The sequence below is a fragment of the Klebsiella sp. KE9456 genome (assembly GCF_043832615.1).
GTDB classification, from domain to species: domain Bacteria; phylum Pseudomonadota; class Gammaproteobacteria; order Enterobacterales; family Enterobacteriaceae; genus Klebsiella; species Klebsiella indica.
Genome location: NZ_JBDYQK010000021.1, coordinates 1 through 57,671 on the forward strand (window position 1 = coordinate 1; position 57,671 = coordinate 57,671).

General features: G+C 53.2%; 50 protein-coding genes, 1 tRNA gene, 2 rRNA genes and 2 pseudogenes (1 of these 55 running past the window's edge). 36 read left to right on the forward strand and 19 right to left on the reverse strand.

Annotated features, from left to right (window positions below):
* Positions 1 to 4 precede the first annotated feature (4 nt).
* From rrf (ABK821_RS19410) to fis, 8 genes are all read left to right on the forward strand, one after another.
* Positions 5 to 120, forward strand: a 5S ribosomal RNA gene (gene rrf / locus ABK821_RS19410).
* A gap of 151 nt (positions 121 to 271) precedes the next feature.
* Positions 272 to 347 (forward strand) — tRNA-Thr (locus tag ABK821_RS19415).
* Between the two features lie 40 nt (positions 348 to 387).
* A 5S ribosomal RNA gene (gene rrf, locus ABK821_RS19420) occupies positions 388 to 503 on the forward strand.
* 230 nt (positions 504 to 733) lie between these two features.
* Positions 734 to 976: a YhdT family protein gene (locus ABK821_RS19425; protein WP_138362881.1), complete on the forward strand. Its 243-nt coding sequence runs from the start codon at positions 734 to 736 to the stop codon at positions 974 to 976.
* Positions 966 to 2,417: a sodium/pantothenate symporter gene (panF, locus tag ABK821_RS19430; RefSeq protein WP_343178495.1), complete on the forward strand. Its 1,452-nt coding sequence runs from the start codon at positions 966 to 968 to the stop codon at positions 2,415 to 2,417. Before ABK821_RS19425 ends, panF begins: the two co-directional genes overlap by 11 nt.
* Before the next feature lie 11 nt (positions 2,418 to 2,428).
* Complete coding sequence (gene prmA / locus ABK821_RS19435; RefSeq protein WP_138362882.1) at positions 2,429 to 3,310, forward strand: 50S ribosomal protein L11 methyltransferase; 882 nt, start codon at positions 2,429 to 2,431, stop codon at positions 3,308 to 3,310.
* Positions 3,311 to 3,668: 358 nt separating this feature from the next.
* Positions 3,669 to 4,634 (forward strand): tRNA dihydrouridine synthase DusB, encoded by a 966-nt coding sequence (gene dusB / locus ABK821_RS19440; protein ID WP_138362883.1) that lies wholly within the window; start codon positions 3,669 to 3,671, stop codon positions 4,632 to 4,634.
* A gap of 24 nt (positions 4,635 to 4,658) precedes the next feature.
* Complete coding sequence (fis, locus tag ABK821_RS19445; RefSeq protein WP_000462905.1) at positions 4,659 to 4,955, forward strand: DNA-binding transcriptional regulator Fis; 297 nt, start codon at positions 4,659 to 4,661, stop codon at positions 4,953 to 4,955.
* Positions 4,956 to 5,277: 322 nt separating this feature from the next.
* On the opposite strand, the gene accC is transcribed toward fis, so the two are convergent.
* The 5 genes from accC to ABK821_RS19470 form a co-directional block, all read right to left on the reverse strand.
* The gene (gene accC, locus ABK821_RS19450) at positions 5,278 to 6,627 is read right to left on the reverse strand and encodes an acetyl-CoA carboxylase biotin carboxylase subunit (RefSeq protein ID WP_138362884.1); all 1,350 of its coding nucleotides are present in this window, start codon (positions 6,625 to 6,627) and stop codon (positions 5,278 to 5,280) included.
* Positions 6,628 to 6,637: 10 nt separating this feature from the next.
* Positions 6,638 to 7,111 carry an acetyl-CoA carboxylase biotin carboxyl carrier protein gene (accB, locus tag ABK821_RS19455; protein WP_138362885.1) on the reverse strand — a complete coding sequence of 158 codons (474 nt, stop codon included), beginning with the start codon at positions 7,109 to 7,111 and terminating at the stop codon, positions 6,638 to 6,640.
* Positions 7,112 to 7,508: 397 nt separating this feature from the next.
* Entirely contained in the window at positions 7,509 to 8,108 is a 600-nt protein-coding gene (gene msrQ / locus ABK821_RS19460) for a protein-methionine-sulfoxide reductase heme-binding subunit MsrQ (protein WP_138362886.1), read from the reverse strand.
* Positions 8,108 to 9,109, reverse strand: coding sequence for a protein-methionine-sulfoxide reductase catalytic subunit MsrP (gene msrP, locus ABK821_RS19465; protein WP_138362887.1), 1,002 nt, complete (start codon positions 9,107 to 9,109; stop codon positions 8,108 to 8,110). Before msrP ends, msrQ begins: the two co-directional genes overlap by 1 nt.
* 77 nt (positions 9,110 to 9,186) lie before the next feature.
* On the reverse strand, positions 9,187 to 10,161 hold the full coding sequence (locus ABK821_RS19470; RefSeq protein ID WP_138362888.1) for an MDR family oxidoreductase: 975 nt from the start codon (positions 10,159 to 10,161) through the stop codon (positions 9,187 to 9,189).
* Between the two features lie 217 nt (positions 10,162 to 10,378).
* Between ABK821_RS19470 and csrD the strand changes: the two genes are divergently transcribed.
* The 8 genes from csrD to tldD all read left to right on the forward strand — a co-directional run bounded on the left by csrD (position 10,379) and on the right by tldD (position 22,823).
* On the forward strand, positions 10,379 to 12,319 hold the full coding sequence (gene csrD, locus ABK821_RS19475; RefSeq protein ID WP_138362889.1) for an RNase E specificity factor CsrD: 1,941 nt from the start codon (positions 10,379 to 10,381) through the stop codon (positions 12,317 to 12,319).
* A 306-nt stretch (positions 12,320 to 12,625) separates the two neighbouring features.
* Complete coding sequence (mreB, locus tag ABK821_RS19480; protein WP_002918653.1) at positions 12,626 to 13,669, forward strand: rod shape-determining protein MreB; 1,044 nt, start codon at positions 12,626 to 12,628, stop codon at positions 13,667 to 13,669.
* A gap of 70 nt (positions 13,670 to 13,739) precedes the next feature.
* Positions 13,740 to 14,723 carry a rod shape-determining protein MreC gene (gene mreC / locus ABK821_RS19485; protein WP_142502759.1) on the forward strand — a complete coding sequence of 328 codons (984 nt, stop codon included), beginning with the start codon at positions 13,740 to 13,742 and terminating at the stop codon, positions 14,721 to 14,723.
* Positions 14,723 to 15,211 (forward strand): rod shape-determining protein MreD, encoded by a 489-nt coding sequence (mreD, locus tag ABK821_RS19490; protein ID WP_138362891.1) that lies wholly within the window; start codon positions 14,723 to 14,725, stop codon positions 15,209 to 15,211. Before mreC ends, mreD begins: the two co-directional genes overlap by 1 nt.
* 7 nt (positions 15,212 to 15,218) lie before the next feature.
* Positions 15,219 to 15,800 (forward strand): nucleoside triphosphate pyrophosphatase, encoded by a 582-nt coding sequence (locus tag ABK821_RS19495; protein WP_138362892.1) that lies wholly within the window; start codon positions 15,219 to 15,221, stop codon positions 15,798 to 15,800.
* A gap of 2 nt (positions 15,801 to 15,802) precedes the next feature.
* The gene (gene rng / locus ABK821_RS19500) at positions 15,803 to 17,272 is read left to right on the forward strand and encodes a ribonuclease G (protein ID WP_138362893.1); all 1,470 of its coding nucleotides are present in this window, start codon (positions 15,803 to 15,805) and stop codon (positions 17,270 to 17,272) included.
* Between the two features lie 84 nt (positions 17,273 to 17,356).
* Positions 17,357 to 21,154 carry an AsmA2 domain-containing protein YhdP gene (gene yhdP, locus ABK821_RS19505; RefSeq protein ID WP_343178484.1) on the forward strand — a complete coding sequence of 1,266 codons (3,798 nt, stop codon included), beginning with the start codon at positions 17,357 to 17,359 and terminating at the stop codon, positions 21,152 to 21,154.
* A gap of 223 nt (positions 21,155 to 21,377) precedes the next feature.
* A complete protein-coding gene (gene tldD / locus ABK821_RS19510; RefSeq protein ID WP_343178485.1) occupies positions 21,378 to 22,823 on the forward strand; it encodes a metalloprotease TldD in 1,446 nt (481 codons plus the stop codon).
* Positions 22,824 to 22,963: 140 nt separating this feature from the next.
* On the opposite strand, the gene aaeR is transcribed toward tldD, so the two are convergent.
* Positions 22,964 to 23,890, reverse strand: a complete 927-nt coding sequence (aaeR, locus tag ABK821_RS19515; protein ID WP_138362896.1) for an HTH-type transcriptional activator AaeR — start codon at positions 23,888 to 23,890, stop codon at positions 22,964 to 22,966.
* Positions 23,891 to 24,021: 131 nt separating this feature from the next.
* Between aaeR and aaeX the strand changes: the two genes are divergently transcribed.
* The 4 genes from aaeX (at position 24,022) to ABK821_RS19535 (ending at position 27,536) form a co-directional block, all read left to right on the forward strand.
* A complete protein-coding gene (gene aaeX / locus ABK821_RS19520) occupies positions 24,022 to 24,225 on the forward strand; it encodes a p-hydroxybenzoic acid efflux pump operon protein AaeX (protein ID WP_002918640.1) in 204 nt (67 codons plus the stop codon).
* Between the two features lie 7 nt (positions 24,226 to 24,232).
* Positions 24,233 to 25,165: a p-hydroxybenzoic acid efflux pump subunit AaeA gene (gene aaeA, locus ABK821_RS19525; RefSeq protein WP_138362897.1), complete on the forward strand. Its 933-nt coding sequence runs from the start codon at positions 24,233 to 24,235 to the stop codon at positions 25,163 to 25,165.
* Positions 25,166 to 25,170: 5 nt separating this feature from the next.
* Positions 25,171 to 27,138, forward strand: coding sequence for a p-hydroxybenzoic acid efflux pump subunit AaeB (gene aaeB, locus ABK821_RS19530; protein WP_138362898.1), 1,968 nt, complete (start codon positions 25,171 to 25,173; stop codon positions 27,136 to 27,138).
* Positions 27,139 to 27,260: 122 nt separating this feature from the next.
* Entirely contained in the window at positions 27,261 to 27,536 is a 276-nt protein-coding gene (locus ABK821_RS19535) for a barstar family protein (RefSeq protein ID WP_138362899.1), read from the forward strand.
* Positions 27,537 to 27,586: 50 nt separating this feature from the next.
* Here ABK821_RS19535 and yhcN-B read toward each other — a convergent pair whose 3' ends face one another.
* From yhcN-B to argR, 3 genes are all read right to left on the reverse strand, one after another.
* Entirely contained in the window at positions 27,587 to 27,853 is a 267-nt protein-coding gene (gene yhcN-B / locus ABK821_RS19540; RefSeq protein ID WP_138362900.1) for a DUF1471 family stress response protein YhcN-B, read from the reverse strand.
* A gap of 102 nt (positions 27,854 to 27,955) precedes the next feature.
* A complete protein-coding gene (gene yhcN, locus ABK821_RS19545; RefSeq protein WP_343178486.1) occupies positions 27,956 to 28,219 on the reverse strand; it encodes a peroxide/acid stress response protein YhcN in 264 nt (87 codons plus the stop codon).
* A 354-nt stretch (positions 28,220 to 28,573) separates the two neighbouring features.
* Positions 28,574 to 29,044 (reverse strand): transcriptional regulator ArgR, encoded by a 471-nt coding sequence (gene argR, locus ABK821_RS19550; RefSeq protein WP_138362902.1) that lies wholly within the window; start codon positions 29,042 to 29,044, stop codon positions 28,574 to 28,576.
* Between the two features lie 411 nt (positions 29,045 to 29,455).
* On the opposite strand from argR, the gene mdh reads away from it, so the two are divergent.
* Positions 29,456 to 30,394: a malate dehydrogenase gene (gene mdh / locus ABK821_RS19555; protein ID WP_138362903.1), complete on the forward strand. Its 939-nt coding sequence runs from the start codon at positions 29,456 to 29,458 to the stop codon at positions 30,392 to 30,394.
* 279 nt (positions 30,395 to 30,673) lie between these two features.
* On the opposite strand, the gene degS is transcribed toward mdh, so the two are convergent.
* From degS to zapG, 3 genes are all read right to left on the reverse strand, one after another.
* Complete coding sequence (degS, locus tag ABK821_RS19560; protein WP_343178487.1) at positions 30,674 to 31,735, reverse strand: outer membrane-stress sensor serine endopeptidase DegS; 1,062 nt, start codon at positions 31,733 to 31,735, stop codon at positions 30,674 to 30,676.
* Between the two features lie 85 nt (positions 31,736 to 31,820).
* Positions 31,821 to 33,188 carry a serine endoprotease DegQ gene (gene degQ, locus ABK821_RS19565; RefSeq protein WP_138362905.1) on the reverse strand — a complete coding sequence of 456 codons (1,368 nt, stop codon included), beginning with the start codon at positions 33,186 to 33,188 and terminating at the stop codon, positions 31,821 to 31,823.
* A 172-nt stretch (positions 33,189 to 33,360) separates the two neighbouring features.
* On the reverse strand, positions 33,361 to 33,759 hold the full coding sequence (gene zapG, locus ABK821_RS19570; RefSeq protein ID WP_138362906.1) for a Z-ring associated protein ZapG: 399 nt from the start codon (positions 33,757 to 33,759) through the stop codon (positions 33,361 to 33,363).
* A 190-nt stretch (positions 33,760 to 33,949) separates the two neighbouring features.
* Here zapG and zapE point away from each other — a divergent pair, with 190 nt between their 5' ends.
* The 11 genes and pseudogenes from zapE to nanQ all read left to right on the forward strand — a co-directional run bounded on the left by zapE (position 33,950) and on the right by nanQ (position 43,428).
* Complete coding sequence (gene zapE / locus ABK821_RS19575) at positions 33,950 to 35,083, forward strand: cell division protein ZapE (RefSeq protein WP_343178488.1); 1,134 nt, start codon at positions 33,950 to 33,952, stop codon at positions 35,081 to 35,083.
* Between the two features lie 219 nt (positions 35,084 to 35,302).
* Positions 35,303 to 35,731: a 50S ribosomal protein L13 gene (gene rplM / locus ABK821_RS19580; RefSeq protein ID WP_138362908.1), complete on the forward strand. Its 429-nt coding sequence runs from the start codon at positions 35,303 to 35,305 to the stop codon at positions 35,729 to 35,731.
* Between the two features lie 15 nt (positions 35,732 to 35,746).
* On the forward strand, positions 35,747 to 36,139 hold the full coding sequence (gene rpsI / locus ABK821_RS19585) for a 30S ribosomal protein S9 (RefSeq protein ID WP_000829815.1): 393 nt from the start codon (positions 35,747 to 35,749) through the stop codon (positions 36,137 to 36,139).
* A gap of 312 nt (positions 36,140 to 36,451) precedes the next feature.
* Positions 36,452 to 37,090 (forward strand): stringent starvation protein SspA, encoded by a 639-nt coding sequence (sspA, locus tag ABK821_RS19590; protein ID WP_138362909.1) that lies wholly within the window; start codon positions 36,452 to 36,454, stop codon positions 37,088 to 37,090.
* A gap of 3 nt (positions 37,091 to 37,093) precedes the next feature.
* Positions 37,094 to 37,582 carry a ClpXP protease specificity-enhancing factor gene (gene sspB / locus ABK821_RS19595; RefSeq protein WP_138362952.1) on the forward strand — a complete coding sequence of 163 codons (489 nt, stop codon included), beginning with the start codon at positions 37,094 to 37,096 and terminating at the stop codon, positions 37,580 to 37,582.
* A gap of 341 nt (positions 37,583 to 37,923) precedes the next feature.
* A complete protein-coding gene (gene nanR / locus ABK821_RS19600; RefSeq protein WP_142502755.1) occupies positions 37,924 to 38,712 on the forward strand; it encodes a transcriptional regulator NanR in 789 nt (262 codons plus the stop codon).
* A 137-nt stretch (positions 38,713 to 38,849) separates the two neighbouring features.
* Positions 38,850 to 39,743 (forward strand): N-acetylneuraminate lyase, encoded by an 894-nt coding sequence (gene nanA, locus ABK821_RS19605; protein WP_012135358.1) that lies wholly within the window; start codon positions 38,850 to 38,852, stop codon positions 39,741 to 39,743.
* A 120-nt stretch (positions 39,744 to 39,863) separates the two neighbouring features.
* Entirely contained in the window at positions 39,864 to 41,354 is a 1,491-nt protein-coding gene (gene nanT / locus ABK821_RS19610) for a sialic acid transporter NanT (RefSeq protein WP_343178489.1), read from the forward strand.
* 49 nt (positions 41,355 to 41,403) lie between these two features.
* Positions 41,404 to 42,020: pseudogene (locus ABK821_RS19615) on the forward strand (N-acetylmannosamine-6-phosphate 2-epimerase); the annotation flags it as partial.
* Between the two features lie 68 nt (positions 42,021 to 42,088).
* On the forward strand, positions 42,089 to 42,961 hold the full coding sequence (gene nanK, locus ABK821_RS19620; protein ID WP_110493748.1) for an N-acetylmannosamine kinase: 873 nt from the start codon (positions 42,089 to 42,091) through the stop codon (positions 42,959 to 42,961).
* Positions 42,961 to 43,428, forward strand: a complete 468-nt coding sequence (gene nanQ, locus ABK821_RS19625; protein WP_343178496.1) for an N-acetylneuraminate anomerase — start codon at positions 42,961 to 42,963, stop codon at positions 43,426 to 43,428. The genes nanK and nanQ overlap by 1 nt, the downstream gene beginning before the upstream one ends.
* Before the next feature lie 59 nt (positions 43,429 to 43,487).
* On the opposite strand, the pseudogene ABK821_RS19630 reads toward nanQ, so the two are convergent.
* The 3 genes and pseudogenes from ABK821_RS19630 to gltB form a co-directional block, all read right to left on the reverse strand.
* Positions 43,488 to 43,918 (reverse strand): annotated as a pseudogene (locus ABK821_RS19630) (DUF1016 N-terminal domain-containing protein); the annotation flags it as partial.
* A gap of 208 nt (positions 43,919 to 44,126) precedes the next feature.
* Complete coding sequence (gene gltD / locus ABK821_RS19635) at positions 44,127 to 45,545, reverse strand: glutamate synthase subunit GltD (protein WP_138362911.1); 1,419 nt, start codon at positions 45,543 to 45,545, stop codon at positions 44,127 to 44,129.
* A gap of 9 nt (positions 45,546 to 45,554) precedes the next feature.
* On the reverse strand, positions 45,555 to 50,015 hold the full coding sequence (gene gltB, locus ABK821_RS19640; protein ID WP_142502751.1) for a glutamate synthase large subunit: 4,461 nt from the start codon (positions 50,013 to 50,015) through the stop codon (positions 45,555 to 45,557).
* Positions 50,016 to 50,688: 673 nt separating this feature from the next.
* Here gltB and ABK821_RS19645 point away from each other — a divergent pair.
* The 4 genes from ABK821_RS19645 to mtgA all read left to right on the forward strand — a co-directional run bounded on the left by ABK821_RS19645 (position 50,689) and on the right by mtgA (position 55,659).
* Positions 50,689 to 51,618, forward strand: a complete 930-nt coding sequence (locus ABK821_RS19645; RefSeq protein ID WP_138362913.1) for a TIGR01212 family radical SAM protein — start codon at positions 50,689 to 50,691, stop codon at positions 51,616 to 51,618.
* A gap of 92 nt (positions 51,619 to 51,710) precedes the next feature.
* Complete coding sequence (gene arcB / locus ABK821_RS19650) at positions 51,711 to 54,050, forward strand: aerobic respiration two-component sensor histidine kinase ArcB (RefSeq protein WP_343178490.1); 2,340 nt, start codon at positions 51,711 to 51,713, stop codon at positions 54,048 to 54,050.
* A gap of 233 nt (positions 54,051 to 54,283) precedes the next feature.
* Positions 54,284 to 54,937 carry an isoprenoid biosynthesis glyoxalase ElbB gene (elbB, locus tag ABK821_RS19655; protein WP_138362953.1) on the forward strand — a complete coding sequence of 218 codons (654 nt, stop codon included), beginning with the start codon at positions 54,284 to 54,286 and terminating at the stop codon, positions 54,935 to 54,937.
* On the forward strand, positions 54,934 to 55,659 hold the full coding sequence (gene mtgA, locus ABK821_RS19660) for a monofunctional biosynthetic peptidoglycan transglycosylase (protein WP_343178491.1): 726 nt from the start codon (positions 54,934 to 54,936) through the stop codon (positions 55,657 to 55,659). Before elbB ends, mtgA begins: the two co-directional genes overlap by 4 nt.
* Positions 55,660 to 55,718: 59 nt before the next feature.
* Here mtgA and npr read toward each other — a convergent pair whose 3' ends face one another.
* The 4 genes from npr to hpf form a co-directional block, all read right to left on the reverse strand.
* On the reverse strand, positions 55,719 to 55,991 hold the full coding sequence (gene npr / locus ABK821_RS19665) for a PTS phosphocarrier protein NPr (protein WP_138362916.1): 273 nt from the start codon (positions 55,989 to 55,991) through the stop codon (positions 55,719 to 55,721).
* A complete protein-coding gene (rapZ, locus tag ABK821_RS19670) occupies positions 55,988 to 56,842 on the reverse strand; it encodes an RNase adapter RapZ (RefSeq protein ID WP_138362917.1) in 855 nt (284 codons plus the stop codon). The genes npr and rapZ overlap by 4 nt, the downstream gene beginning before the upstream one ends.
* A 45-nt stretch (positions 56,843 to 56,887) precedes the next feature.
* Positions 56,888 to 57,376, reverse strand: a complete 489-nt coding sequence (ptsN, locus tag ABK821_RS19675) for a PTS IIA-like nitrogen regulatory protein PtsN (RefSeq protein ID WP_138362918.1) — start codon at positions 57,374 to 57,376, stop codon at positions 56,888 to 56,890.
* A 66-nt stretch (positions 57,377 to 57,442) separates the two neighbouring features.
* Positions 57,443 to 57,671: the 3' portion of a ribosome hibernation promoting factor gene (hpf, locus tag ABK821_RS19680; protein WP_138362919.1), read on the reverse strand. The gene runs 59 nt beyond the window's last position; 229 of the gene's 288 nt are visible here — the last part of the coding sequence; the start codon falls outside the window, past its right edge; its stop codon occupies positions 57,443 to 57,445.

Here is a 57,671-nt window from a genome sequence, read left to right on the forward strand (position 1 = left end):
TTTGCCTGGCGGCCGTAGCGCGGTGGTCCCACCTGACCCCATGCCGAACTCAGAAGTGAAACGCCGTAGCGCCGATGGTAGTGTGGGGTCTCCCCATGCGAGAGTAGGGAACTGCCAGGCATCAAATTAGAAGTATGGCACAGACTTTCGAGGCAGTTCACTACTCGACAGAGAGCAGGACAAAAGCGAAAGCTTTTGAACGTTGTGAAGCAACGGCCCGAAAGGTGAATCATGAAGTGATTCATAAACTGCCAGGCATCAAATTTAGCGTGCTGATATGGCTCAGTTGGTAGAGCGCACCCTTGGTAAGGGTGAGGTCCCCAGTTCGACTCTGGGTATCAGCACCACTTAATATGGTTAACGTTCGGCACTTTAGAAAAGAATTTGTCTGGCGGCTGTAGCGCGGTGGTCCCACCTGACCCCATGCCGAACTCAGAAGTGAAACGCCGTAGCGCCGATGGTAGTGTGGGGTCTCCCCATGCGAGAGTAGGGAACTGCCAGACATCAAATAAAACAAAAGGCCCAGTCGCAAGACTGGGCCTTTTGTTTTATCTACTGTTTATCGTTGAACATTGCGTAGCAACGGCTGCCCGTGACACTTTTCAAATACGCCAGCATTAAGCTAATGTCAGCGCTAATGGCGAAATTTCCTGCCAGATAGTTTTCCCCATCCCGGCGATTGCCGTAGAATTGCCCGTTTCATGTATCACCACCATTAAGGAAGATACCTTCCATGGACAAACGGTTTGTTCAGGCCCATAAAGAAGCGCGCTGGGCGCTGTGGCTTACCCTTCTCTATCTTGCTGCCTGGCTGGCTACCGCTTATCTGCCAGAAGGCGGTATTGGCATTACGGGTCTGCCGTACTGGTTCGAATTAGCCTGCCTGTTGGTACCGCTGCTATTTATCCTGCTGTGCTGGGCCATGGTGCATTTCATTTTCCGCGATATCTCTCTGGAGGATAATGATGAAGTTTGAAATCATCATTGTGCTGCTCGTTTACCTGCTGGTGGTATTCGGTCTATCGTTTTACGCAATGTGCAAGCGCAGCAACGGCAGTTTTCTTAGCGAATATTTTCTTGGCAGTCGTTCAATGGGTGGCTTCGTCCTCGCGATGACGTTAACTGCCACTTACATTAGCGCCAGTTCATTTATTGGCGGGCCGGGAGCAGCCTATAAATATGGGCTTGGCTGGGTGCTCCTGGCCATGATTCAGGTACCGACAATTTGGCTGTCACTGGGTATTCTCGGCAAGAAATTCGCTATCCTGGCGCGTCGCTACAATGCGATAACGCTGAATGACATGTTATTGGCGCGCTATCAAAGCCGGGCGGTCGTATGGATAGCCAGCGTAAGCCTGCTGGTTGCTTTTGTCGGTGCTATTGCCGTGCAATTTATCGGCGGCGCCCGACTGCTGGAGACCGCCGCCGGCATCAAGTATGAAACGGGCCTGCTTATTTTTGGTATCACTATCGTGTTGTACACGGCTTTCGGCGGTTTTCGCGCCAGCGTCCTCAACGACACCATGCAAGGTATGGTGATGCTGATCGGTACAATCGTGCTACTGGTTGGCGTCGTTCATGCGGCAGGTGGCCTGCATAATGCTGTAGATACATTACAACACATCGATCCGCAGCTAATTTCGCCACATGGCGCGAATGATATCCTTACTCCGGCTTTTATGACATCCTTCTGGGTCCTGGTGTGTTTCGGCGTTATTGGCCTGCCGCACACAGCCGTGCGCTGTATCTCTTATAAAGATAGCAAGGCTGTCCACCGCGGGATCGTAATCGGTACTATCGTTGTCGCTATTTTGATGTTTGGTATGCATCTGGCTGGTGCGCTGGGAAGAGCAGTACTACCCGACCTGACCATTCCGGATCAGGTGATTCCAACGCTGATGGTACGCGTTTTGCCGCCGTGGGCTGCGGGGTTATTCCTGGCGGCGCCGATAGCGGCGATTATGTCGAATGTAAATGCCCATTTATTACAGGCGTCAGCTACGATCATTAAAGATCTTTGGCTCAGCGCTCAGCCGACGAAAAGACATAATGAGCAAAAACTCAAGCGGATCTCAACGATCACTACGTTAGTGCTGGGGATCCTGATGATGCTGGCTGCCTGGCGTCCGCCAGAAATGATTATCTGGCTCAATCTTCTGGCATTCGGTGGACTTGAAGCGGTGTTCCTTTGGCCGCTGGTGTTTGGCCTGTACTTGGAACAAGCGAATGCGCAAGGCGCATTGAGCGCCATGATTGTTGGCGGCGTGCTGTATGCCCTGCTCGCTACTTTTAATATTCAGTACCTGGGTTTCCATCCAATTGTGCCCTCGTTACTGCTGAGTTTGCTGGCTTTTCTGGCCGGAAACCGTTTTGGTTCCTCCGCGCCGCAAGCTGCTACATTGACTACCAATAAATAAAGAGTTCTGTCATGCCATGGATCCAACTGAAACTGAATACGACTGGTGCTAATGCGGAAGAGCTGAGTGATGCTCTGATGGACGCGGGCTCCGTTTCTATTACTTTCCAGGATACTCACGATACGCCAGTATTTGAACCTTTGCCCGGTGAAACCCGTTTGTGGGGGGATACTGACGTTATTGGTTTGTTTGATGCTGAAACCGACATGAAAGAGGTGGTTGCCATTCTCGAACAGCACCGGCTATTGGGGCGCGGTTTTGTGCATAAAATAGAACAACTGGAAGATAAAGACTGGGAGCGCGAGTGGATGGATAACTTCCATCCGATGTGCTTCGGTAAACGTCTGTGGATTTGCCCGAGCTGGCGTGAGGTTCCGGATGAAAACGCCGTTAATGTGATGCTGGACCCAGGTCTGGCGTTTGGTACCGGTACGCATCCCACGACTGCGATGTGTTTACAGTGGCTCGACGGACTCGATCTTAAAGGCAAAACGATTATTGATTTTGGTTGCGGCTCCGGCATTCTGGCCATCGCGGCATTAAAACTTGGTGCAGCGAAAGCGATTGGCATTGATATCGATCCACAGGCTATTCAGGCCAGTCGTGATAATGCCGAGCGCAATGGGGTTTCCGGCCGACTGGAACTTTATCTGCCTCAGGATCAGCCAGAAGCCATGAAAGCCGATGTGGTGGTCGCAAACATTCTGGCTGGCCCTTTGCGCGAGTTGGCCCCGCTCATCAGCGTACTGCCCGTTACAGGCGGTTTACTGGGCCTTTCCGGCATTCTTGCCAGTCAGTCGGAGAGCGTCTGTGAAGCCTATACCGATCTCTTTGTACTTGACCCTGTGGTCGAAAAAGACGAGTGGTGCCGAATTACTGGTTATAAAAAGTAAGCATCGGATACGGCCTGCGGGCCGTATTGTTGTTTCCAGTTGCTGCTTAATGACGTCAGGAAATGCGATTTAGATCGCATTATGGCGTTCTCTTTGATTGCAAAAACAGCGCTCTGGGCTCCGAAACGCAATCTTTATCTGAGAAAAATCGAGAAGTTTTACGATTTTATAAATGGACACAAATTATTCAATAACATCTAACATAATGATTAATATGTAAATTTATTGCTCATCCTGATGCAAGTGCTGAATTCATTGATCTGCAACAGCGGATTGCTCAAAGTTTGGCCTTTCATCTCGTGCAAAAAATGCGTAATATACGCCGCCTTGCAGTCACAGTATGGTCATTTCTTAACTCATGCGCATCGGACATTACCAGCTCAGAAATCGACTGATCGCAGCGCCTATGGCTGGCATAACAGACAGACCATTCCGGACGTTGTGTTACGAGATGGGAGCGGGATTGACCGTATCCGAGATGATGTCCTCCAACCCACAGGTTTGGGAGAGCGACAAGTCCCGGTTACGGATGGTGCATGTGGATGAACCCGGTATTCGTACCGTGCAAATCGCCGGTAGCGTACCGGAAGAGATGGCCGCGGCCGCCCGTATTAATGTGGAAAGCGGTGCCCAAATTATTGATATCAATATGGGGTGCCCGGCTAAAAAGGTGAATCGTAAGCTTGCAGGTTCAGCCCTCTTGCAGTACCCCGATCAGGTGAAATCCATTCTGATGGCGGTCGTCAAGGCGGTAGATGTTCCTGTGACTCTCAAGATTCGCACCGGCTGGGAACCGGAACACCGTAACTGTGTAGAGATTGCCCAACTGGCTGAAGAATGTGGTATTCAGGCTCTGACTATTCACGGGCGCACACGTGCCTGCTTGTTTAATGGGGATGCTGAGTACGACAGTATTCGGGCAGTTAAGCAGACAGTTTCCATTCCGGTTATCGCGAATGGCGACATTACTGACCCGCTTAAAGCCAGAGCTGTGCTCGACTATACGGGGGCTGATGCCCTTATGATAGGCCGGGCGGCTCAGGGAAGACCCTGGATCTTTCGGGAAATCCAGCACTATCTGGACACTGGAGAGCTGCTGCCGCCGCTGCCGCTGGTAGAGGTTAAGCGCTTGCTTTGTGCGCATGTTCGGGAATTGCATGGTTTTTATGGCCAGGCAAAAGGGTACCGAATCGCGCGTAAACACGTATCCTGGTATCTCCAGGAACACGCTCCAGATGACCAGTTTCGGCGCACATTCAACGCCATAGAAGATACCAGCGAACAGCTGGAGGCGTTGGAGGCATACTTCGAAAATTTTGCGTAATAGAAATAAAGAGCTGACAGAACTATGTTCGAACAACGCGTAAATTCTGACGTACTGACCGTTTCTACCGTTAACTCTCAGGATCAGGTAACTCAAAAACCCCTGCGTGACTCGGTTAAACAGGCACTGAAGAACTATTTTGCTCAACTGAACGGTCAGGATGTCAATGACCTGTATGAGCTGGTACTGGCTGAAGTAGAACAGCCCCTGTTGGACATGGTGATGCAATACACCCGCGGTAACCAGACCCGTGCTGCCCTGATGATGGGGATCAACCGTGGTACGCTGCGTAAAAAACTGAAAAAATACGGCATGAACTGATATTAATCAGTTAATTGCTTGATATAAAAGGCGCTCTTCGGCATGGGGAAGCGCCTTTTTTATTGGGAGTGAGATTCCTGACGATACACCCTTTGTCTGAGGGCTACGACGGGCCAGGGTGGCCTGCTGTTCTGCCTGAGAGGTGAGACTCGCACACGGTATTGCTTGCGGGCCCGGGCGCGTTGAAGGGAGAGAGGTTGCGGTACTGCCCGCAGAAACAGCTGACAGTAGTGAGATAGTGAAAGGGAGGCTTTGAGCCTCCCTTGCGATTTACCACCTCAGAGCAGAAATAAATTTGCCATATCGTTGGTGGACGGACGCATTATTTTTCCTGCAATCCGAGTTTTTTCTCCAGATAGTGGATGTTGGTGCCACCATGCTGGAAGTGCTCATCGTTCATGATGCGGGTTTGCAGGTCAATGTTGGTTTTGATGCCATCAATGATCAGTTCCTGCAGCGCATTTTTCATACGGGCAATTGCTACATCACGGTTTTCACCGTAGCAGATCAGCTTGCCGATCATGGAGTCATAGTATGGCGGTACAGTATAACCCGCGTAGATATGAGATTCCCAGCGAACGCCAAACCCGCCCGGCGCGTGGAAACGGGTGATTTTCCCCGGGCTCGGCAGGAAGGTATTCGGGTCTTCGGCGTTGATACGGCATTCTACCGCGTGGCCTTTTACCACGACTTCTTCCTGTTTGATAGACAGTGGCTGGCCAGCTGCGATACGCAACTGCTCTTTGATCAGGTCAACGCCGGTGATCATTTCTGTCACCGGGTGTTCAACCTGAATACGGGTGTTCATTTCGATAAAATAGAACTCGCCGTTTTCGAACAGGAACTCAAACGTACCCGCGCCACGATAACCGATATCAACGCACGCTTTTGCGCAACGTTCGCCGATGTAGCGGCGCAGTTCTGGCGTAATACCCGGCGCTGGCGCTTCTTCGACCACTTTCTGGTGACGACGCTGCATGGAACAGTCGCGTTCCGCCAGATAGATCGCATTTCCCTGGCCGTCAGCCAGTACCTGGATCTCGATATGACGAGGATTTTCCAGGTATTTTTCCATATACACCATGTCATTGTTGAAAGCCGCTTTCGCTTCAGCTTTGGTCATGGCGATGGATTGCGCCAGTTCAGCGTCGCTGCGCACCACGCGCATACCACGCCCGCCGCCGCCGCCGGAGGCTTTGATAATCACCGGGTAACCGATGCGTTTGGCGTGGGCGCGGTTAACATCCATATCATCGCCCAACGGGCCGTCAGAGCCCGGTACGGTTGGTACACCTGCCTTCTTCATGGCGGTGATGGCTGATACTTTATCGCCCATCAGGCGGATAGTCTCAGCTTTCGGGCCAATAAAGATAAAGCCGGAACGCTCAACCTGCTCGGCAAAGTTTGCGTTTTCGGACAGGAAGCCATAACCCGGGTGAATAGCGACCGCACCGGTGATCTCCGCGGCGCTAATAATCGCCGGGATATTCAGATAGCTTTTTACGGACGGGGCCGGGCCGATACAGACCGTCTCATCCGCTAACAATACGTGTTTTAAATCGCGATCCGCGGTTGAGTGAACAGCAACGGTCTTGATGCCCAGTTCTTTACTTGCACGCAGGATACGCAATGCAATCTCGCCGCGGTTGGCGATAACAATTTTATCCAGCATGTTCGCCTCGTTATTCGATGACGACCAGTGGCTCGTCAAATTCTACCGGTTGACCACTTTCGACCAGAATCGCTTTCACTACGCCGGATTTATCGGCTTCGATCTGGTTCATCATTTTCATGGCTTCAACGATGCACAGGGTATCGCCCACGTTAACTTTCTGACCGACTTCGATGAACGCTTTCGCGTCCGGGCTTGGGGTGCGGTAGAAAGTACCAACCATTGGGGAACGTACGATGTGACCACTGATTTCCGCTGCTGCAGGGGCATCCACTGCTGGCGTTGCCGTAGGCGCAACAGCGCTGGACAGCGCTGGCTGCTGCTGCATCATCGGTGCGGCGTAAGCCTGCTGCATCACCGGGAAACTTGCGCTCGGCGCGGCGCGGCTGATGCGTACAGACTCTTCGCCTTCAGAAATTTCCAGTTCGGAGATGCCTGATTCTTCAACCAGCTCGATCAGTTTTTTAATCTTACGAATATCCATGAGTGGGTTCCGTACTCTTTGTTTAGTGTGATTGTGACAGGTGTGTTAGCACCGTCTGTAAAGCATATGTATTACGACTGCGCGCAAGATCCTGGCGCTTCTGTTTTATGCTGATATGGCCAGTGCCAATAGCTGAGAAGCAAAATGTGGAACTTATCAGCCATTATGCGGCTATCTTCTGCTATTCTCGGGCAAAAAACAAAATATACCTTCGATGCGCGATTGTCACCTTTTCAGGGGTTAAAAACCCCGTCAGGAAAGCCAAAGTCGCACATTATAACTATTTCGTAGCATTTCGCAGCTAAATACTGGTCTTATCAGGGAAGATAATCAACCGCTATCATGCAAAGCGTTACGCCTGATAAGAGATTTGCGGGGGAAGGCGCATATCCGGAGATTAGCGCCACCACTGGCGGAACTTCTTGTATCGCCATGCTAAAAGTAAGATGGCCAGCAGCGCATAAATTATCGGCTGCGGAGATAAGATCTTCACCGACCACAGGTAGTGAATCGGGGCGAGGATGGCGACGATATAGACGAAGTTATGCAATCTTGTCCAGCGACGGCCCAATTTTCGCTGCATCGCTTGTGTTGATGTCGCGGTCAGAGCCAGCAGAATCAACCAACTGATCAAGCCCAGCGTCAGATAAGGTCTGGTGACCACCTCTTCCCCCAGTAACGTCAGGTTGTTGATGCCGAGTTCAAGCAGTATATAGCTGGTCAGGTGCAGCGTTGCCCAGGTAAAACACCACAATCCTAATAATCGCCTTGTCCGTATCAACAAGGGCTGTTTAGCGTAGCGTGCCAGGGGGGAGACAAGCAAGGTGGCAAGCAGGAATTTAAGTGCCATCCTACCGGTAAAGTGCTGAATATCTTTTGCCGGATCGGCGCTGAAATACCCCTGATATCCTGCCCAGAATAGCCAGAGAAAGGGCAAAAAACCGGCCAGGTGGAGAAGCACTTTCAGCCAGGTTATCTGTTGTACATTAAGGCGCACTAATAGTTCTCCCGTAAATTCAGACCCCGGTAGAGCGATGCCACTTCATCCGCGTAGCCATTGAATAATAAGGTTGGCTGACGTTTAACGTCCAGGATGCCGCCTGCGCCGATAAAGCGCTCGGTGGCCTGGGACCAGCGAGGATGATCGACATGCGGATTAACATTGGCGTAAAACCCGTATTCATCAGGAGCGGCCAGGTTCCAGGTGGTGGGCGGGCGGTCACGGGTCAATTCAATACTGACGATGGATTTGATCCCCTTAAAGCCGTACTTCCATGGGACGGTAAGCCGTATCGGCGCACCGTTCTGCGGGGGCAGGGCTTTGCCATATACGCCGACGGTGAGCAGAGTCAGAGGGTGCATCGCTTCATCAAGGCGCAATCCTTCAACATACGGATACGCCAGACCGCCGCCGATAAACCGGTCCTTTTGTCCGGGCATTTGCTCGGGGGCATAAAGCGTTTTAAACGCTACGTAGCGTGCATTGCTGGTGGGTTCAACCTGCGACAGTAATTTATGTAGCGGGAACCCGACCCAGGGGACGACCATTGACCATGCCTCCACGCAGCGCATCCGGTAAATTCGCTCTTCCAGCGGGAACCGTTTGATCAGATCGTCATGATCGAGGGTGAGTGGTTTTGCCACTTCTCCGGCAATCGTCAGCGTCCAGGGATCGGTACGCAAACTGCCGGCATTAGCGGCAGGGTCGGCTTTATCCAGGCCGAATTCATAGAAGTTATTATAGCCGGAGACCTTATCTTCGGGCGTCAGCGGCAGACTGTTTTGCCATTTTGCCGGTTTATCGAAAGTCAGCGCTTTACCGGGAGGGGCCGGAGGGCGATCATGACCTTTAAACCAATCCAGCAGATCGGCCCGCGCGGAGGGCGAGAGGGAAAGCGCGGTCGCGCTGATACCCAACAGTTTCAGGATCTGGCGACGTTGAAGCATAAAAACGGACTCTACTGTTACATCGGCTTCCGTTAGTTTTTTCAGTTTCATGGCATCCTCCGTCATAGGTTTTTTTAAGCATGACGGAGGCGGCGAGTTATCGCGAATATGTCACGAAAAATTGCAGATTAGGCAATCTTGACCAGCGTACGGCCCTGAACCTGGTTTGCCATTATCTTATCGGCAAATGCCGGGGCGTCAGCGAGAGAGATTTCAGTTGCGCTTTGCGTATAGAATGATTCTGGCAGATCGCTAACCAGACGCTGCCAGGCCAGTGCGCGACGTGCAGGTGGGGTCATCACGGAATCAACCCCCTGCAGGCGAACATTACGCAGAATAAACGGCATTACCGTGGTCGGCAGGGCAAAACCCCCCGCCAGGCCGCAGGCCGCGACGCAGCCGCCGTAGTTCATCTGCGCCAGCACTTTTGCCAGCACTTTGTCGCCAACGGTGTCCACGGCGCCGGCCCACAGCTGTTTTTCCAGCGGGCGGGTTTCGGCGAACTCATCCCGATTCAGAATACGCTGGGCTCCCAGGTTTTTCAGGTATGCGTGGGTACTTTCACGGCCGGTTACTGCCGCCACGTTGTATCCCAGATGATGTAACAGGGCGACAGCGGTACTGCCAACGCCACCGCTGGCACCGGTCACAACGATTTCGCCATCTTCAGGACGAACACCGGCATCTTCCAGCGCCATCACACACAACATGGCAGTGAAACCCGCAGTGCCAATGGTCATTGCTTTACGGCCATCCAGGCCTTGAGGCATCGCAACCAGCCAGTCGGCCTTGACGCGCGCCCGTTCGGCGAGCCCGCCCCAGTGATTTTCACCGACGCCCCAGCCGGTCAGGAGCACCTGTTGTCCGGCATGAAAACGAGGATCCTCGCTGCTGTGTACGGAACCGGCAAAATCGATGCCAGGAATCATCGGAAAGTGGCGAATGATTTTCCCTTTGCCGGTAATCGCCAGCGCGTCTTTATAGTTAAGGCTGGACCACTCGATATCCACTGTCACATCGCCCTGCGGCAGTTGGCTGGCATCAAGGGTTTGCACCGAAGAGATTGTTTTGCCATCCTGCTGATCTAAGATTAAAGCCTGCATGCGCCGGTCCTCGTAGGTTGGATGATTGGAAAATTTTTTCTGCAGACTATACTCGCTAACGACATTATTACACCGACATAACGCAATAAATTGCCAGAAGCGTCAGCTTTGATAGTATGCGTCGATCTTTAGCAAGTTAGTGCTTACTTTAATGTAAGCGCGGCAGAGGGCCCGAATGCCCATCGGGCAGTCATTCACATGCGGAGTTAACACAGGGATGCGATTAACGACGAAATTCTCAGCATTTTTCACGCTACTTATCAGCCTGGCTATCTTTGTCACGCTGATTGGCGCTTCGCTGAGTTTTTATAACGGTATTCAGCTAAAAGTGGCGAACCGGGTTCAGGCGGTCGCGACGATGTTGGATAATCGCCTGGTTTCTTCGTCTTTTGAGCAACTCGAACCGCAAATGGATGAGTTGATGGCGCCGGTAGAAGTGGTGCGCGTTGATTTTAGGATCCACGGCAGGTTGGTCTACAGCCGTTCGCGCAGTGACAGCTATCGTCCGCCTGGTAGCAGCCACCAGCTCCGCGATATCACCGTGCCATCGCTTAAGTATCCCGGCATGGATATCCATCTGGTCTATCTGGACCCAATGGCCAATTACTTTCGTTCAATACTTATCACCGCGCCACTCTCCATTGCGATTGGCTTTATGGTGCTGATGATCTTTTTTTCGGTGCGCTGGATCCGTCGCCAGTTGGCGGGGCAGGAGTTACTGGAACTCCGCGCCGCACGTATTCTTAAAGGTGAGCGTGGGCCGCAGGTTCAGGGCTCCGTATATGAGTGGCCCGCCAATATCAGTAGCGCACTGGACACGCTGCTATCAGAACTTCAGTTCGTTAGCGATCAGCGAAGCCGCATGGATACCCTGATTCGTTCTTATGTGGCCCAGGACTCAAAAACAGGGCTAAATAACCGGTTGTTTTTTGATAATCAACTGACGACGCTGCTGGAAGATCAGGAGAAAGTGGGATCATATGGCATTGTTATGATGATCCGCTTGCCTGATTTTGACCTTTTGCGCGATAACTGGGGACGCCGGGCGACTGAAGAACACTACTTTACGCTGATCAACATGCTCTCTACTTTTATTATGCGCTATCCTGGCGCACTGTTGGCGCGTTATCACCGGAGTGATTTTGCCGTTCTGCTTCCGCATCGTACGTTAAAAGAGGCGGACAGCATTGCCGGGTTGCTTTTAAAGGCGATGGATGCCCTGCCGCCGACGCGCATTCTCGATCGAGACGATATGATGCATATCGGCATCTGTGCCTTTCGTAGTGGGCAAACGACGGCTCAGGTGATGGAACATGCTGAAGCGGCAGCGCGCAACGCGGTCCTGCAAGGAAGTAATAGCTGGGCGGTCTACGACGACTCCTTGCCGGAGAAAGGGCGTGGTAACGTGCGTTGGCGCACCTTGATTGAACAGATGCTAAGCCGCGGTGGGCCGCGACTCTACCAGAATCCCGCAGTGTTCCGTGATGGTCGCGTACATCATCGGGAGCTCATGTCCCGTCTTTATGATGGTAAAGAAGAGGTGATCGCGGCGGAATATATGCCTATGGTGCTGCAGTTTGGTTTATCGGAGGAGTATGACCGTTTGCAGATTACCCGGCTGTTGCCATTTCTCGGTTTCTGGCCGGAAGAGAATCTTGCGTTGCAGGTGACGGTAGAGTCGTTAATTCGCCCGCGCTTTCAGCGTTGGTTGCGCGATACCTTGATGCAATGTGAAAAATCGCAACGGCAACGTATTATTTTTGAACTTGCAGAGGCGGATGTTTGTCAATATATCGGCCGATTGCAGCCGGTGATGCGGTTGATTAACGCTTTGGGTATTCGGATCGCCGTTATTCAGGCGGGTCTTACGTTGGTCGGGACCAGTTGGATCAAGCAGCTTGATGTGGAAGTGATAAAGCTGCATTCGGGGTTATCGCGAAATATAGAAAAACGCAGTGAGAATCAGCTATTGATCCAAAGCCTGGTGGAAGCCTGTAAAGGAATGCCGGTTCAGGTTTTCGCGACAGGCGTGCTCAACCGTAGCGAGTGGCAGGTGTTGTCTCAATGCGGTGTCACCGGCGGTCAGGGGGAATTTTTTGCCGCCTCACAGCCACTTGACACTAATGTGAAAAAATATTCGCAAAGATACTCTGTTTGATCTGCCGTTTAGCGTTATTTCACGTAGAATAATGCGCGCCATAGTGATGGGGGTGTGCTTGTCTACCTGCCGGATTGTCGCAATGTAAAATGCCAGTGAATGACCTTTGACAGGTTGCAGATTAAAGCGCGGATCGCTGCTGGAGATTTCATCGGCGGACTGACTCAGGCAAATTTGTAACAAAGGTAACAAACTGCACTAATTTTCACCGCAGCAGATGATTTTTGCGCCTTGTCGCTGCTGCGCGTGGTTGGTAAAGTAAGCGGATTTTGTTTTCCGCCCCAGCTTTCAGGATTATCCCTTAGTATGTTAAAAAAATTTCGTGGCATGTTTTCCAATGACCTGTCCATTGACCTGGGTACCGCGAATACCCTTATTTATGTAAAAGGACAAGGCATCGTATTGAATGAGCCTTCCGTTGTGGCCATTCGTCAGGATCGTGCCGGATCGCCGAAAAGCGTCGCCGCTGTGGGTCATGAAGCGAAGCAGATGCTTGGGCGTACGCCAGGCAACATTGCAGCTATTCGTCCAATGAAGGACGGCGTTATCGCCGACTTCTTCGTGACTGAAAAAATGCTTCAGCACTTTATCAAACAGGTGCACAGCAATAGTTTTATGCGTCCAAGTCCGCGTGTGCTGGTCTGCGTGCCCGTTGGCGCGACCCAGGTTGAACGCCGCGCTATTCGCGAATCCGCGCAGGGTGCCGGCGCTCGTGAAGTTTTCCTCATTGAAGAGCCGATGGCCGCCGCGATTGGCGCGGGCCTGCCGGTCTCTGAAGCGACCGGTTCTATGGTTGTGGATATTGGCGGCGGTACGACTGAAGTGGCGGTGATCTCCCTGAATGGCGTCGTTTACTCCTCTTCTGTGCGTATCGGTGGTGACCGTTTTGACGAGGCTGTGATTAATTATGTGCGCCGTAACTATGGTTCGTTGATCGGCGAAGCTACTGCAGAACGTATCAAGCACGAGATTGGTTCCGCTTATCCTGGGGATGAAGTTCGCGAAATCGAAGTCCGTGGGCGTAACCTGGCGGAAGGTGTGCCGCGTGGCTTTACGCTAAATTCAAATGAAATCCTTGAAGCGCTGCAGGAGCCGTTGACCGGTATCGTCAGCGCGGTGATGGTTGCGCTGGAGCAGTGCCCTCCGGAACTGGCTTCCGATATTTCCGAACGCGGGATGGTTCTGACCGGCGGCGGCGCTCTGTTGCGCAACCTTGATCGTCTGTTAATGGAAGAGACAGGAATTCCTGTCGTAGTTGCAGAAGATCCACTGACCTGCGTCGCGCGTGGCGGCGGTAAGGCACTGGAAATGATCGATATGCACGGCGGCGATTTGTTCAGCGAAGAGTAGTCAGCCTGAGATCCGGGCGGTCCGTATTGGGCGGCCCTGGTCTTGACTGACACGAGAATACGCATAGCCTATGAAGCCAATTTTTAGCCGTGGCCCATCGCTACAGATTCGCCTTATTCTGGCGGTTTTGGTGGCGCTTGGCGTGATAATTGCCGACAGCCGCCTGGGTACGTTCAGCCAGATACGAACGTACATGGATACTGCCGTCAGCCCTTTCTACTTTATTTCTAATGGGCCCAGAGAACTGCTGGATAGCATATCGCAAACGCTGGCTACCCGTGACCAACTCGAACTGGAAAATCGCGCGCTGCGCCAGGAACTGTTGCTGAAGAACAGTGATTTACTGATGCTGGGTCAGTACAAACAGGAGAACGCGCGCCTGCGCGAGCTGCTGGGGTCTCCGCTGCGCCAGGATGAGCAAAAAATGGTGACCCAGGTCATCTCAACGGTTAACGATCCCTATAGCGATCAGGTCGTTATTGATAAAGGCAGTGTTAACGGCGTTTATGAGGGCCAGCCGGTAATCAGTGATAAAGGCGTGGTCGGGCAGGTGGTTGCGGTAGCGAAACTGACCAGCCGCGTGCTGCTGATTTGCGATGCCACGCATGCGCTGCCGATTCAGGTGCTGCGTAACGACATTCGCGTTATTGCTGCCGGGAATGGGTGTACTGACGATCTGCAACTGGAGCATCTGCCCGCTAATACGGATATTCGCGTTGGTGATGTGCTGGTGACCTCGGGCCTCGGCGGTCGTTTTCCTGAAGGGTATCCGGTTGGTGTGGTGTCGTCCGTGAAGCTGGATACTCAGCGCGCGTATACGGTGATTCAGGCGCGTCCGACCGCAGGTTTGCAGCGTTTGCGTTATCTGCTGCTGCTGTGGGCCGCCGATCGCAACGGCGCGAATCCGATGACGCCGGAAGAAGTCCATCGTGTGGCGAATGAACGTCTGATGCAGATGATGCCGCAGGTTCTGCCTCCGCCAGATGCGATGGGGCCGCCAATGCCGGATCCGGCAACGGGGACAACGCAGCCTCTGCCAGCAGGAGGGCAATAGTGGCAAGTTACCGTAGCCAGGGACGCTGGGTTATCTGGCTCTCGTTTCTTATCGCACTATTGCTGCAGATTATGCCCTGGCCGGAAGACATTAGCGTCTACCGGCCAAATTGGGTATTACTGATCCTGTTATACTGGATCCTCGCGTTACCTCATCGGGTAAACGTCGGTACGGGGTTTGTGATGGGAGCGGTTCTCGATCTCATCAGCGGCTCAACGCTGGGCGTTCGCGCGCTATCATTAAGTATTGTGGCTTATCTGGTCGCACTAAAATATCAGTTGTTCCGCAATCTGGCGCTCTGGCAACAGGCGCTGGTGGTGGTCGTGCTATCCCTCACCGTGGATATCATTGTTTTCTGGGCAGAGTTTTTAGTGATCAATGTCTCTTTCCGTCCGGAAGTGTTCTGGAGTAGTGTAGTAAACGGTGTGCTCTGGCCATGGCTATTCCTGCTGATGCGTAAAGTGCGTCAGCAGTTTGCGGTGCAATAAGATTGATATGACAACGCTGTATCTCGCTTCAGGTTCTCCGCGTCGGCAGGAACTGCTGACTCAGCTTGGTCTCTCCTTTGAACGTGTGGTTCCCGGTATTGAGGAGCAACGTCGCCCACAGGAGAGCGCGCAGCAGTATGTTACCCGGCTGGCGCGCGAAAAGGCGCAGGCTGGTGTGGCGTTAGCGCCGCTTGATCTCCCCGTTTTGGGGGCGGATACCATCGTTATTCTTAACGGTAAGGTGCTGGAAAAGCCGCACGATGCCGGGCATGCCGCAGAGATGCTGCGTATGCTTTCCGGGAAAACCCATCAGGTCATGACGGCTGTAGCCCTGGCCGATAAGCGGCAAACGTTGGATTGCCTGGTTGTGACAGAGGTGACTTTCCGCGTGCTCTCAGAACAGGATATCGCCGGCTATGTCGCCAGTGGCGAGCCTTTAGACAAAGCAGGTGCATACGGAATTCAGGGGCTGGGTGGCTGTTTCGTCAGGACGATAAATGGCAGTTATCACGCCGTAGTCGGCTTACCGCTGGTGGAAACGTATGAGTTGCTGAGTCATTTTAACTCACTGCGTGAAGAAAAGGGATAAAGATGACAGCTGAATTATTGGTTAACGTAACGCCGTCGGAAACTCGCGTCGCATACATTGATGGTGGCATCCTCCAGGAAATTCATATTGAGCGTGAGGCGCGACGTGGGATCGTAGGCAATATCTACAAAGGTCGTGTCAGTCGCGTGCTGCCGGGAATGCAGGCGGCTTTTGTAGATATTGGTCTGGAAAAGGCCGCATTTCTGCACGCTTCCGACATTATGCCCCATACCGAGTGCGTGGCGGGCGAGGAGCAAAAACAGTTTACCGTTCGCGACATCTCTGAACTTGTCCGCCAGGGTCAGGATTTAATGGTGCAGGTGGTGAAAGATCCGCTCGGAACCAAAGGCGCCCGCCTGACCACCGATATCACCATTCCTTCTCGCTATCTGGTCTTTATGCCCGGCGCCTCACACGTCGGCGTCTCTCAGCGTATTGAAAGCGAAGCGGAACGCGAGCGCCTGAAAAAAGTGGTGTCAGAATACTGTGATGAGCAGGGGGGATTTATTATCCGTACCGCCGCGGAAGGCGTACATGAACAGGAGATGGCCGCTGATGCCGCTTATCTCAAGCGCGTCTGGACGAAAGTGATGGAGCGCAAAAAGCGCCAGCAGACACGCTACCAGATGTACGGCGAACTGGCGCTGGCGCAGCGCGTGCTGCGTGATTTCGCCGATGCTCAGCTTGACCGCATTCGCGTGGACTCCCGTCTGACCTACGAATCGTTGCTTGAGTTTACTGCCGAATATATTCCGGAGATGACCGACAAGCTGGAGCACTATAGTGGTCGTCAGCCGATCTTCGATCTTTTTGATGTCGAAAATGAAATTCAGCGCGCGCTGGAGCGTAAAGTTGAGCTGAAATCAGGCGGGTATCTGATCATCGATCAAACGGAAGCGATGACGACCGTTGATATCAATACCGGCGCATTCGTTGGTCACCGCAATCTGGACGACACCATCTTTAATACCAACATTGAGGCGACTCAGGCGATTGCCCGCCAGCTACGGCTGCGCAACCTTGGTGGGATCATCATCATTGATTTCATTGATATGAATAATGAGGATCATCGTCGCCGGGTGTTGCATTCGCTTGAGCAGGCATTGAGCAAAGACCGGGTCAAAACCAGCATTAACGGTTTCTCCCAGCTTGGGCTGGTAGAGATGACCCGCAAACGTACCCGCGAAAGCATCGAGCACGTGCTGTGCAACGAATGTCCGACTTGTCATGGTCGCGGCACGGTGAAAACGGTGGAAACGGTGTGCTATGAAATCATGCGCGAAATCGTGCGTGTGCACCATGCCTACGATTCTGACCGTTTTCTGGTCTATGCTTCTCCTGCGGTAGCGGAAACGCTGAAAGGGGAAGAATCGCACGCGCTGGCGGAAGTGGAAATCTTTGTCGGCAAACAGGTCAAAGTACAAATTGAGCCGCTCTATAATCAGGAGCAGTTTGATGTGGTAATGATGTAATCATCCTCCTGGCCTCTGTTCAGGCCATTATTCCTGAATAAGGGGCGTAAGGGTGACGTGTAAAAAGCTGACAAGGAGAGATGCGTGAGGCGACTGCCCGGGATATTACTGCTCACCGTGGCAACATTGATTGTTATCGTCGCACTGCTGGTGAGTGGTCTGCGTCTCGTATTGCCGCAGTTGAACAACTGGCGTCCGCTGGTGCTGGAAAAAGTTTCCGCGATGACGGGCGTGCCGGTTGATGCCTCGCAACTGAGCGCCAGCTGGCAAAATTTTGGCCCGACGCTTGATGTTCGTGATGTTAAGGCTGACCTTAATGACGGCGGCAAACTCTCTGTTAAACGCGTTACTCTGGCGCTTGATGTCTGGCAGAGCTTGCTGCACATGCGCTGGCAATTTCGCGACCTGACTTTCTGGCAGTTACAGATTCATACCAATACGCCTATCCAGGCGAATAATAATGGCGAAGGTCTGAAACCCGACCGTATCAGAGATCTTTTTCTCCGCCAGTTCGATCACTTTATTCTGCGTGACAGCCACCTCAGCTTTCTGACCATTTCGGGTCAGCGGGCAGATCTGTCCATTCCGCAGCTTACCTGGCTGAATGGTAAAAACCGCCATCGCGCCGAAGGGGAGTTAAGTCTCAGCAGTCTGACTGGTCAGCATGGCGTGATGCAGGTACGTATGGATCTGCGCGATGAAGACGGCCTGCTTAACAAAGGACGCGTCTGGCTTCAGGCTGATGATATCGACGTTAAGCCGTGGCTTGGGCGCTGGATGCAGGACAACATTGCCTTGCAGAGTGCGCGTTTCAGCCTTGAAGGCTGGATGACCATCGACAAAGGTGATGTGGCCAGCGGCGATGTATGGCTGAAAAAAGGCGGGGCCAGCTGGCAGGGCGACAAAGATGAACATCATCTGTCGGTGGATAACCTGACGGCGCACATCTATCGCGATAATCAAATCTGGGGATTTCGGATCCCGGATACGCGAATCTCTATTGATGATAAACCCTGGCCGAGTGGCGCGCTGGCGATGGCGTGGATCCCGGCTCAGCGCGTCGGCGAAAATACCCCCCAGCACAGCGACGAACTGCGTATTCGCGCCAGCAATCTTAATCTCAGCGGCCTGAGTGGGCTACAGCCGATGGCGGACAAACTGGCCCCTGCGTTGAGTAAAATCTGGCGAACGACGCAGCCTGACGGGAAAATCAATCTACTGGCGCTGGATATTCCGCTACAGACTGTGGATAAAACGCGCTTCCAGGCCGACTGGAGCAACATGTCATGGAAACAATGGAAGCTATTGCCGGGGGCTGAGCATTTCTCCGGAAGCGTTGCCGGAAGCGTGGAAAACGGCGTTCTTCATGCCTCAATGACTCAGGCAAAAATGCCTTATGAGACGGTATTTCGTGCGCCGCTGGAAATCGCTCAAGGTGATGCGACACTCAGTTGGTTGAAGAATGATAAAGGCTTTGAGCTTGATGGCCGTGACATTGATGTGCAGGCTACCGGCGTTCGCGCTCGCGGCGGGTTCCGCTATCTGCAACCGCAGGGCGAGCAACCCTGGCTCGGTATTCTGGCCGGTATCAGTACCAGCGATGGCAGTCAGGCATGGCGCTACTTCCCGGAAAATTTAATGGGTAAAGCGCTGGTGGATTACCTTAGCGGGGCGATTAAAGGTGGCCAGGCAACCGATGCCACGCTGGTGTACGGCGGTAATCCACATCTGTTCCCTTATAAGCATAACGAAGGCCAGTTTCAGGTCTCGGTGCCGCTCAAGAACGCCACCTTTGCTTTTCAACCCGACTGGCCCGCACTGACCGGGCTGAATATCGACCTTAACTTTATCAATGACGGCTTGTGGATGAAGGCCGATAAAGTCATGCTGGGTAAAGTCACCGCCAGTAACCTGGAGGCGGCGATCCCTGACTATTCGCGAGAAAAGCTGCTGATTGACGCCGATGTTAAGGGGCCGGGTAAAGATGTGGGGCCTTACTTTAACGCGACGCCGTTGAAAGCATCTCTGGGTGCGGCGTTGTCCGATCTGCAACTGGATGGGGATGTGAGCGCTCGCTTACATCTTGATATTCCCCTGGATGGCGAGATGACCACCGCGGAAGGTGACGTTCAGCTAAAAAATAACACATTGTTTATCAAGTCTATTGATGCCACGCTGCACAATTTGAGCGGTAAATTCAGCTTTGTAAACGGCGATCTGAAAAGCGAACCAATGAATGCCAGGTGGTTTAACCAGCCGCTGAATGTTGATTTTTCGACTGCTGAGGGTGAAAAAGCGTTCCTGATTAACGTTGGGATGAATGCTAACTGGCAGCCTGCGCGTACCGGCTTACTGCCAAACGCGTTGGATGGCGCTTTGAGCGGCAGCGTGCCCTGGGATGGCAAGGTGGCAATAGAATTGCCCTACCGCGGCGGCGTCAATTACAAAGTCGATATTAACGGTGACCTGAAGAATGTAAGTAGTCACTTACCCGCACCGATGGATAAGAAAGCCGGTGAGTCCCTGCCAGTAAAAATTAAGGTCGATGGCGGGTTGCGCAGTTTCAATCTTACCGGCGCCGTAGGGGCTAAAAACCATATTAATAGTCGCTGGCTGCTGGGTCATAAGCTGACGTTGGATCGCGCTATTTTGACCTCTGACAGTAAGACTGTTTCACCGCTTCCTGAGCAGTCCGGTGTGGAGCTAAATTTGCCGCCGATGGATGGCGCACAGTGGCTGGCGTTATTCCAGGGCGGCGTAGCAAATGATGTCAGCAGTAACCTGAGCTTGCCGGAGCGAGTGACATTGCGTACGCCTGCGTTAGTGATGGCGGGTCAGCGCTGGAATAATGTGAGTCTTGTTGCCCGGCCCGATATGGGGGGGACGAAGATCGACGCTCAGGGTCGTGAAATCAATGCGACGCTGACGATGAGTAATAATGCGCCGTGGCTGGCGACGATCCGCTACCTCTATTACAACCCGACGTCAGCAAAAAATTCCGCTGCGGCGGAAACTCGCGTTCCTTTGGCCGATGCTCATTGGGATTTCCACGGCTGGCCTGACCTTCAGCTCCGTTGCGCGGAGTGTTGGCTATGGGGGCAAAAATATGGCCGTATTGAGGGCGATTTCACTATCCGCGGTGATACCCTGACGCTGACGAACGGACTTGTGGATACCGGTTTTGGCCGCCTGACGACTGATGGTGCCTGGGTTAACGCCCCGGGCGGCGTACGTACGTCGCTGAAGGGTAAGTTGCACGGTAATAAAAGCGATGATTTTGTGAATTTCTTTGGTATCTCTTCACCGGTAAAAGGATCGTCGTTCGATGTGGATTATGATCTGCACTGGCGTGCGCCCCCGTGGCAGCCTGACGTTGCGTCACTTAATGGGATCCTCAAAAGCCATCTTGGAAAAGGTGAATTTACCGATCTGAGCACCGGTCATGCAGGCCAGCTTTTGCGTTTGCTCAGCGTTGACGCTCTGCTGCGCAAGCTGCGCTTTGATTTTAGCGATACCTTTAGCGAAGGGTTTTACTTCGATTCGATTCACAGTACGGCGTGGATTAAAGACGGCGTGCTGAATACCGACGATACGCTGGTCGATGGCCTGGAGGCCGATATCGCCATGAAAGGGTCTGTGGATCTCGTCCGCCGCCAGCTGGATATGCAGGCGGTGGTGGCGCCGGAAATTTCGGCCACTGTGGGTGTCGCGGCGGCCTTTACTGTTAACCCCATCATCGGCGCTGCGGTCTTTGCCGCCAGTAAGGTGCTGGGGCCGCTGTGGAACAAGGTCTCTATTTTGCGCTATCGCATTACCGGTCCTATCGATCAGCCGCAAATTAATGAAGTCCTGCGCCAGGCGCGGAGCGACAAAAAGCAATGATTTGACGATTGTGGGGAATTATCGCACTCTCAATAGATAGCATTCTGTACCCGTCATACTTCAGGTGGTTATACGCGCGCAGGTCAGAAATGGCCCGACCTGTCCCGTAGGGGGCGGCACAAGCGCCGTTCAGGAGCCTTTTTTGGCATTCCTGCCCGGCAGTCTGCACTATTTAGGGTACTTTTTTCCGCCTGAAAGGCGGCAACAAACGAGTAGCATAACGATGAGTCTGAACCTGGTAAGTGAACAATTACTGTCGGCAAATGGCCTGAATCATCAGGATCTGTTTGCCATTCTTGGTCAACTGGCCGAGCGCCGTCTTGATTATGGCGATCTCTATTTTCAGTCGAGCTATCACGAGTCCTGGGTTCTGGAAGACGGCATCATTAAAGATGGTTCGTACAATATCGATCAGGGCGTCGGCGTGCGTGCGGTAAGCGGGGAAAAAACCGGTTTTGCTTACGCCGACCAAATCAGCCTGCTGGCGCTGGAACAGAGCGCACAGGCGGCTCGCACCATCGTGCGCGACCACGGCGACGGGGAAGTTCATACTCTCGGCGAAGTAGGATACCGCTCGCTCTATACCAGTATCGATCCGCTGCAAAGCATGAGTCGTGAAGAGAAGCTGGATATTCTGCGCCGGGTGGATAAAACCGCTCGTGCCGCCGACAAGCGGGTGCAGGAAGTTTCCGCCAGCCTGAGCGGCGTTTACGAGTTAATTCTTGTTGCCGCCACCGACGGTACGCTGGCGGCCGATGTGCGTCCGCTGGTGCGTCTCTCCGTCAGCGTGCTGGTGGAAGAGGATGGCAGACGCGAACGCGGCGCCAGCGGCGGCGGCGGCCGTTTTGGTTATGACTATTTCCTCGCGGTACAAGATGGCGAAGTGCGCGCCGATGTCTGGGCGAGAGAAGCCGTGCGTATGGCGCTGGTCAATTTGGGCGCCGTCGCGGCGCCTGCCGGGATGTTGCCAGTCGTATTAGGCGCAGGTTGGCCTGGCGTATTGTTGCACGAAGCGGTCGGACATGGTCTGGAAGGCGATTTTAACCGTCGCGGGACGTCGGTTTTCAGCGGTCATATGGGGGAACGGGTGGCCTCTGAGCTGTGCACTGTGGTGGATGATGGCACGATTGCCGATCGCCGCGGCTCCGTCGCTATTGATGACGAAGGTACGCCGGGTCAGTATAACGTACTGATCGAAAACGGTATTCTTAAAGGCTATATGCAGGACAAGCTCAACGCCAGGCTGATGGGCGTCGCACCAACCGGCAACGGACGTCGCGAGTCCTACGCGCATTTGCCGATGCCGCGGATGACCAACACCTACATGCTGGCGGGGAAATCGACACCGCAGGAGATTATCGAATCGGTTGATTACGGTATCTATGCGCCGAACTTCGGTGGCGGCCAGGTGGATATCACCTCCGGTAAGTTTGTCTTTTCGACCTCGGAAGCTTACCTGATTGAAAAGGGAAAAGTGACAAAAGCGGTGAAAGGCGCCACGCTTATCGGTTCCGGGATTGAAACGATGCAGCAGATTTCGATGGTGGGTAACGATCTGAAGCTGGACAGCGGCGTCGGCGTCTGCGGTAAAGAGGGGCAGAGCGTGCCGGTAGGCGTCGGTCAGCCAACGCTTAAAGTCGATAATCTTACCGTCGGCGGTACTGCCTGACCTGTCCCAGTGCGCTTTCGCCCCTGCGAAAGCGCAAATCAACTCTGCGGCGTTGCGATGAAAGTCGCACGTCAGCGGCAGACAGTCGAGTGACTCATTCAGCACAGTGCGTTAACTATCGCTACCTTCTTTCCGGGAGATCAGGCGCCTCCGCGGCCATGCATCCCCTGATAAATTTTTGCTACGCCGACGAAATACTCCGTCAGGTAGTTAATGCACACCTGTACTTTCAGCGGCAGTTTATCTTTCTCGGTATACAATGCGTAAACCGGGCGCGGATCTGACTGATAGCTCGGTAGCAGGATCTCGATTTCACCACGGTTTATCTCGTCGATCGCCCACATTATCGGGACATATGCCACCCCGACGCCCGCTGTCAGCCAGCGGACCAGCGTCATGGGATCATTAGTGACAAAACGCCCCTGAGGGATCAGTTTGGTTGAGATCCCTTCCGGGGCGATGATTTCGAATTCATTATCAGGCCGTACACTGTATTCAAGCCAGGAGTGGCTGGCGAGATCTGTCGGCTTTTCCGGATACCCGGCGTGCTGAAGATAGTTTTTCGCCGCGCAGAGTACCATCGGCATGGAGCCCAGGCGGCGGGAAAAGAGGCTGGAGTCCTGTAGCGCGCCAACGCGAATCACCACATCCAGGCCATCGGCAATCAGGTCTGGCGCAGGGATGCCGGTGACCAGGTTTATCGATAATCCCGGGTACTCTTTGAGCATTTCCGCCGTTATGCTGGCCAGGACATTCTGTGCCATCGTTGAAGAGCAGCCGATACGAAGCGTACCGATAGGCGTGTTGTTAAATGCATACAGCTGTTCATGGACATCCTGAACTTCGAACAACATTCGCCGACAGCCTTGATAATAGATTTTTCCTGCTTCTGTTAAGCCAAGGCTACGGGTACTGCGATTAAGTAGCTTCACCTGTAGTTCATCTTCCAGTTTGGCAACTGTCTGGCTGATGGATGAAACGCTCATCTGGAGCTGGCGCGCCGCGGCGGTAAACGAACCGAGTTCGACCACTCTGGCAAAAATGGACATACGTTTTAGTCGTTCCATTATTCACTCTGGGTTAAAAGTGATTTAGATCACACAATATAGATAAGGCTGCAATTATTACGTTACTATATTGTTAGCTAAATAATAAACGCATCGCATATACCACCTGTACGCTTCTTATCAAGGTCATCATGAGTCTGTTTCCTGTCATTGTGATTTTCGGCTTGTCATTTCCGCCGATCTTCTTTGAATTGCTATTGTCGCTGGCTATCTTCTGGCTGGTGCATCGCTTGCTGGTTCCGACCGGCATCTATGATTTTGTCTGGCACCCGGCGTTGTTTAATACCGCGCTGTATTGCTGCCTGTTTTATCTGATATCGCGTTTGTTCGTTTGAGGTTGATGTGAAAACACTAACAAGAAATACCCTCCGTACCGCAATCACAGTGATACTGGTTATCTTTGCATTTTTCGCTATTTTCCGCGCATGGGTGTATTACACCACTTCACCCTGGACACGCGACGCGCGTTTTAGTGCGGATATTGTGGCCATCGCCCCGGATGTGTCCGGCCTGATTTCACAGGTGAATGTAAAGGATAACCAACTGGTTAAGAAAGACCAGATCTTGTTCGTCATTGACCAGCCGCGATATCAGAAAGCGTTAGCCGAAGCGGAAGCTGATGTCTCCTATTACCAGACCGAGGCGCGAGAGAAGCGCGCGGAAGCCAGCCGCCGTAATCGTCTTGGCGTACAGGCGATGTCCCGGGAGGAGATCGATCAGGCAAATAACGCTCTGCAAACCGTTGAGCAGCAACTGGCCAAAGCAATAGCAAGCCGCGATCTGGCAAAGCTGGATCTCGCCCGTACGGTGATTCGTGCGCCTGCTGATGGGTGGGTGACCAACCTGAACGTTTACAGCGGCGAGTTCATCACGCGCGGCTCAACGGCCGTTGCGCTGGTGAAGCAGAATACTTTTTATGTCATGGCCTATCTTGAAGAGACCAAGCTTGAGGGCGTGCGTCCCGGTTACCGGGCCGAAATCACGCCATTGGGAAGCGGGCATATCCTTAAAGGTACTGTAGATAGCATCGCGGCAGGGGTTACTAATACCAGCAGCAGTAGTGATGCAAAAGGGCTGGCTTCGATTGATTCTAATCTTGAATGGGTACGCCTTGCACAGCGCGTACCGGTGCGCATTCATCTTGATCATCAGCAGGGTAATCTCTGGCCTGCGGGAACCACCGCGACGGTAGTAATTACGGGGAAAAAAGATCGTGATATCCGCAAGGCGAACATCTTCCAGAAACTGGCGATGCGCCTGCGTGAGTTCGGTTAATCGTTATGGGGATCTTCACGATTGACCCCCGGCATCTCCGGTTTGCCGTTAAGTTAGCCTGCGCGGTGGTGCTGGCATTATTCGTCGGTTTCCACTTCCAACTGGAAACGCCGCGCTGGGCAGTACTGACCGCGGCGATTGTCGCCGCAGGGCCAGCATTTGCCGCCGGGGGAGAGCCTTACTCTGGGGCGATTCGCTATCGCGGGATGCTGCGTATCATCGGCACTTTTATCGGTTGCTTTGCCGCGCTGGCGATTACAATGTTGATGATCCGCGCACCGCTGCTTATGTTGCTGGTTTGCTGCCTGTGGGCGGGATTCTGCACCTGGATTTCATCACTGGTACGAGTAGAAAACTCTTATGCCTGGGGGCTGGCGGGTTATACCGCGCTTATCATTATCATCACTATCCATGAAGAGCCGATGCTGGCGCCACAATTTGCCGTCGAACGCTGCAGCGAAATTGTGGTTGGTATCGTCAGTGCAATCATGGCCGACCTGGTGTTTTCACCGCGTTCGATAAAAAAAGAGATCGACCTTGAGCTGGATAATCTGCTGATTGCGCAATATCGTCTGATGCAGCTTTGCGTGGCCCACGGCGACAAAGAGGAAACCGACAGCGCCTGGGGCGCGCTGGTTCGCCGAACAAATGCAATGGAAGGCATGCGCAGTAATCTGATTATGGAGTCTTCACGCTGGGCAAAGGCCAATCAGCGCCTGAAGGCAATCAATACCCTTTCGTTGACTTTAATTACCCAGGCCTGTGAAACCTATTTAATTCAGAATACACGGCCTGAGATGGTTACCAGTGATTACCGTGAACTGTTTGCCGAGCCGGTTGAAACCGTTCAGGATGTGCACCGACAACTCAAGCGCATGCGCCGTTTTCTTACCTGGAAAGGGGAGCATAATACGCCGGTGACGATTTACAGTTGGGTTGGTGCTGCGACGCGTTATTTGTTATTAAAACGAGGCGTTGTCGGTAATACTAAAATCAGCCGTATTGAGGATGAGGTGCTACAGGGCGAGGTGGTTGTTAAAGCTGAGTCTGCTGAGCGTCATCATGCGATGGTCAACTTCTGGCGTACTTCGATCTCTTGTATCCTTGGTACGCTGTTCTGGCTGTGGACCGGCTGGACTTCGGGGAGTGGGGCAATGGTGATGATTGCTGTCGTCACCTCGCTGGCGATGCGTCTGCCCAATCCGCGGATGGTGGCGATTGATTTCCTTTATGGCACGCTGGCCGCTTTGCCGCTGGGCGCACTGTTTTTCCTTGTGATCATGCCTGCGACCCAGCAAAGTATGCTGTTATTATGCATCAGCCTTGCGGCGATGGCGTTTTTTATCGGCATTGAGGTACAAAAACGGCGGCTGGGATCGCTGGGGGCGCTGGCCAGCACGATCAATATTCTGGTGCTCGATAATCCGATGCAGTTTGAGTTTAACCAGTTCCTCGATAGCGCATTAGGGCAGATCGTGGGATGTTTCCTCGCGCTGATGGTCATATTGCTGGTGCGCGATAATTCGCGGGCCCGCACCGGGAGGGTCCTGCTCAACCAGTTTGTCTCCGCGGCAGTGTCGTCGCTGACGACCAATATGACACGGCGTAAAGAGAACCATTTACCGGCACTCTATCGCCAGCTTTTTCTATTGCTGAATAAGTTTCCGGGCGATATCGCCCGTTTTCGTCTGGCGCTGACCCTGATCATCGCACATCAGCGTTTGCGTGATGCGCCCGTTCCCATAAACGATGATTTGTCGGCGTTTCATCGGCAGCTACGTCGTACGGCGGATCGCGTTATTTCCGCCAGTAATGATGATAAGCGGCGCTACTATTTTACCCGTCTGCTTAATGAGCTGGATATTTATCAGCAAAAATTGCAGCAATGGGACGCGTCTGGGCAGGTGACCGAACCTGTACGCAGGCTGGTGGAGGTACTCCATAAATATCAGCATGTTCTCACCAGCAGTTAGCAGCGAATCACTATACTTAATCATCAGAGTAACGACTCTACCACCAGCGTGGAGAGAGACGCCGGATCAGGGGAGATATACCCAAAATAATTCGGGTTGCAGGTGTGGACAGGATGCGTGTGATGATGACTTATACCTTTGACTTTGATGGCATAATCGAGCAGCAGGATTTTTATCGCCAGTTTTCGCGTACCTTTGCTTTAGAACGTGAGAAAGTGAATAACCTTGATTCTCTGTGGGACGCGGTGACCGGCGGGTTGCTGCCAGTACCGCTGGAGATTCAGTTTATTCATTTAAACGATAATCAGCGTCGGCGATTTGGCGCATTAATTTTGCTGTTTGATGAAGCGGAAGAAGAGCTGGAAGGCGCGCTGCGTTTTAATCTGCGTCAGGCATAAAAAGGCCCCTGACAGAGCAGGGGCAAGTCGTCGGATAAGACGACGAGGGTTTATTTGTACAACTCAGCCGTTGCGTGCCAGCTATCGCCAGTACGGGCTTCAATAATACGGTAGCTGCTGGCGCCTTCTTTCTCGGCCTTAGCCGCCAGTTGTTGACGCATATCCATCGGGGCGCTGCCTACCTGAGAAATAGAGACGGTACCCATGGACTGCAGATTTTGTGCCTGCTCTGCGTTCACTTGGTTGACTGCCGCATTCGCGCCGAAAGAGAGAACGGATGCCAGTCCCAGGGATGCGATAATCATTGCGCTTTTCATGATCTTTTCTCCAACCTTAGTCATTGCAGCGGCAGGAGGTTGCGATCAACCTGGCCGCTGAAGAGATTCTGTATTCAGTTAATTATCAACTCTCATTAAATCTTATTGATAAAGTTCAGCCGTGGCGTGCCACTGGTCACCAGCGTGCGCTTCGATAATGCGATAAGAAGAAGCCCCTTTTTCTTGCGCTTTCTGGTTCAGCATTTCGCGCATGTCCATCGGAGAGGAACTGACTGCGCTAACGGAAACGGTACCGATGGCCTGCCGGCCTTGAGCCTGTTCGCCGTTGATAACATCAGCGGCGAAAGCACCAAAAGAGAGGACAGAGAGGATACTCAGTACTGCTACAGTGGTTTTGATTTTCATGATATTGACCTCGTCGAATCTTTTTGTCAGGGGCTTTTGTTTCGTGACCCCTATCACAAAATCAAGTATACACTAATAACTGAAAATATTAATACCGTGCTAATTATTTCTATCGATAATGATTACAAAGAAGTATCTTTCTTATAACGTATAAGAATTACAAATATCATCGTTTGGCCGTTATTGCCTGATATATTCAATTAAATCATTATGATATATGGATTTGATCTTTTGTGCGTTTTAGACTGAACCATTAGGTAAAGGAATGTATAGAGGCGAAAAAACACACGAAATGTTAAAGAAATGATAATTTTTTGAAAGGCATCCCCCTGGCGCTAACCAGAGGGACGTCGTTTAGAGTTCCTGCTCAAACAGGACGAGAATGGCGTCATGCAGCTCTTTAACGGAAAAACCCCTGGCCGGTGTGGTAAAGATGGTGTCATCTCCGGCGATACTGCCAAGGATACCTTCAGCCTTGCCAAGGGAGTCCAGAAGGCGGGCGATCAGCTGTGCCGCGCCAGGGCTGGTACGGATGACCACGACTGAATCGTTATAGTCGATGTCCAGCACCAGATTTTTCAACGGGCTGGAGGTGGTCGGCACACCAAGCTCGGCAGGCAGGCAATAAACCATTTCCATTTTTGCATTACGCGTACGTACCGCGCCAAATTTCGTCAGCATACGTGAGACTTTCGATTGGTTGATATTATCGAAACCTTCTTCTTGTAATGCTTGTACGATTTCACCTTGAGAGCTGAATTTTTCTTCTTTTAGCAGCGCTTTAAACGCTTTAACCAGTTCTTCTTGTTTTGCCGAAATTCGCATAAGTCACCCAATTATGGTGGTAAAAACCGTCTTATTATGCATAAGCATGCATTTTTATGCAAATAATCCGCAGGGGAGAAGCGTAAAAAATATTATGAAGGGGGCATATTTTAGCAAAAAAAACTAATCAGGAACATGCCTTCGTCACGGTGCGCAAATTGCGGGAAAAGTAAATAAAATGTTATTAAATGATATTGTTCTGTTGAACACGCTGGGTGTATTGTAACCAGTAGTCGTTCCGGTACTACGCTTTGCTGGATGATCGGCCCCAGGGAGAAACGCAATGTTGCTGCATTGCTACGCGCAACGACGCATTCTTCAACCATAATTATTGTAATTATTCATCTCGTGAATTAAGGTCCCGGCCACGGAGTAACGAAAGACGATATTAACCATAATAAGGAGTTTAGGATGAAAGTTGCAGTCCTCGGCGCAGCTGGTGGAATTGGCCAGGCGCTTGCCCTACTACTTAAGACCCAACTGCCTTCAGGTTCAAAACTCTCGTTGTACGACATCGCTCCGGTCACGCCGGGCGTGGCGGTGGATCTTAGTCATATCCCTACCGATGTAAAAATCAAAGGTTTTTCCGGTGAAGACGCGACGCCAGCGCTGGAAGGCGCCGATGTGGTGCTGATATCCGCAGGCGTGGCGCGTAAGCCCGGCATGGATCGTTCAGATTTATTTAATGTCAATGCCGGTATTGTGAAGAATCTGGTGCTACAGATTGCCAAAACCTGCCCACAAGCCTGCATTGGCGTTATTACCAATCCAGTCAATACAACCGTGGCGATCGCGGCGGAAGTGCTAAAGAAAGCCGGTATTTATGACAAGAACAAGCTGTTTGGCGTCACCACGCTGGATATTATTCGTTCTAATACTTTTGTTGCCGAACTGAAAGATAAATCTTCAACGGCGATAGACGTACCGGTTATTGGCGGCCACTCAGGGGTGACGATTCTGCCTTTATTGTCACAAATTGCGGGCGTGAGCTTTAGCGAGCAGGAAGTGGTGGATTTAACCAAACGCATTCAGAATGCAGGCACTGAAGTTGTTGAGGCAAAAGCTGGCGGCGGTTCAGCAACGCTGTCTATGGGCCAGGCCGCCGCGCGATTTGGCCTCTCTTTGGTGCGGGCCCTGCAGGGCGAACAAGGGGTGGTGGAATGCGCTTACGTTGAGGGCGATGGTCAATATGCCCGCTTTTTCTCACAGCCGCTGCTGTTAGGTAAAAATGGTGTAGAAGAGCGGCGGCCCATCGGTAAACTCAGCGCGTTTGAACAACATGCTCTGGAAGGTATGTTGGACACGCTGAAGAAAGATATCGCCCTCGGCGAGGATTTCGTGAACAAATAGCGTTTAACGAAAAGGGAAGCCGGGGCCTGCGCTCCGGCTTTTTACGCGCTTCTCTGGCTCCTTAATGACTGCAAATCTGTCTTTTGACTGGCAGGCGCCAGCGAGAGCGAGAGCTATGGCAAAAGTCGCTCCGGGATGTTTGCATGAATGATGCCGCGGGAACATCAGATCGCGTGGCCTGTGTGGTGGTCGCTGATGACCGTAACCGGGTTTCTGGTCAGATCCCCGGTCAGGGCTAAATTTGCTGACTAAAAGCGTTCCCTTGTCCGGGCGAGCTTGTTAATTTGTTGCCGGATATTCCTGTACGATGACATGCAGGGTGATTTTTTTATCGTCACGCATAATGATCACCGGAATTTCCGATCCCGGGCGAATCTCCGCCACCTGATCCATGGTTTCCAGCGCCGAAACGGCAGGCTTATTGTTAACCGAGATAATCACGTCGTTGGCGCGGATCCCCGCCAGGGCGGCTGGCCCATCCGGTGCGACGCTGTTCACCACGATCCCCTGGATCTGATCGAGACTGCCGCCACCTTGCGTATGCAGTGGCGCAATCTCTCGACCACTGATACCTATGTAGCCACGGATGACGCGACCATCACGGATCAGCTTATCCATAATCTTGGTTGCCAGTTGAAAAGGAATGGCAAAACCGATCCCCTCCGGCGTTTCGCCATCGTTACTTTTATCAAATGAAAGGGTGTTGATCCCCATCAGTTCGCCCAGCGAATTCACCAGCGCGCCGCCGGAGTTACCGTGGTTGATTGACGCGTCGGTCTGCAGGAAGTTCTGCCGTCCGGTGGGGTTGAGGCCGATACGACCGGTGGCGCTGATAATTCCCTGGGTAATGGTCTGCCCGAGGTTGTACGGGTTACCAATCGCCAGCACGACGTCACCAATATGCGGCACACGTTTTGGGTTAATCGGGATGACAGGCAGGCCACCGCTGGCGTTGATTTTTAACACCGCCAGATCGGTAAGGGAGTCGGAACCGACCAGGAGCGCTTCAAAAACCCGACCATCCTGCAATGCGACGATAATCTGGTCCGCATCGTTAATAACGTGCTTATTCGTCAGAATATAACCACGTTGGTCCATTATGACACCGGACCCGAGAGTCAACTGATTATGGCTGCTGCTATTAAGGGCGCGATTATAGACGTTGACCACCGCAGGGGCGGCGCGACGAACGGCAGAATTATAGCTGGCGGGGGATTCATCCGCGCTATCGTACTCTGTGGTCGGCGAAAGGTGCCATTGGCGTAGCGAAGGCATAACGGCCAATAATACTCCCCCGACGATCAGACCGATGATTATCGAACGTAAAAGCTTTCCAGGCATGATGCAGATATCGTTGGTGAATGGACAGTCGCAGCATAACACGACTTATCCGGACATCGCACGGTATGCGATGTCCGGAGGCGAGTTAATGCAGGAGCAGATAAATGCTTTCATTACCGCGGATAACGTTCAGCGCGATGACCGTTGGTTTGTTTTCCAGCATTTTTCGCAGTTCCGCAATGGAATGAATACGCTCTCGGTTGAGGCCGATAATCATATCGTCTTTATGTAGCCCTGCCTGCGCCGCAGGACTGCCTTTATCGACGCTATCAATGAGCACGCCCTGAGTTCCATCTTTCATCTTACCGTCGCTTAATGATGCACCCTGTAAGGCGGGAGTAATGAGCTCCGCGCTGGCGGTTGATGAGGTGCTCTTATCCAGCGTGACATCGACATCAATATTTTTACCGTCGCGCAGCAGCCCTAACTTCACTTTGGTTCCGGGTTCTGTGGTCGCGATGCGGGAACGCAGTTCGGCGAAGCTACTGAGCGGTTTGCCGTTCAGGCTGACGATAACGTCACCGGATTTGACCCCTGCCTTCGCGGCGCCGGAGCCTGGCAGAACTTCGCTGACAAATGCGCCGCGCTGAACGTTAAGGTTCATCGCTTTGGCGATATCCGCGCTCATCTCCATGCCTTTAATCCCCAGCAGACCGCGTTTGATTTCACCAAATTGGATCAGCTGCTGGGCAAGGGTTCTGGCCATATTGCTTGGGATCGCAAAACCAATGCCGATGCTGCCGCCGCTCGGGGCCAGAATAGCGGTGTTGATACCGATCAGCTCACCGTTGAGATTTAATAGCGCACCGCCAGAGTTGCCGCGGTTGATGGAAGCATCGGTCTGAATGAAGTTTTCCAGCCCCTCAAGGTTCAGCCCGCTACGCCCGAGGGCGGAAATAATCCCGGAAGTGGCGGTTTGTCCGAGACCGAACGGGTTGCCAACGGCGACGGCGAAATCCCCCACCCGCAGTTTGTCAGAATCGGCAATTGCGATTTGGGTCAGATTACTGGGTTTTTGTATCTGCAGCAGGGCGATATCACTCTGTTCATCGCTGCCGACCAGCTTTGCGTCAAATTCGCGGCCATCATTGAGCTGGACGCTGATTTTCTGCGCGTGTGCGATGACGTGATTATTGGTTAACACGTAGCCTTTCGCCGCATTAATAATGACGCCGGACCCAAGGCCTTCAAAAGGCTGAGCCTGCTCTTGCGGCACGTTGTCGCCAAAATACTTTTTCAACTCTTCCGGCATATTCTGGGTCGGCGAGGCCGAGCCTTCGACCTGTATGCTGACCACCGCCGGTAACACTTTTTCCAGCATCGGCGCAAGGCTTGGCAATGCGCCCTGACCGGGAACCTGTGTCGGTAATGATGCCGCAGCCGGAGGTAAGGCGGACAACGATAACCCAATGCTTAACGCTAACGCACTCAACAGCAAAGTCTGTTTCTTCATTAGATGCTGGCTCTCATAACCTGAGGTGTATGGAAAACGTCCCGAATAGCCTGATGTTATTGAATTTTCGATCAGGTAACAATGTGATCGATGTTTAAATTGTAGCTGGGATGAAAGGGGGAGACGGGCGCAGGAGATACGCCCGGAAAATATTTTTATTACTGAGGGCGCATTAGTCGTGTTTGACACCGCCGCGCAGCAGGCCGGACGCGCCTTCAGAATAATCACGCGGCATTTGCACCGGCGCCTGATCGTTGCCCGCTTCTGACTCCGCCAGTCGGTTACGGAAAGGATTGGCGTCAGCCATGCTGTCCGGCAAAAGGGTACTGGAGCTTTTCGCCATATGCTGGTACAGCTGGCGATAGTCACGTGCCATGTTATCCAGAAGCTCGGCGCTCTGGGCGAAATGGCTCACCAGTTCTTCACGGTACTCTTCCAGCTCTGCTTTATTCTTTTCCAGTTCGAATTGCAGAGCCTGTTGTTGGCGTAATTTGCGGTTGCCAAAACGCATAGCGACGGCGCCAATGATAATACCGACAACTAGCCCAATTAGCGCATATTCCCAGGTCATGAACATCTCCCGTTGTTTTGTGGTTCCGTAGGGTGGTTTTGAGGCTCTCCGCCTGCGCCCGATAATGCCACTATAACCGCTAATTCTACAGAAGTGGAATCCTGGCGTATCATCGCGTAGTGTAGAACGGCCTTTTTTTCGTCAATCGTGAGCTACGGCACGACGGTTTTCAAGGAATAACAAGTAGATCATGCAAAGCCTGTCCCCAACATCGCGTTACCTTTCTGCCCTCAAAGAGGGTCATTACCAACCTGACGACGTTCAGCAAGAAGCGGTTAGTCGTCTTGATACCATTTACCAGGAATTACAGAATAAGCCCGCCGCCGTGCCGCAAAATGAGGGCGGTCTGCGGGCAAAACTCGGTAAGCTACTGGGCAAACGCAAGTCAGTCGTTGAACCGGCCGCGGTGCGTGGCCTCTATATGTGGGGCGGGGTGGGGCGGGGGAAAACCTGGCTGATGGATATGTTCTATCAAAGTTTGCCTGGCGAGCGTAAACAGCGTCTGCATTTTCACCGTTTTATGCTGCGCGTCCACGAAGCGTTAACCACTCTGCAGGGGCACAGCGACCCGCTGGAGATCGTTGCCGACCGCTTTAAAGCTGAAACGGATGTGCTCTGTTTTGATGAGTTTTTTGTTTCTGACATCACCGACGCGATGCTGCTTGGCGGCCTGATGAAAGCGCTGTTCGCGCGCGGCATTACTCTGGTGGCGACGTCGAACATCCCGCCGGACGAGTTGTACCGAAACGGTCTTCAGCGTGCCCGTTTCCTGCCCGCCATTGACGCGATCAAGCAGCATTGCGATGTAATGAACGTGGATGCCGGTATTGATTACCGTTTGCGCACGCTGACCCAGGCGCATCTGTGGCTGTCGCCGCTGAACGCAGAGACGCAGCAACAGATGGATAAGCTTTGGCTGGTTCTGGCGGGGGCGAAGCGTGAGCAAACGCCTACGCTGGAGATAAACCATCGTCCTCTGCCGACGCTGGGCGTAGAAAACCAGACGCTGGCCGCTTCTTTTACGACGCTGTGTATGGATGCGCGTAGCCAGCATGACTATATTGCGCTTTCTCGCCTGTTTCACACCGTGATGCTCTTTGATGTTCCGGTTATGACGGCGCAGCTTGAGAGCGAAGCGCGGCGATTTATCGCGCTGGTGGATGAGTTTTACGAACGTCACGTCAAGCTGGTGGTCAGTGCGGCGGTGCCGCTGTATGACATTTACCAGGGCGAACGGCTGAAATTCGAATTCCAGCGCTGTTTATCGCGTTTGCAAGAGATGCAGAGCGAAGAGTATCTGAAGCGGGAGCATTTACCGGGCTAAAAACGGGGACAAATCACATAAAGGGGTCGATCTTTGACCTCGACTTCTCTATAATCTCGCGACCCCACGTTACGAGAAGGTTTTTTTCCCAAAACTTTCTATGCGCCGGCATAGGCTATTCGAAGGGGTAGGTTTGCCGGACTTTGTCGTGTGAACCTCAACTGACCAAACGTTTGGGTGTTCGCCAACGTGTAACTTATTTATTTGGGTAAGCTTTTAATGAAAACTTTTACAGCTAAACCAGAAACCGTACAACGTGACTGGTATGTTGTTGACGCGACCGGTAAAACTCTGGGCCGTCTGGCTACTGAACTGGCTCGTCGCCTGCGCGGTAAGCATAAAGCGGAATATACTCCGCACGTTGATACCGGTGATTACATTATCGTTCTGAACGCAGAAAAAGTTGCTGTAACCGGCAACAAGCGTGAAGACAAAATGTATTACCACCACACTGGCCACATCGGTGGTATCAAACAAGCGACCTTTGAAGAGATGATTGCCCGCCGTCCTGAGCGTGTGATTGAAATCGCGGTTAAAGGCATGCTGCCAAAAGGCCCGCTGGGTCGTGCTATGTTCCGTAAACTGAAAGTTTACGCGGGCAACGAGCACAACCACGCGGCACAGCAACCGCAAGTTCTTGACATCTAATCGGGATTATAGGCAATGGCTGAAAATCAATACTACGGCACTGGTCGCCGCAAAAGTTCCGCAGCTCGCGTGTTCATCAAACCGGGCAACGGTAAAATCGTTATCAACCAACGTTCTCTGGAACAGTACTTTGGCCGTGAAACTGCCCGTATGGTAGTTCGTCAGCCGCTGGAACTGGTCGACATGGTTGAGAAACTGGATCTGTACATCACTGTTAAAGGTGGTGGTATCTCTGGTCAGGCTGGTGCGATCCGTCACGGTATCACCCGCGCTCTGATGGAGTATGATGAGTCTCTGCGTGGCGAACTGCGTAAAGCAGGCTTCGTTACCCGTGATGCTCGTCAGGTTGAACGTAAGAAAGTCGGCCTGCGTAAAGCGCGTCGTCGTCCGCAGTTCTCCAAACGTTAATTGTTTTCTGCTTGTGCAGAACAATTTGCGAAAAAACCCGCTTCGGCGGGTTTTTTTATGAATTAATCAGCCACTTTCTCTCTATAATCGCCCCGTTATTACTACTTTTTCAGCATTTCCAGAATCCCCTCACCACAACGTCTGCAAAATCTGGTAAACTATCATCCAATTTTCTGCCCAAATGCAGGTGATTGTTCATTTTTTGTCTGGATGATGGGCGGAAATGATGTCACGCAAATGGGGTTTTTACATCTGGCTGGCCATATGTGGTCGGCAGCAGTACAAAAATTCTGAATATACCTGGAGGTTTTCATGGCTGTCGCTGCCAACAAACGTTCGGTAATGACGCTGTTTTCTGGTCCTACTGACATCTATAGCCATCAGGTCCGCATTGTGCTGGCCGAAAAAGGTGTTAGTTTTGAGATAGAGCATGTGGAGAAGGACAACCCGCCTCAGGATCTGATTGACCTCAACCCGAATCAAAGCGTACCGACGCTTGTGGATCGTGAGCTCACTCTGTGGGAATCTCGCATCATTATGGAATACCTGGATGAGCGTTTCCCGCATCCGCCGTTAATGCCGGTTTATCCGGTGGCCCGTGGGGAAAGCCGTCTGTACATGCATCGTATCGAAAAAGACTGGTATTCGCTGATGAATACCATTCAGACGGGTACTGCCGCGCAGGCTGATGCAGCGCGTAAGCAGTTGCGTGAAGAGCTGCTGGCGATTGCGCCGGTGTTCACGCAGAAGCCATACTTCCTGAGCGATGAATTCAGCCTGGTTGATTGTTACCTGGCTCCGCTGCTGTGGCGTTTGCCGGTGCTCGGTGTCGAGTTGGTTGGCGCAGGGGCGAAAGAGCTCAAAGGCTATATGACTCGCGTATTTGAACGTGACTCCTTCCTCGCATCTTTAACTGAAGCCGAGCGTGAAATGCGCCTTGGTCGAGGCTAAATGATGGACGTATTACAGCTGACGCCGCGTCGCCCGTATCTGTTACGGGCGTTTTATGAATGGCTGCTGGATAACCAGTTGACTCCGCATCTGGTTGTTGACGTGACGCTGCCGGGCGTAATTGTCCCGATGGAGTACGCTCGCGATGGGCAAATTGTGCTTAATATTGCCCCACGCGCTGTCGGTAATCTGGAACTGGCCAACGACGAAGTGCGTTTCAACGCGCGTTTTGGCGGCGTGCCGCGCAATGTCTCTGTTCCGATGGCTGCTGTGCTGGCGGTTTATGCGAGAGAGAATGGCGCCGGAACCATGTTCGAACCGGAAGCAGCCTATGACGCGGACGTTAGCAGCCTGAACGATGACGAAGAGCAGTCTGACAGCGAAACGGTCATGTCGGTGATTGATGGCGATAAGCCGGATAATCACGATGACGATCCTGATGACACGCCGCCTCCTCGCGGCGGGCGTCCGTCGTTGCGTGTTGTGAAATAAGCAAGACAGACAAGGCCTGTAGATTGATGACAAACCTATATTAGATAGTGTCCTCGCATTTTCGTCGGGGGAGGACTCGCACATTAGCTGGTAAAAAATTAATAATATCATTACGTTATTGTTTTTTGTCGGTTGGGCGAGCGAAGTGCTGTCTGATAGTTCCTGAACAATGCGCTACAGGCCCTGAGGGCCTGTTTTTTTGTCTATAGACCCCCAGCCAGGAGTGGATTCCGTAAAGCTTTCGGCTTTGGGCCTGTTATTCACGCCTCCCACGATTTCACCCCACTTTCGATCCTGTGATAGGATGGCCTTAGTTGCTGTTTTCCTCGACGATTTACATAATGGACGCTATGAACGCATTTGATTCGCAAGCAGAAAATTCTCCGCCAACCATCGGCCGTAGTTTGCGCAGCCGCCCGCTGGCGCGTAAAAAACTGTCGGAAATGGTAGAAGAAGAACTGGAGCAGATGATTCGTCGCGGTGAATTCAGCGAAGGGGAGCAGCTGCCGTCTGAGCGGGAGTTGATGACCTTCTTCAACGTGGGTCGCCCGTCGGTGCGTGAAGCGCTTGCCGCGCTCAAGCGTAAAGGTCTGGTGCAAATCAATAACGGCGAACGCGCCCGCGTGTCGCGGCCTTCTGCTGATACCATCATCAGCGAACTTTCCGGCATGGCGAAAGATTTCCTCTCGCACCCCGGCGGTATCGCCCACTTTGAGCAACTGCGCCTGTTCTTTGAATCAAGCCTTGTGCGCTATGCGGCGGAACACGCGACGGATGAGCAAATTGATCTGCTGGCGAAAGCCCTGGAGATCAACAGCCAGTCGCTGGACGATAACGCGCTCTTCATTCGTTCCGACGTCGAGTTTCACCGCGTGCTGGCGGAAATCCCCGGCAATCCGATCTTCATGGCGATTCATGTCGCGCTGCTGGACTGGCTGATCGCTGCGCGTCCTGCGGTTTCCGGGCAGGAGTTACATGAGCATAATAGCGTGAGCTATCAAGAGCATATCGCTATTGTCGATGCCATTCGTCGGCGCGATCCAGATGAAGCTGACCGCGCGCTGCAAACCCACCTCAATAGCGTATCCGCCACCTGGCACGCCTTCGATCAAAAGAAAAAATTGCGTTAGCGATCGCGATCCTGACGATCGTTTAGTGAAGTAGATCGCACTCTGTGCGTTCTGTACTGGGGTGCTGCTTATTTGATCTGGTATAATAGGTATAAAGGTATGTAGTCAGATAACACTAATCATCGACAGAGGTCGTTATGGCAAAAGATTTACGAGGCGTAATGCCAGCGTTGTTAACTCCTTTTGATAACCAGCAGAAACTGGATATTGAGAGCCTGCGCCGTCTGGTGCGTTTCAACATTGCGCAGGGCATTGATGGGCTGTACGTCGGTGGCTCGACCGGGGAAGCGTTCGTTCAGAGCCGCGCAGAAAGAGAGCAGGTCCTGGAAATTGTGGCGGAAGAGGCGAAGGGCAAGGTGACGCTGATTGCCCATGTCGGTACGGTCAGCACCGAAGAGAGCCAGCAACTGGCCAGCGCGGCGCATCGTTACGGTTTTGATGCCGTTTCCGCCGTGACGCCGTTTTATTATCCGTTTAGCTTTGAAGAGCATTGCGATCACTACCGCGCCATTATCGATTCCGCTGAAGGATTACCAATGGTGGTGTACAACATTCCTGCGCTGAGCGGCGTGAAGCTGACGCTGGATCAAATCAACACGCTGGTCACGCTGCCCGGCGTTGGCGCGCTGAAACAAACCTCCGGCGATCTCTATCAGATGGAGCAGATCCGCCGTGCGCATCCTGATCTGGTGCTCTACAACGGTTATGACGAAATCTTCGCTTCCGGTCTGCTGGCAGGCGCAGACGGGGGAATCGGCAGCACTTACAACATTATGGGCTGGCGTTATCAGGGGATTGTTAAGGCCTTGCAGGAAGGCGATGTAGCGAAAGCGCAGCATCTGCAAACCGAGTGCAATAAGGTCATCGATCTGCTCATTAAAACCGGCGTGTTCCGTGGGCTGAAAACGGTGCTGCACTACATGGACGTGGTCTCCGTACCGCTGTGCCGTAAGCCGTTTTCGCCGGTTGATGAGAAGTATCTGCCTGAACTGAAAGCGCTGGCGCAGCAGTTAATGCAGGAACGCGGTTGACCGGTTGCCGGATAGCGCTAACGCTTATCCGGCCTACAAAATATGAAACGTAGGCCGGGTAAGACGCGGCGAAGCCGCCATCCGGCAAAGCGACAATAAAAATCGTCGGGAGAATGAAAAATGAGTACTTCTACCCAGAATATCCCGTGGTATCGCCATCTCAACCGGGCGCAGTGGCGGGCATTTTCCGCTGCCTGGCTGGGATATTTGCTTGATGGTTTTGATTTTGTGTTGATTGCCCTTGTTCTGACGGAAGTGCAGGGCGAGTTTGGGTTAACGACGGTTCAGGCGGCCAGCCTGATCTCGGCGGCGTTTATTTCCCGCTGGTTTGGCGGGCTAATGTTAGGCGCAATGGGGGACCGCTATGGCCGACGTCTGGCGATGATCACCAGTATCATTCTTTTCTCTATGGGGACGCTGGCCTGCGGTTTTGCGCCCGGCTATACCACCATGTTTATCGCCCGTCTGGTGATCGGTATGGGAATGGCGGGCGAATATGGCTCCAGCGCCACCTATGTCATTGAAAGCTGGCCGAAGCACTTACGTAATAAAGCCAGTGGATTCCTGATTTCCGGTTTCTCCGTCGGGGCAGTCGTGGCGGCGCAGGTTTACAGCCTGGTGGTTCCGGTCTGGGGCTGGCGCGCGCTGTTCTTCATTGGCATTCTGCCGATCATTTTCGCGCTCTGGCTGCGTAAAAACATCCCTGAAGCGGAAGACTGGAAAGAGAAACACGAAGGCAAAGCGCCGGTGCGCACGATGGTGGACATCCTCTACCGGGGCGAACATCGCGTCGTCAATGTGCTGATGACGATCGCCGCCGCAATCGCGCTGTGGTTCTGCTTTGCGGGCGACCTGCAAAACGCGGCGATTGTGGCGGTGTTAGGGTTACTGTGCGCCGTTATCTTCATCAGTTTTATGGTGCAAAGCAGCGGCAAGCGCTGGCCAACGGGCGTGATGCTGATGATCGTGGTGCTCTTTGCTTTCCTCTATTCATGGCCGATTCAGGCGCTGCTGCCAACGTATCTGAAAACTGAACTGGCTTACGATCCTCACACCGTTGCGCAGGTGCTTTTCTTTAGCGGCTTTGGGGCGGCAGTCGGCTGCTGCGTGGGCGGTTTCCTCGGCGACTGGCTGGGTACGCGCAAAGCCTACGTTTGCAGTTTGCTGGCTTCCCAGGTGCTGATCATTCCGGTATTTGCGATTGGCGGCGCAAACGTCTGGGTACTGGGTCTGCTACTGTTTTTCCAGCAGATGCTGGGGCAGGGGATCTCCGGGATCTTACCGAAACTCATTGGCGGTTATTTTGATACCGACCAGCGAGCGGCAGGTCTGGGCTTTACCTATAACGTTGGCGCACTGGGCGGCGCGCTGGCCCCTATCCTCGGGGCGCTGATCGCACAGCGTCTGGATCTGGGCACCGCGCTGGGATCGCTCTCCTTCAGCCTGACCTTTGTGGTGATCCTGTTGATTGGGCTGGATATGCCGTCCCGCGTACAGCGCTGGCTGCGTCCTGAAGCATTACGTATGCATGATGCTATCGACGGAAAACCATTCAGCGGGGCCGTGCCGTTTGGCGGCGACAAAAGCGCCTTTGTAAAAACCAAAAGCTGATGAGGTTTGCCCGGCCAGTTTGCCGGGCGACCTGCGTAAGGAAGTGGATATGTCGTTACTTGAACAACTGGATAAAAACATTGCCGCCAATGGCGGGTTGATTGTCTCCTGCCAGCCGGTTCCAGGCAGCCCGCTCGATAAACCGGACATCGTGGCTGCGATGGCGCTGGCGGCGGAGCAGGCTGGCGCCGTCGCGCTACGCATTGAAGGCGTGGACAATTTGCGGGCGACCCGTGCGCTGGTCTCCGTACCGATTATCGGTATTCTCAAGCGTGATCTTGACGACTCCCCGGTACGCATCACGCCATTCCTTGAGGATGTGGATGCGCTGGCACAGGCCGGGGCGGATATTATTGCGGTTGACGGTACTGACCGTGTACGTCCGGCGACCGTCGATGCGCTGCTGGCGCGTATTCATCAGCACCAGTTGCTGGCGATGACCGACTGCTCGTCACTGGAGGATGGCTTAGCCTGTCAGCGACGTGGCGCGGAAATTATCGGCACCACGCTGTCGGGATACACCACGCCGGACACGCCGGACGAACCTGACCTCGCGCTGGTCAAAGTCCTGCATGATGCCGGATGCCGGGTGATTGCCGAGGGGCGTTACAACACGCGGCACAGGCCGCTGAAGCCATGCGTCACGGCGCGTGGGCGGTGACAGTGGGATCTGCCATTACGCGGCTGGAACATATTTGTCAGTGGTACAACACGGCATTGAAAAAGGCGACGTCATGAGCACGCTGGCGATCGATATTGGCGGCACCAAGCTGGCTGCCGCGCGGGTGGATGATGATTTACGCATCCGCGAGCGACGTGAATTGCCGACCCCCGCCAGCAAAACGCCGGATGCGCTGCGAGAGGCGCTAAAAGTGCTGGTTGAACCGCTGCAAACGACCGCGCAGCGGGTGGCGATAGCCTCTACCGGCATTATCAGAGAAGGCGCGCTACTGGCGATAAATCCGCATAACCTGGGTGGTCTGCTGCATTTTCCGTTGGTGCCGACGTTAGAAGATCTTACCGGTCTGCCGACGCTGGCGGTGAATGATGCGCAGGCGGCGGCATGGGCGGAATACCATGCCCTTACGTCTGATGTCCGCGATATGGTGTTTATTACCGTGTCGACCGGCGTTGGCGGCGGCGTGGTGAGCGACGGCAGATTGCTCACCGGGATGAGCGGTCTGGCCGGGCATCTGGGGCATACGCTGGCCGATCCGCAGGGGCCGGTTTGCGGGTGCGGACGGCGCGGCTGTGTGGAGGCTATCGCCTCAGGACGCGGCATTGCGGCAGCGGCGCAGGGTTCCCTGGCCGGGTGCGACGCCAGAACTGTCTTTGCACATGCGGCGGCCGGGAACGAACAGGCTGTGCGTCTGGTTCAGCACTCCGCGCAGGTTGTTGCGCGGTTAATTGCCGATGTTAAAGCGACAACGGATTGCCAGCAGGTGGTTATTGGCGGCAGCGTAGGGTTAGCTGAGGGATATCTGGCGCAGGTACGCCACTTTCTGGCGCAGGAACCGGCGGTTTATCAGGTGGCGTTGAGCGCAGCGCATTACCGACATGACGCGGGGCTACTGGGTGCCGCGTTGTTAGCTCAGGGAGATAAATGATGTTGATGGGAGAAATTCAGTCGTTACCGTCTGCCGGGCTGCATCCCGTATTGCTGGATGCGTTAACCCTGGCGCTGGCGGCAAGGCCGCAGGAGAAAACGCCCGGGCGCTACGAATTGCAGGGCGACGATGTGTTTATGAATGTGATGCAGTTTGCCACGCAGTCGCCGCAGGAGAAAAAAGCGGAGCTGCATGTGCAGTACATCGACATTCAGCTGTTATTGACGGGTGAGGAGCGCATTCTGTTCGGCGTAGTCGGGTCAGCGCGCGAATGCGAGGAGCTGCATGGTGAAGAGGATTACCAGCTTTGCCGCCACATCCATGAACAGCAGTCCATTACGCTGACACCGGGGATGTTCTCCGTGTTTATGCCGGGGGAACCCCATAAGCCCGGGTGTATGGCTGGCGAGCCAGGGGAGATTAAGAAAGCTGTGGTGAAGGTGCGCGCCAGCTTATTAGAGGCATGAAAATACCGGATGGTTTATAGCCATCCGGTGTAACGTTTTATCTCTTCCGATAGTGCATACTCGTAAAAAGTGCTGGCGTCGGGATTTTTTGCCGATAGTAAATTCACGTGAGCTGACCAGGGTAGCGGAAAAACTTTAGTGAGTTGTATCAAACGTGGAGATTCCGCAGACACTGTCTGCAGAATATTAATATACTGAAAATACAGATAAAATGTTCTCATTTGCCACAGATTCCTGGTGGAGAACTCACGCTTATAGCGCTGGCTTAAATTTGCGGATAACCGCTCAATGAGTTAAATACCCTAAGCCGCTCGTGCTTCGCCACCTTGTTCAAACTCGATAATTCTCCTGCCGATTTCCCAATGGTTGCCGTCATCAAAGCATTCATACTGCGGACGGCTTTGGTATGGGCAGTGTCTACTAATCGAATAATACCGTCATGGATTTGCTGATAATCATCAGCGTGTTGAGGTGGTGTTGTTACAGTCATGTCATCCCTGACGTGATAGTTTCGAAATGAAAAATATATCGCTACCAATACGCTTCAGGCATATCCCGGTCAATCCAGGAGAGGTGTATTACATTGAGTTACAGCCGTATTTGCGAGCGGCTTTCGAAGAACGAATTGCATATATTTAGCAGAGAAATATTGGCTCCCCATCCATCAGCGTCAGGCTGTGGCAGGGGAGCCAGAAGTATTACACTTCCAGGTAGTTCAGGATCCCATCCGCGGCCTTACGGCCTTCGGCAATCGCCGTCACCACCAGATCGGAACCGCGCACGATATCGCCACCGGCGAAGATTTTTGGGTTACTGGTCTGGAAGGCATTATCGCTGCCTTCCGGCGCAATGACGCGCCCCTGGGAATCCAGCTCCACGCTGTGTTTCGCCAGCCATTCCATGCTGTGCGGACGGAAACCAAATGCCATAATAACCGCATCAGCAGGTACGACGTGTTCAGAACCGGCGACGATTTCCGCGCGCCGACGGCCTTTCGCGTCTGGCTGGCCCATTTCGGTACGCGCCATCTTCACGCCGCAGACTTTACCGTTAGCATTCACTTCAATGCCTAACGGCTGGACGTTGAACTGGAACTCGACACCCTCTTCACGCGCGTTTTTCACTTCGCGTTTAGAGCCCGGCATATTCTCTTCGTCACGGCGATAGGCGCAAATGACGTGAGAGGCGTTTTGACGAATAGACGTACGTACACAGTCCATTGCGGTATCGCCACCGCCGAGGACCACCACGCGTTTACCTTCCATGCTGACGAATGGTTGCTCAGTCGTTTCGCCAAAGCCCATAATCTGCCTGGTATTGGCGATCAGGAACGGTAGCGCGTCGAACACGCCAGAGGCGTCTTCATTTTCCAGCCCACCGCGCATTGACTGATAGGTGCCGACGCCAAGGAATACGGCATCGTAATCTTTCAGCAGGTCGTCGAGCTGCACATCACGGCCCACTTCGGTGTTGAGCCTGAATTCAATACCCATGCCGGTGAAGATCTCGCGACGACGAGTCATCACCTCTTTTTCCAGCTTAAAGGCCGGAATACCGAAGGTCAGCAGGCCGCCGATTTCCGGATGACGATCAAAGACCACCGCTTTCACGCCGTTACGGGTCAGCACATCCGCACAGGCCAGGCCAGCCGGGCCGGCGCCAATAATCGCGACGGTTTTGCCGGTTTGCTTTACGCCAGACAGGTCTGGACGCCAGCCCATTTCAAATGCTTTATCATTGATATAGCGCTCAATATTGCCGATGGTTACCGCGCCGAACTCATCGTTCAGGGTACAGGAACCTTCGCACAGGCGGTCCTGCGGGCAAACGCGCCCGCAGACTTCCGGCAGCGTGTTGGTCTGATGCGACAGTTCCGCCGCTTCGAAGATACGCCCTTCATTCGCCAGCTTCAGCCAGTTCGGGATGTAGTTGTGCACCGGGCACTTCCATTCGCAGTACGGGTTGCCGCAGGACAGGCAGCGATCTGCCTGTGCCTTAGCCTGGCCTTCTGAAAACGGCTCATAAATTTCCACAAACTCAATTTTACGGATCTTCAGCGCTTTTTTCGGCGGATCAACGCGCTGTAAGTCGATAAATTGATAAACATTCTGACTCATCTTAACCCCTTACTGCGCCTGCACCCGCAGCTCCGCTGCGGAACGACTACGGTGACCCAACAGTGCTTTAACATCGCTGGACTTCGGTTTAACCAGTGCGAACTTCGCCGAGAAGGCCGGCCAGTTGGCCAGGATCTCTTCGCCGCGCTGCGAACCGGTAAGCTGCACGTGCTCGGTAATCAAACCGCGCAAGTGCTCTTCGTGGATAGCCAGAGACTCAACGTCCAGCACTTCCACCAGCTCCGGGTTCACGCGTTTGCGGAAATCGCCGTCTTCATCCAGAACATAAGCAAAGCCGCCGGTCATTCCCGCGCCGAAGTTAACACCGGTTTTGCCCAGCACGCAGACGATGCCGCCGGTCATATATTCACAGCCGTTGTCGCCAATGCCTTCGACGATGGTGATCGCGCCGGAGTTACGCACCGCGAAGCGCTCGCCTGCGCGGCCAGCCGCATACAGACGACCGCCAGTTGCGCCGTACAGGCAGGTGTTGCCGATGATGCTGGCTTCGTGGCTCCGGAAGGCTGAACCAACCGGAGGGCGAATGGCGATCAGGCCGCCAGCCATACCTTTACCCACATAATCGTTAGCGTCGCCGGTAAGATGCAGTTCAACGCCGCCCGCGTTCCAGACACCGAAGCTTTGGCCGGCCGTCCCGCTGAAGTGGGCGATAATCGGGTCAGCAGCGAGCCCCTGGTCGCCGTGGGTCTGGGCGATATAACCGGACAGCGAGGCCCCAACGGAGCGGTCGGTGTTACGGATATCGAACCAGAACGTTTTACTCTGCTTGCTGTCAACAAAGGGTTTTGCCTGTTGCAGCAGTTGCGCATTGAGCACGCCGTTGTCGAACGGCGGGTTGTTCTCGGTGCAATACAGCGCCTTACCTGGATGCGGTTCCGCGGTTTCCAGCAGTCGGGACAGTTCCAGCTTCTGCTGCTTAGCCGTAAACCCTTCCAGTTCTTTCAGCAAGTCGGTACGACCAATCAGATCCACCAGACGCTTCACGCCAAGCGATGCCATCAGCTCGCGAGTTTCACGGGCGATAAATTCAAAGTAGTTGGTCACTTTGAACGGTAAGCCGTGGTAGTGGTTTTTCCGCAGCTTATCATCCTGGGTTGCGACGCCGGTTGCGCAGTTGTTCAGATGGCAAATACGCAGATATTTACAGCCCAGCGCTACCATCGGGCCGGTGCCGAAGCCGAAGCTTTCCGCACCAAGAATTGCCGCTTTGATGATATCGAGGCCAGTTTTCAGACCGCCATCCACCTGCAGACGAATCTTGTGACGCAGGCCGTTGGCCACCAGAGCCTGCTGGGTTTCCACCAGCCCCAGTTCCCACGGACAACCCGCGTATTTCACTGAAGATAGCGGGCTGGCGCCAGTACCGCCGTCGTAACCGGCGATGGTGATCAGATCAGCATAGGCTTTCGCCACGCCGGTCGCGATGGTGCCGACGCCCGGTTCAGAAACCAGCTTCACGGAGATCATCGCTTTCGGGTTGACCTGTTTCAGGTCGAAAATCAGCTGCGCCAGATCCTCGATAGAGTAGATATCGTGGTGCGGCGGCGGAGAGATCAGCGTCACGCCAGGTACGGAATAACGCAGTCTGGCGATATATGGCGTAACTTTATCGCCCGGCAACTGACCGCCTTCGCCAGGCTTCGCGCCCTGAGCAACTTTAATCTGGATCACATCAGCGTTGACCAGGTAAGCAGGGGTGACACCGAAACGACCGGAGGCTACCTGCTTGATGCGCGACACTTTATTGGTGCCATAGCGTGCCGGATCTTCACCCCCTTCGCCGGAGTTAGAGTTACCGCCGATGCCGTTCATCGCTTCTGCCAGTGCTTCGTGCGCTTCCGGGCTTAGCGCGCCGATAGACATCGCCGCCGTGTCGAAACGTTTAAACAACTCGCTTGCCGGTTCAACGTCGTCCAGGCTGACGGTGGCCCCGTCAGGGGTCACCGCTAACAAATCGCGCAGCGTTGCCGCCGGGCGCTCATTGACCAGCCTGGCGTACTGCTGATAATCACTGTATTCGCCGCTTTGTACCGCTTGCTGCAGGGTACGCACCACATCCGGGTTATAGGCGTGATATTCGCCGCCATGGACATATTTCAACAGTCCGCCCTGGGCCAGCGGTTTACGCATCAGCCAGGCGCGTTTCGACAGGTTCAGCAGGTCTTGCTGGAAGTCGTCGAAACCGGCACCGCCGATACGGCTGACCACGCCCTGGAAGCACAGGTCGGATACTTCGCGATGCAGGCCCACAGCTTCGAACAACTTCGAGCAGCGATAGGATGCGACGGTCGAAATACCCATCTTCGACATGATCTTATACAGACCTTTGTTGATACCGTTACGGTAGTTCAGCATCACCGTACGGTACGCTTTGTCAATCGTGTTGTTATCCACCAGTTTCGCCAGGCTTTCATAGGCGAGGAACGGGTAGATAGCCGTCGCGCCGAAGCCCAGCAGCACAGCAAAGTGGTGCGGATCGCGGGCGCTGGCCGTTTCAACAATAATGTTAGCGTCGCAACGCAGGCTCTTATCCACCAGACGGGTCTGAATCGCTCCCACGGCCATTGGGGCCGGTACCGGCAGGCGGTTTTTACCGATGTTGCGATCGGACAGCACCAGCAGGACGGTACCATTACGCACCATCTGTTCGGCTTTATCGCACAGCACTTTGACCGTTTCAGCCAGCGTGGTTTCGCTGGCATCAAAGGTGATATCCAGGATGTCGGCACGATAGTGCTCTTCTTCCATGGTGGTCAGCTGTTTAAAATCAGAGTACAGCAGAATCGGCGACTTGAAGCTCAGGCGGTGAGCCTGGCCTTCCGCTTCGCAGAAGACGTTCATTTCACGGCCAATGCTGGTGGCCAGCGACATGACGTGCGCTTCACGCAGCGGATCGATCGGCGGGTTGGTCACCTGCGCAAATTGCTGGCGGAAATAGTCGTAAATGATACGCGGCTGGCTGGAAAGAACGGCGAATGGGGTATCGTCACCCATTGAACCGACTGCCTCCTGGCCGTTTTCACCCAGTACCCGCAGGACGGAGTCCAGCTCTTCAGCGCTGTAGTTGAACTGTTTCTGGTAGCTGGCGAGGGTATCATCATCCAACTGACGATTACCGACCTCTTCATCGGGCAGTTCTTCGAATGGCACCAGGCGACGGACGTTTTTCTCCATCCACTCTTTATACGGATGGCGGCTTTGCAGATCGTTGTCGGTTTCCGCAGAGTGCAGGATGCGTCCCTCACGGGTATCGATAACCATCAGCTCGCCGGGGCCGACGCGGCCTTTTTCCACCACTTCATCCGGCTGGTAATCCCAGATACCGACTTCGGAGGCGCAGGTGATGAGTTTGTCGCTAGTGATCACGTAGCGCGCCGGGCGCAGGCCGTTACGGTCAAGATTACAGGCGGCGAAACGACCATCGGACATCACGATGCCCGCCGGGCCGTCCCACGGCTCCATGTGCATGGAGTTAAAGTCAAAGAACGCGCGCAGCTCGGGATCCATATCCGGGTTGTTCTGCCAGGCTGGCGGAACCAGCAGGCGCATGGCGCGGATAATGTCCATCCCGCCCGCCAGCAGCAGCTCCAGCATATTATCCATGGAGCTGGAGTCGGAGCCGGTTTCATTGACAAATGGCGCGGCATCGTGGAGATCCGGGATCAGCGGCGTCTGGAATTTATAGGTACGGGCGCGAGCCCACTGGCGGTTACCGGTGATGGTATTGATTTCGCCGTTGTGCGCCAGATAGCGGAACGGCTGCGCCAGCGGCCAGCGTGGCACGGTGTTAGTGGAAAAGCGCTGATGGAACAGGCAAATGGCTGATTCCAGGCGCAGATCCGCGAGATCCAGGTAGAAGCGCGGCAGATCCGCCGGCATACACAGACCTTTATAAATATTGACCAGATTCGACAGGCTGCAAACGTAAAAATCTTTATCATCCTGCAGACGTTTTTCGATACGGCGACGGGCGATGAATAAACGGCGCTCCATGTCGCGCGGACGCCAGCCTGCCGGGGCGTTAACAAAGATTTGCTCAATACGTGGCAGCGAGGAGAGGGCGATTTCACCGAGAACGCCATCGTTGGTAGGCACTTCGCGCCAGCCGACAATAGACAGCGTTTCACGCTGAAGTTCTTCTTCGACGATACGGCGCGCCGCTTTGGCCAGTTCAGGATCTTTATTAAGGAATAACATCCCAACGGCATAATTCTTGGCTAAACGCCAGCCGCGCTCTTCCGCAACAATCCGGAAAAAGCGATCGGGTTTTTGTAGCAACAGGCCACAACCGTCGCCGGTTTTTCCATCGGCAAGGATCGCACCGCGGTGCTGCATTCGGGCCAGTGCGTGTATAGCGGTTCGCACCACCTTGTGGCTAGGTTCGCCTTCTATGTGGGCGATCAGGCCGAAACCACAGTTATCCCTCTCAAGGGATTTATCGTACAACATATCAGTGAACCTCCCCAGGCTCTACGGGACGCCCTCCGATACCGATTGCGCACGGGCACAGAAAGAGCATGGCGACGGGGTTTACACCTCGCATTCGCCCTCTTTAAATCCTTTTCGCATCGGAACACAAGTTTGAGGACTTGCTATTAAGAGGGAATCTCAATTACTGCATAAATATGATGAGCAGAACGCTCATCCAGAAAGCTTCCAGCGGATTCCCAACTTATCGGGAATCCACACATACGTCAAATGGCAATCTTATTTATACAAAAATGTACTATACAACATTTAAAGTGATGATTTTTATTAAAATAATCGCATTTTAAATGCCATTGAAACGTATCGGGGGGCATAATCGAGTGTGATCTGTCTCACTATATCAATGGCATGATATTGTATTTATATGCTTAATTATTTTTTATTTTTGGATTTTTTTTCTTGTTTTTTTCTGTTTTTTGGTTTTTAACACTGTTTTGTGCCCTGATAAAGATAATGGTAAATTTGCGGCTATATATAAGGAAAACTCATTACCTTAAAGGTGAATTTAATTGCAGTTATCTTGATTTTTTATGCAACGGGATAAACGGCCACGTTGACGATTGATCCAGGTCATCGTCGTCAGCGGCTAAAAATGGCAGGCTTGGCCCCTTTCTTAAGGCCGGTCTACCAGATTATGCAGTTACAAAAATTAGTCAATATGTTTGGCGGGGATCTTGCGCGTCGCTATGGCGAAAAGGTCCATAAACTGACGCTGCATGGCGGCTTTAGCTGCCCGAATCGTGATGGCACCATTGGCCGCGGCGGCTGTACTTTCTGCAATGTCGCCTCCTTTGCCGACGAAGAACAGCAGCATCGCTCTATTGTCGAACAACTGGCGCATCAGGCGCAGTTGGTTAATCGGGCTAAGCGCTATCTGGCCTATTTTCAGGCTTACACCAGCACCTTTGCTGAGGTACAGGTGCTGCGCGCCCTGTATCAACAGGCGGTCAGCCAGGCCAGTATCGTCGGATTGTGTGTCGGTACGCGCCCGGATTGTGTCCCAGGCGCCGTCGTGGATCTGCTTTGCGAATATCGGCAACAGGGTTACGAGGTATGGCTTGAGCTGGGGCTGCAAACCGCCCACGATAAGACGCTGCATCGAATTAATCGCGGCCATGATTTTGCCTGCTACCAGCGTACTGCGCGTCTGGCGCGTGAGCGAGGGCTGAAGGTATGCTGCCACCTTATCGTCGGCCTGCCGGGGGAAGGGCAGGCAGAATGCCTGGAGACGTTAGAACAGGTGGTGGAAACCGGTGTGGATGGCATTAAGCTGCACCCGCTTCATATTGTGAAGGGAAGCATCATGGCGAAGGCGTGGCAGGCCGGACGGTTGAAGGGGATTGAGCTGGACGACTATACGACCATCGCTGGAGAGATGATCCGCCATACTCCACCTGAGGTGATTTATCACCGTATTTCCGCCAGCGCCCGTCGTCCGACGCTGTTGGCCCCTTTATGGTGTGAGAATCGCTGGACCGGAATGGTTGAGCTGGATAAATATCTCCGCGAACATGGCGTTCAGGGGGCGGCGCTGGGATTGCCGTGGCGCCAGCCTGTCGCGTGAAGTATGAAGGGTCTCTGCATTTTTTGCACAACTTACAGCGTCTTGCTCAGAATTGAGTATTATTGTGCGGAGTTGTCGCTAAGGAATTCCTTATGAAGCAAATTCGTATGCTGGCGCAGTATTATGTTGACCTGATGATGAAGCTGGGTCTGGTGCGTTTTTCAATGCTACTGGCTCTGGCGCTGGTGGTACTGGCGATTGTTGTGCAGATGGCCGTTACGATGGTGCTGCATGGCCAGGTGGAAAGTATTGATGTTATCCGCTCCATTTTCTTTGGCCTGCTGATCACCCCGTGGGCGGTCTATTTCCTCTCGGTGGTGGTTGAGCAACTGGAAGAGTCCAGACAGCGTCTCTCGCGGTTGGTGGAGAAACTGGAGGAGATGCGCGAGCGCGATCTCAATCTTAACGTCAAGCTTAAAGACAACATCGCTCAACTGAATCAGGAAATCGGTGAGCGTGAAAAAGCCGAGGCGGAGCGTGAAACGACGCTTGAGCAACTGAAAATAGAAATGAAGGAGCGTGAAGAGACGCAAATTCAGCTTGAACAGCAGTCCTCTTTTCTGCGTTCTTTCCTTGATGCATCACCGGATTTGGTCTTCTATCGCAATGAAGATAAAGAGTTTTCCGGCTGTAACCGCGCCGTGGAGCTATTGACGGGCAAAAGTGAAAAACAGCTTATTCACCTGAAGCCACAGGATGTATACAGCGAAGAGGCGGCGGATAAGGTGCTGGAGACGGATGAGAAAGTCTTCCGTCATAACATTTCGTTGACCTATGAACAGTGGCTGGATTACCCGGACGGGCGGAAAGCCTGCTTTGAAATCCGTAAAGTGCCGTACTATGACCGTGTTGGTAAACGGCGTGGGCTGATGGGGTTTGGTCGCGATATTACCGAACGTAAGCGCTACCAGGATGCGCTGGAGCGGGCCAGCCGGGATAAGACCACCTTCATCTCAACAATCAGTCACGAGCTGCGTACACCGCTTAATGGCATCGTGGGGCTTAGCCGGATCCTGCTGGATACCGAACTGACTGACGAACAGGAAAAATACCTGAAAACTATCCATGTCTCTGCAGTAACGCTGGGTAATATCTTCAACGATATTATTGAGATGGATAAGATGGAACGGCGTAAAATTCAGTTGGACAACCAGCCGGTTGATTTCACCGGTTTCCTTGCCGATCTGGAAAACCTCTCTGGCCTTCAGACGCAGCAGAAAGGTCTGCAATTTGTGCTGGAACCTACCTTGCCGCTGCCGCATAAAGTGATCACCGATGGTACGCGTCTGCGTCAAATTTTGTGGAATCTTATCAGTAATGCCGTGAAGTTTACCCCGCAAGGCGGGTGTGTGAACGTTCGCGTGCGCTATGATGCAGGCGATATCCTGCACTTTGAAGTGGAAGATTCGGGGATCGGCATTCCTGAAGCGGAGCAGGATAAGATTTTCGCGATGTATTATCAGGTCAAAGATAGCCATGGCGGCAAACCGGCAACCGGTACCGGCATCGGCCTCGCCGTATCACGTCGCCTGGCGCGGAATATGGGGGGCGATATTTGCGTTTCCAGTCAGCCAGGTAAGGGAGCGATCTTCACTCTCACCGTACATGCGCCTGCCGTTGCGGAAGAAGTGGAAGATACTCTGGCGCAAGATGATATGCCATTACCCGCACTGAATGTGCTGCTGGTGGAGGATATCGAATTAAACGTGGTTGTCGCGCGCTCGGTGCTGGAGAAACTGGGTAACAGCGTGGATGTGGCTATGACCGGGAAAGCCGCGCTGGAGATGTTTACCCCCGGTGAATATGATCTGGTGCTGCTGGATATTCAATTGCCGGATATGACGGGCCTGGATATCTCTCGTCAGTTGAAGCAACGTTTCACTGCTGATCAACTTCCGCCGTTGGTGGCGCTCACGGCTAACGTACTGAAGGATAAAAAAGAGTATCTGGAGGCAGGGATGGACGATGTGCTCAGTAAGCCACTCTCTGTTCCGGCGTTAACCGCGATTATCAAGAAATACTGGGATTCACCGGAAGAGGAAGAGAACGAGATGCCCTCTATAGATGTCGATAAATCGACTTTTGTGCTGGATATTCCCATGCTTGAGCAATACATCTCGCTGGTGGGACCAAAGTTGATTAATGATGGTCTGGCGGTTTTTGAGAGAATGATGCCGGGTTATCTGGCTGTACTCGAATCAAATCTGACCGCGCATGACCAAAAAGGGATTGTCGATGAAGGACATAAGATAAAGGGGGCTGCGGGCTCAATCGGCTTACGTCACATTCAGCAGCTTGGTCAGCAGATTCAAACACCGGATCTGCCCGCATGGTCAGATAATGTTGCTGAATGGGTTGAAGAGATGAAATCCGAGTGGCAAAGCGATGTAGCCGTGCTAAAAGCATGGGTCGCGGCGGCGGAGAAAAAATGACCCCGGATAAACCGGGGTGCGCGAATACTGCGCCAACACCAGGGAACGGGTTGTTGGGCCAGAATCATTTGAGTGATTTTTTACGCGGCGCAACCTGAGAATTTGGTTTGCTCGCTCATTAAGATAGCAAACCTTAAATAATTTGTTACGTGAATCGGTAAAATATGTGAAGCATAGCGAGTAAATCAAAATTTTTTACTGGTTTCATAGACTTGTACTAAGGGGCTGATGTGATGAAGAGAATTGGTGTCGTGTTGAGCGGTTGCGGTGTTTATGACGGAAGCGAAATTCATGAAGCGGTCATCACCATACTGGCTATCGTCCGCAACGGTGCCGAGGCCATCTGTTTCGCGCCTGATAAAGTACAAACCGATGTCATCAATCATTTGACCGGTGAAGTGCAGTCTGAAAGCCGCAATGTGCTCGTGGAAGCAGCGCGTATTGCGCGTGGACAGATTCGGCCTCTGGCGGCTGCCAGGGCGGATGAGCTGGATGCGCTGATCGTGCCAGGCGGTTTTGGCGCGGCGAAGAATCTCAGCAATTTCGCCTCACAGGGCAGTCATTGTGAGGTTGATAGCGATCTGAAAGCGCTGGCGCTGGCAATGCATCAGGCCGGTAAACCACTGGGCTTTATTTGTATCGCTCCGGCTCTGTTAGCTAAAATTTTCACCATCCCGCTGCGCGTGACTATCGGTACCGATCTTGATACCGCCGATGCGATAGAAGAGATGGGAGCTGAACATGTACCTTGCCCGGTCGATGATATTGTGGTTGATGAAGATAACAAAGTCGTGACGACTCCGGCGTATATGCTGGCGCAGAATATTGCCGAAGCGGCAAGCGGCATTGAAAAACTGGTTGCGCGCGTGCTGGTTCTGGCTGCATGAAATACCGCTTTTCACCACTGCCGATGATTAAGCGCTTTTTGCTGCGGCTGTTGTTGGTGTGTGTAGCGGTATGGTGCGGAGGAATTGCGTTGTTTAGCATTCTGCCGGTGCCTTTTTCTGCGGTGATGCTGGAGCGGCAAGCTGGCTCCTGGCTCTCCGGCGATTTTCAGTACGTTGCCCATTCCGACTGGGTGGGAATGGATCAGATTTCGCCCTGGATGGGGCTGGCGGTTATTGCCGCAGAAGATCAGAAATTCCCGGAACATTGGGGATTTGATATCCCGGCGATTGAGAAGGCGTTAGCCCATAATGAGCGTCATGAGAACCGGATTCGCGGCGCATCGACCCTGTCACAGCAGACGGCGAAAAACCTGTTCCTGTGGGAAGGGCGCAGTTGGCTAAGAAAAGGTCTGGAAGCGGGGCTGACCGTCGGTATTGAGATGGTGTGGAGCAAAAAACGCATTCTTACCGTTTATTTGAATATCGCTGAGTTTGGTCATGGAACGTTTGGCGTGGAGGCCGCGTCGCAGCGCTATTTTCATAAGCCGGCGAGTAAGTTGACGGCATCTGAAGCGGCGCTGTTGGCTGCGGTTTTGCCAAATCCGATTCGTTTTCGCGTCGATGCGCCGTCAGGGTACGTCCGCAGCCGTCAGGCGTGGATTTTGCGGCAGATGCGCCAGTTAGGCGGGGAGGGGTTTATGCGGGAGCATAAGCTACATTGATGCTTGCCGTGTTCTCATTTTCTTTCAGCCCCGGTAAGCATAGAACGACCGCGAAGGGTTTAGTCTTCATCAAATCCGGCATTGAAGAGCGCGATAACCGCCGCCAGCGCCTCAGCTTCTTGCGGACCGTTGGCTTCAATCTCAATCTGCCGCCCTTTGGCCGAGTCGAGCATCAGCAGGGCTATCACGCTATTGGCTTCAGCTTCAATCCCTTCGTCATTGCGCAACAGCACCTCAGCATCATAGTTCTGCATTAATTCGAATAATTTCATTGCCGGACGAGCGTGCATGCCCAGCTTATTGGTGATCTCAACGGTTTGCTTCACGGTCATGATTTACGTTTTTCCAGCGTCCGGTGACGAGACTGCACGTTTTTACCGCGCGAGCGGAAGTAGTCCGCCAGCTGTTCGGCGACGTAAACTGAACGGTGTTTACCCCCGGTACAACCAATCGCCACCGTCAGATAGCTGCGGTTATTGGTCTCCAGCATGGGTAACCATAGCTCAAGATAGCTGCGGGTCTGGTAGATAAAATTGTGAACTTCTGTGTGTCGATCGAGGAAGGCGGCGACCGGTTTATCGAGGCCAGTCATTGGACGCAGCTTTGGATCCCAGTGCGGGTTTGGCAGGAAGCGCACATCAAAGACGTAGTCAGCGTCGATGGGGATGCCGTGCTTAAAGCCAAAGGATTCGAAGACCATTGTCAGTTCGCGTTCGCGTTTACCTAACAAACGCGTGCGCAGCATTTCAGCCAGTTCATGCACTGACATTTCGGAAGTATCGACAATCAGGTCGGCGCGGGAACGCAAAGGCTCCAACAGATCGCTCTCTTCATCAATAGCGCTTTCCAGCGACAGGTTTTTACTCGAGAGCGGGTGCAGGCGCCGCGTATCGCTATAGCGGCGAATTAAGGTGTTACGATCGGCATCAAGGAACAACAACTGAGGCGAAAATTCGGCGGGCAGGTTTTTCATCGCCTGCTCAAAGACTTCCGGCGACTCGGGCATATTACGCACATCAATGCTGACGGCCGCCGAAATATTTCTGTCCGCAAGGGTGCGTGCCAGTTCGGGCAGCAGTACAACTGGCAGGTTATCCACGCAGTAAAAGCCCATATCTTCCAGCGCTCGCAGGGCGACGGATTTCCCCGACCCTGAACGGCCGCTGACGATCATCAGTACCATGTACCGTTTCTCCTCAGTACGATAAAGAGTAAGGTGCGATTCCTGTTATGCTTCATCATTGCTTCCTGAACCGGTGATGATGTCATATAGCTCTTCATCACTTTGTGCGGCGCGCAGGCGACGGCAAATGGTTTTATCCGCCAGACGTTTTGCGACCAGCGACAGCGTATGCAGATGCGTTTTTGTTTGATCGGCGGGAACGAGAAGAGCAAACAGGAGATCGACGGGTTGATTGTCGATAGCATCGAATGCGATGGGGGTTTCCAACTGAACAAAAACGCCCACAGCCCGTAGCGTATCCTCTTCAAGTTTGCCATGTGGAATCGCAATACCGTTACCAATCCCGGTACTGCCCATTTTTTCACGGGTGAGAATGGCTTCGAACACCACCTGGGGCGGTAAGCTTAGCTGTTTTGCCGCCAGCTCGCTGATGATTTCCAGCGCGCGTTTTTTGCTTTGGCAGTGAACCTGGCTACGGGTACATTCCTGGTTAAGGACGTTGCTCAGTTGTAGAGCCGAATCGTTATTTGTCATAATTTCACCTGAGCTCTGCCTTGCCAACCGCCGGTAAGCGGTTGGCACAGGCTATTGCCCGGACAATTAGTGTTGTTTCAGTTTATCTTTATGTTTTGTTAACTGTCTCGCCAGCTTATCAATAAGACCATCGATGGCGGCGTACATATCCTGCCCTTCCGCACTGGCATGGATTTCACCACCATTGACATGCAGATTGGCATCCGCAATTTGCGTCACCTTCTCTACTTTTAACACTATATAGACCTGGTTGATCCTGTCGAAAAACTGCTCCAGTTTGCTAAATTTCGCATTC

What these genes read in the sequence shown, in the direction of transcription:
- rng (WP_138362893.1), top strand. Translation starts at nt 15,803, where the DNA reads ATGACAGCTGAATTATTGGTTAACGTAACGCCGTCGGAAACTCGCGTC.
- elbB (WP_138362953.1), top strand. Translation starts at nt 54,284, where the DNA reads ATGAAGAGAATTGGTGTCGTGTTGAGCGGTTGCGGTGTTTATGACGGA.
- prmA (WP_138362882.1), top strand. Translation starts at nt 2,429, where the DNA reads ATGCCATGGATCCAACTGAAACTGAATACGACTGGTGCTAATGCGGAA.
- accC (WP_138362884.1), bottom strand. Translation starts at nt 6,627, where the DNA reads ATGCTGGATAAAATTGTTATCGCCAACCGCGGCGAGATTGCATTGCGT.
- ABK821_RS19645 (WP_138362913.1), top strand. Translation starts at nt 50,689, where the DNA reads ATGCAGTTACAAAAATTAGTCAATATGTTTGGCGGGGATCTTGCGCGT.
- panF (WP_343178495.1), top strand. Translation starts at nt 966, where the DNA reads ATGAAGTTTGAAATCATCATTGTGCTGCTCGTTTACCTGCTGGTGGTA.
- csrD (WP_138362889.1), top strand. Translation starts at nt 10,379, where the DNA reads ATGCGATTAACGACGAAATTCTCAGCATTTTTCACGCTACTTATCAGC.
- tldD (WP_343178485.1), top strand. Translation starts at nt 21,378, where the DNA reads ATGAGTCTGAACCTGGTAAGTGAACAATTACTGTCGGCAAATGGCCTG.
- aaeX (WP_002918640.1), top strand. Translation starts at nt 24,022, where the DNA reads ATGAGTCTGTTTCCTGTCATTGTGATTTTCGGCTTGTCATTTCCGCCG.
- zapE (WP_343178488.1), top strand. Translation starts at nt 33,950, where the DNA reads ATGCAAAGCCTGTCCCCAACATCGCGTTACCTTTCTGCCCTCAAAGAG.
- gltB (WP_142502751.1), bottom strand. Translation starts at nt 50,015, where the DNA reads ATGTTGTACGATAAATCCCTTGAGAGGGATAACTGTGGTTTCGGCCTG.
- degS (WP_343178487.1), bottom strand. Translation starts at nt 31,735, where the DNA reads ATGCCTGGAAAGCTTTTACGTTCGATAATCATCGGTCTGATCGTCGGG.
- mdh (WP_138362903.1), top strand. Translation starts at nt 29,456, where the DNA reads ATGAAAGTTGCAGTCCTCGGCGCAGCTGGTGGAATTGGCCAGGCGCTT.
- mtgA (WP_343178491.1), top strand. Translation starts at nt 54,934, where the DNA reads ATGAAATACCGCTTTTCACCACTGCCGATGATTAAGCGCTTTTTGCTG.
- zapG (WP_138362906.1), bottom strand. Translation starts at nt 33,759, where the DNA reads ATGACCTGGGAATATGCGCTAATTGGGCTAGTTGTCGGTATTATCATT.
- mreC (WP_142502759.1), top strand. Translation starts at nt 13,740, where the DNA reads ATGAAGCCAATTTTTAGCCGTGGCCCATCGCTACAGATTCGCCTTATT.
- gltD (WP_138362911.1), bottom strand. Translation starts at nt 45,545, where the DNA reads ATGAGTCAGAATGTTTATCAATTTATCGACTTACAGCGCGTTGATCCG.
- accB (WP_138362885.1), bottom strand. Translation starts at nt 7,111, where the DNA reads ATGGATATTCGTAAGATTAAAAAACTGATCGAGCTGGTTGAAGAATCA.
- nanQ (WP_343178496.1), top strand. Translation starts at nt 42,961, where the DNA reads ATGTTGATGGGAGAAATTCAGTCGTTACCGTCTGCCGGGCTGCATCCC.
- yhcN (WP_343178486.1), bottom strand. Translation starts at nt 28,219, where the DNA reads ATGAAAATCAAAACCACTGTAGCAGTACTGAGTATCCTCTCTGTCCTC.
- ABK821_RS19495 (WP_138362892.1), top strand. Translation starts at nt 15,219, where the DNA reads ATGACAACGCTGTATCTCGCTTCAGGTTCTCCGCGTCGGCAGGAACTG.
- msrP (WP_138362887.1), bottom strand. Translation starts at nt 9,109, where the DNA reads ATGAAACTGAAAAAACTAACGGAAGCCGATGTAACAGTAGAGTCCGTT.
- rplM (WP_138362908.1), top strand. Translation starts at nt 35,303, where the DNA reads ATGAAAACTTTTACAGCTAAACCAGAAACCGTACAACGTGACTGGTAT.
- nanT (WP_343178489.1), top strand. Translation starts at nt 39,864, where the DNA reads ATGAGTACTTCTACCCAGAATATCCCGTGGTATCGCCATCTCAACCGG.
- sspB (WP_138362952.1), top strand. Translation starts at nt 37,094, where the DNA reads ATGGACGTATTACAGCTGACGCCGCGTCGCCCGTATCTGTTACGGGCG.
- aaeR (WP_138362896.1), bottom strand. Translation starts at nt 23,890, where the DNA reads ATGGAACGACTAAAACGTATGTCCATTTTTGCCAGAGTGGTCGAACTC.
- yhcN-B (WP_138362900.1), bottom strand. Translation starts at nt 27,853, where the DNA reads ATGAAAAGCGCAATGATTATCGCATCCCTGGGACTGGCATCCGTTCTC.
- ABK821_RS19425 (WP_138362881.1), top strand. Translation starts at nt 734, where the DNA reads ATGGACAAACGGTTTGTTCAGGCCCATAAAGAAGCGCGCTGGGCGCTG.
- argR (WP_138362902.1), bottom strand. Translation starts at nt 29,044, where the DNA reads ATGCGAATTTCGGCAAAACAAGAAGAACTGGTTAAAGCGTTTAAAGCG.
- mreB (WP_002918653.1), top strand. Translation starts at nt 12,626, where the DNA reads ATGTTAAAAAAATTTCGTGGCATGTTTTCCAATGACCTGTCCATTGAC.
- ptsN (WP_138362918.1), bottom strand. Translation starts at nt 57,376, where the DNA reads ATGACAAATAACGATTCGGCTCTACAACTGAGCAACGTCCTTAACCAG.
- ABK821_RS19535 (WP_138362899.1), top strand. Translation starts at nt 27,261, where the DNA reads ATGATGACTTATACCTTTGACTTTGATGGCATAATCGAGCAGCAGGAT.
- dusB (WP_138362883.1), top strand. Translation starts at nt 3,669, where the DNA reads ATGCGCATCGGACATTACCAGCTCAGAAATCGACTGATCGCAGCGCCT.
- nanR (WP_142502755.1), top strand. Translation starts at nt 37,924, where the DNA reads ATGGACGCTATGAACGCATTTGATTCGCAAGCAGAAAATTCTCCGCCA.
- npr (WP_138362916.1), bottom strand. Translation starts at nt 55,991, where the DNA reads ATGACCGTGAAGCAAACCGTTGAGATCACCAATAAGCTGGGCATGCAC.
- nanK (WP_110493748.1), top strand. Translation starts at nt 42,089, where the DNA reads ATGAGCACGCTGGCGATCGATATTGGCGGCACCAAGCTGGCTGCCGCG.
- fis (WP_000462905.1), top strand. Translation starts at nt 4,659, where the DNA reads ATGTTCGAACAACGCGTAAATTCTGACGTACTGACCGTTTCTACCGTT.
- rpsI (WP_000829815.1), top strand. Translation starts at nt 35,747, where the DNA reads ATGGCTGAAAATCAATACTACGGCACTGGTCGCCGCAAAAGTTCCGCA.
- degQ (WP_138362905.1), bottom strand. Translation starts at nt 33,188, where the DNA reads ATGAAGAAACAGACTTTGCTGTTGAGTGCGTTAGCGTTAAGCATTGGG.
- rapZ (WP_138362917.1), bottom strand. Translation starts at nt 56,842, where the DNA reads ATGGTACTGATGATCGTCAGCGGCCGTTCAGGGTCGGGGAAATCCGTC.
- ABK821_RS19470 (WP_138362888.1), bottom strand. Translation starts at nt 10,161, where the DNA reads ATGCAGGCTTTAATCTTAGATCAGCAGGATGGCAAAACAATCTCTTCG.
- nanA (WP_012135358.1), top strand. Translation starts at nt 38,850, where the DNA reads ATGGCAAAAGATTTACGAGGCGTAATGCCAGCGTTGTTAACTCCTTTT.
- aaeB (WP_138362898.1), top strand. Translation starts at nt 25,171, where the DNA reads ATGGGGATCTTCACGATTGACCCCCGGCATCTCCGGTTTGCCGTTAAG.
- arcB (WP_343178490.1), top strand. Translation starts at nt 51,711, where the DNA reads ATGAAGCAAATTCGTATGCTGGCGCAGTATTATGTTGACCTGATGATG.
- sspA (WP_138362909.1), top strand. Translation starts at nt 36,452, where the DNA reads ATGGCTGTCGCTGCCAACAAACGTTCGGTAATGACGCTGTTTTCTGGT.